Source organism: Azospirillum sp. UENF 312511, assembly GCF_058780635.1.
In genome coordinates, this window is sequence record NZ_JBSNCG010000003.1 from 2,304,202 (window position 1) to 2,360,602 (window position 56,401).

Here is a 56,401-nt window from a genome sequence, read left to right on the forward strand (position 1 = left end):
CGGCCTGGACGCCGCGGCGAAGAAGAACCCGAAGGCCTTCTACACCCGCGACTTCCTCCCCGATCCCGCCGCGGCGGGCCAGTGAGGCCGAACGGACAGGAGAGCAGGGACATGGCTCAGCCCCAGTTGAAAGTCGTCGGATCGGCCGAAACGGCCCGCCTGTCGCAAAAGACCCTGATCCAGATCGACGGCGTGACCAAGACCTACCGCACCCGCGACGGGGAGGTGCCGTCCCTGCGCCCGATCACCTTCGACGTTCGGGACGGCGAATTCCTGGTGGTGGTCGGCCCGTCCGGCTGCGGCAAGTCCACGCTGCTGAAGCTGGTCGCCGGCCTGCTGCCGGTCAGCGAGGGCGCCATCACCATCGAAGGCACCACGGTGACCGAGCCGCACGACGACGTGGGCATCGTGTTCCAGAGCCCGGTGCTGCTCGCCTGGCGGACGGTGCTGCGCAACATCATGATGCCGGTGGAGGTCCGCGGCCTGCCGCGCGACAAGTATCTGGAGCGCGCCCGCGCCCTGATCCGCATGACCGGGCTGGAGGGGTTCGAGAACAAGTACCCCTGGCAGCTCTCCGGCGGCATGCAGCAGCGCGCCTCGCTGTGCCGGGCGCTGGTCCACGACCCGAAAATCCTGCTGATGGACGAGCCGTTCGGCGCGCTCGACGCCATGACGCGGGAGAAGATGAACGTCGAGCTGCAACGCATCCAGCACGAGACGGGCAAGACGGTGCTGCTGATCACCCACTCGATCCCCGAGGCGGTGTTCCTGGCCGACCGGGTGATGGTGATGTCGGAGCGTCCCGGCGCCATCGCTGCGACCTACGAGGTGCCGCTGCCCCGCCCGCGTTCGCTGGATGTCATGGGGCACCCGGTCTTCATCGAGCTGACCCAGCGCATCCGGGCGCATTTCAACGCCCAAGGGCATCTGGACTGAGGGGGCGTGTGGTGATGGATGAGTCTTGCCCCCTCCCTGACCCTCCCCCGCCTATGGCGAGGGAGGGGATTGACACCCTCTCCCGCGAAGCGGGGGAGGGAAGGGGCCCGCGAAGCTCTCGCGCAAGCGAAGCTTGCGCTGACGCGGCAGGCGGACCCTCTGGGTCCGCCGAGAGCGGGAAGGGTGGGGGCACCGCATCCGCCCCCCTCCTCATCATCCGCGCCATCGACCTCTATGAACGCCCCGTCCGCTTCGTGAAGCCCTTCCGCTTCGGCAGCGTGACGGTGGAGGCGGCTCCCCAAGCCTTCGTCCGCGCTTTGGTCCATGTGGACGGCGTCGGCGAGGCGTGGGGCGGCACCGCCGAGATGATGATGCCGAAGTGGTTCGACAAACGCCCGGACCGCAGCCCGGACGAGACGGTGGACGGCCTGCGCCGCTCCCTGCGCCTCGCCCGCGACGCCTACGGGACGGACCGCGCCGACACCGCCTTCGGGCACCACGCGGCGGCTTATGAAATCCAGCGGGCGGCCTGCCGCGCCGCCGGGCTGCCCGACCTGACCGCCGCCTACGGGCCGGCGCTGATCGACAAGGCGGTGCTGGACGGGCTGCTGCGGGCTCTGGACACCGACTTCTTCACCGGCATGCGGACGAACCGCGCCGGGATCGACGCGCGGCTGACGCCGGATCTGGCGGGCTTCGACCTGGACGGCTTCCTCGCCGGGCTGGAGGTGCGGCCGTCCGTGGCGCTCCGCCACACGGTCGGGCTGCTCGACGAGCCGCAGGCCCTGCGCGACCTGCTGGCGCGGGAGCGGCTGGGCCGCTTCAAGATCAAGCTGGGCGGCGATCCGTCCGCCGATCTCGTGCGCTTGGCCGAGATCGCCAGCGTGCTCGACGCGGCGGCGGGCGACTACCGCGCCACGCTGGACGGCAACGAGCAATACGCAGACGCCGCGGCCCTCGCCGCCTTCGTGGCAGGGCTGGAGCGCGAGCCGGCGCTGGCCGGGTTCCGCGGGCGCCTGCTCTACATCGAGCAGCCGGTGGCGCGGGAGCGCGCGCTGGAGGCGCCGCTGGGCGCCGTGGCGGAACGCATCCCCTTCATCATCGACGAGTCCGACGACGGCTACGACGCCTTCCCGCGCGCCCGCGCCGCCGGCTACCGCGGTGTGTCGTCCAAATCCTGCAAGGGTCTCTACAAGGCCGTCCTGAACCGGGCGCGCTGCGAGGCCTGGGGCGCGCCGCACTTCATCGCCGCGGAGGACCTGACCTGTCAGGCCGGGCTGGCGGTGCAGCAGGACACGGCCCTGGTCGCGCTGCTCGGCATCGCCGACGCGGAGCGCAACGGCCACCAGTACGGAAACGGCTTCGACGGAGCGCCGGAAGCCGACGCCTTCCTCGGCGCGCATCCCGGCTTCTATACCCGGCGGGACGGCATCGTCCGCCTCGCCACGGCGGGCGGCAGCCTGCCGACCGAAACCCTGGCCGTCCCCGGCTTCGCCAGCGCGGCGCAGCCCCGGTGGGACCGCCTGTCCCCTCTACAGAACGAATAATCCCCTAGGGAGTCCCCGACATGAGCACGAAGCGCCTTGGTATCATCATGCATGGCGTGACCGGCCGCATGGGCATGAACCAGCACCTGATCCGGTCGATCCTCGCCATCCGGGCGCAAGGCGGCGTCACGCTGTCCGACGGGTCCCGCGCCATGCCGGACCCCATCCTGGTCGGGCGCAACGCCGAGAAGATCCGCGAGCTGGCCCAGCGCCACGGCGTGGAGCGCTGGACCGACAATCTGGACACGGCCCTGGCGAACCCCGACGACACGATCTTCTTCGACGCCGGCACCACCCAGATGCGGCCGACGCTGCTGGAGGCGGCGATCCGCGCCGGCAAGCACGTCTATTGCGAGAAGCCCATCGCCACCAACCTGGAGGAGGCGTTGCGCGTCGTCCGGCTGGCCGAGGAGGCCGGGGTGAAGAACGGCACCGTGCAGGACAAGCTGTTCCTGCCCGGCCTGCAGAAGCTGAAGATGCTGCGCGACAGCGGCTTCTTCGGGAAGATCCTCTCGGTGCGCGGCGAGTTCGGCTACTGGGTGTTCGAGGGCGACTGGCAGCCGGCGCAGCGTCCCTCCTGGAACTACCGCGAGGAGGACGGCGGCGGCATCATCCTCGACATGGTCTGCCACTGGCGCTACGTGCTCGACAACCTGTTCGGTCAGGTGAAGAGCGTTTCCTGCCTGGGCGCCATCCACATCCCGGAGCGCTGGGACGAGCAGGGCAAGCGCTATCAGGCCACCGCCGACGACGCGGCCTACGCCACCTTCGAGCTGGAGGGCGGCGTCATCGCCCACATCAACTCCTCCTGGGCGACGCGGGTGTACCGCGACGATCTGGTGACCTTCCAGGTGGACGGCACCCACGGCTCGGCGGTCGCGGGCTTGAGCGACTGCGTGATCCAGCCGCGCCAGGGCACGCCGCGCCCGGTGTGGAACCCCGACCAGAAGCAGACCATGGACTTCTACGCGACGTGGCAGCCGGTGCCCGACAACCAGCCGACCGACAACGGCTTCAAGACGCAGTGGGAATCCTTCATCCGCCACGTCGTCGAGGACGCCCCCTTCGACCATGGCCTGATCGAGGGCGCCAAGGGCGTGCAGCTCGTGGAGGCCGCGCTGAAGAGCTGGAAGGAGCGCCGCTGGGTCGACGTTCCCTCGCTGACCGCCTGACCGGAGACTCCGTCCATGGCACTGACCATCAAGCTGCCGCGCGCCGACCGCTCGCTGGAAAGCTACGAGGTCGCCCCGGCGCGGGGCTTCCCCGCCCGCACCGACCGGCCCTTGAACCGCGTGGCCTACGCCGCCGCCCACATGGTGGCCGATCCGCTGGCCGACAACGACCCCTGGCTGACCCCGGCCATCGACTGGGACCGCACCATCGCCTTCCGCGAGCATTTGTGGGACCTCGGCTTCGGCGTGGCCGAGGCGATGGACACCGCGCAGCGCGGCATGGGGCTGGACTGGAACGCCTCGCTGGAGCTGATCCGGCGCTCCCTGACCGCGGCGAAGGCGCGCGGCAACGCGCTGATCGCCTGCGGGGCGGGCACCGACCATCTGGCGCCGGAGGACGCCCGCTCGCTCGACGACGTGATCCGCGCCTATGAGACTCAGGTCGCCGCGGTCGAGGACCTTGGCGGACGGGTGATCCTGATGGCGTCGCGCGCGCTCGCGCGCGTGGCCAAGGGGCCGGAGGATTACGTCCGCGTCTACAGCCGCATCCTCTCCCAGGTGCGCAGCCCGGTGATCATCCACTGGCTGGGCGACATGTTCGACCCGGCGCTGGCCGGCTATTGGGGGACCAACGAGTTCCCGGTGGCGCTCGACACGGCGGTCGGCATCATCAACGACTTCGCGGCCAAGGTCGACGGGGTGAAGATCTCCCTGCTCGACAAGGACAAGGAGATTGTCATGCGCCGCCGGCTGGCTCCCGGCGTGCGCATGTACACCGGCGACGACTTCAACTACGCGGAGCTGATCGCCGGCGACGCGGAGGGCCATTCCGACGCCCTGCTGGGCATCTTCGACGCCATCGCCCCGGCGGCGGCGGCGGCCTTGGCCGAGCTGGCGGCGGGCGAGGAGGGGCGTTTCCACGAGATTCTGGAGCCGACCGTCCCGCTGTCCCGCCACATCTTCAAGGCGCCGACCCGCTTCTACAAGACCGGGGTGGTCTTTATGGCCTACCTGAACGGCCACCAGGACCATTTCACGATGATCGGCGGGCAGGAGGGCACGCGCTCCACCCTGCATCTGGCCGAGATTTTCCGGCTGGCCGACAAGGCCGGGCTGCTGCGCGACCCGGAAGAGGCGGTGTGGCGCATGGCCGACGTCCTGGCCGTCCGCGGCATCGAAGCGGTGTGAGGGGATAAGCCCCTCTCCCCTCTGGGGAGAGGGTGGCGCCGAAGGCGCCGGGTGAGGGGGTTCTCGGGGGACCGTACGCTCAGGCATCGCGGGACCCCCTCACCCCAGCCCTCTCCCCAGAGGGGAGAGAGGGCGAGAACGAAAAGGACCACGATCATGCGCGACTTCTCCGGCGATCATCGCTGGCTGTCCATCAACACGGCCACGGTGCGCAAGCAGAGCGACCTGCTGCAGATCTTCGACGCCTGCGCCCGCCAGGGCATCCGCGCCGTCTCACCCTGGCGGGATCAGGTGGCCGCGGTGGGGCTGGACCGCGCCGTGCGGGCCGTGAAGGAGCTGGGGCTGGAGCTGTCCGGCTATTGCCGCGGCGGCATGTTCCCTGCCGATCCCGACCGCCGGGCCGAGGTGCGCGACGACAACCGCCGCGCGGTGGACGAGGCGGTGGCGCTGGGCGCGCCCTGCCTCGTGCTGGTCGTCGGCGGGCTGCCGCAATTCTCGCGCCCCGGCTCCCCGCCGTCCAAGGATATCGCCCTGGCCCGCGCCCAGGTCGAGGATGGCATCGCCGAGCTGCTGGAGCACGCCCGCGGCGCCGGGATGCCGCTCGCCATCGAGCCGCTGCACCCGATGTATGCTGCTGACCGCGCCTGCGTGAACACGATGGGCCACGCGCTCGACCTTTGCGACCGGCTGGACCCGCAGGGAACCGGCGCGCTGGGTGTGGCGTTGGACGTCTACCATGTCTGGTGGGACCCGGAGCTGGAGGCTCAGATCCGCCGCGCGGGCCGGAATCGCCTGTGTGCCTTCCATGTGTGCGATTGGCTGGTGCCGACCGCCGACCTGCTGGAGGACCGGGGCATGATGGGCGACGGAATGATTGATATACCAATGATCCGTGGCTGGGCGGAAGCCGTTGGATTCCAAGGCTATTCCGAGGTCGAAATATTCTCGCGCCGCTGGTGGGCACGACCTTTGGATGAGGTGCTGACGGTCTGTGTCGAACGGCATCGGTCTTCGGTGTGAATGGCTGCCTAAAAATCAGCCATTCTGGCGGAAGTGAGTAAAATTCGATCATAAAAAGGGAGGCATGCATAATTCGTAAGCGAATACTGGGCTGCAAATCGCTGCGGATTCCTTGAACGGCCCTCCTGTCGACGTGTCGTGGCATCACATTTGCGAAGGATACCCCCGGGCGCCTGAGGCGGGCGCCAGACCAAAGAACGGGGGGTATTCACAATGTTGAAGACGGGGTTCCAGTCGGGCTTCAAGACCGGTCGCACCCTTGCGGCGGCCGCGGGTCTTGCCGTCACGTTCGCCGCGGGCTTCGCCGCCCCGGCGTCGGCCCAGGACACCATCAAGGTCGGCATCCTCCATTCCCTGTCGGGCACCATGGCGATCAGCGAGACCACGCTGAAGGACGTCATGCTGATGCTTATCGAAGAGCAGAACAAGAAGGGCGGCGTTCTCGGCAAGAAGCTGGAGCCGGTCGTCGTCGATCCCGCCTCCAACTGGCCCCTGTTCGCCGAGAAGGCGCGCGAGCTGATCAGCAAGGACAAGGTGGCCGCGGTGTTCGGCTGCTGGACCTCGGTCAGCCGCAAGTCCGTCCTGCCGGTGTTCGAGGAGCTGAACAGCGTCCTGTTCTACCCGGTGCAGTATGAGGGCGAGGAGTCCTCGCGCAACGTCTTCTACACCGGCGCCGCCCCGAACCAGCAGGCGATCCCCGCCGTCGACTATCTGGCGGAGAAGGAAGGCGTGCAGCGCTGGGTGCTGGCCGGCACCGACTACGTCTACCCGCGCACGACCAACAAGATCCTGGAGACCTACCTGAAGTCCAAGGGCGTGAAGTCCGAGGACATCATGATCAACTACACGCCGTTCGGCCATGCCGACTGGCAGAACATCGTCGCCGACATCAAGAAGTTCGGCTCCGCCGGCAAGAAGACCGCCGTCGTCTCGACCATCAACGGCGACGCCAACGTCCCCTTCTACAAGGAGCTGGGCAACCAGGGCGTCAAGGCGCAGGACATCCCGGTGGTCGCCTTCTCCGTGGGTGAGGAGGAGCTGGCCGGCATCGACACCAAGCCGCTGGTCGGGCATCTCGCCGCCTGGAACTACTTCATGTCGGTGGACACGCCGGAGAACGGCGACTTCATCAAGAAGTGGCAGGCCTTCACCAAGAACGACAAGCGCGTCACCAACGACCCGATGGAGGCCCACTACATCGGCTTCAACATGTGGGTGAAGGCGGTCGAGAAGGCCGGCACCACCGACAGCAACGCGGTGATCGACAGCCTCGTCGGCGTCGCCGTGCCGAACCTGACCGGCGGCTATTCGGCCATGCTGCCGAACCACCACATCACCAAGCCGGTGCTGATCGGCGAGGTGCAGGAGAACGGCCAGTTCGAGACCGTTTCCAAGACGCCGGGCCTCGTGGCCGGCGACGAGTGGTCGGACTTCCTGCCGGACAGCAAGGACCTGATCTCCGATTGGCGCGCCCCGATGTCCTGCGGCAACTTCAACGTGAAGACCGGCAAGTGCGGCGGCAAGGGGTCGTGAGGACCGTCTGAACACCTCTTGGTGACTGGCTGCGTGATGCCCCCTCCCTAACCCTCCCCCGCTGACGCAGGGGAGGGGATTGTTCCCTCTCCTGCGAAGCGGGGGAGGGAAGGGGCTCGCGAAGCGGGAAGGGTGGGGGCAACGCCCTTCTCTAAAAATGACTTCCGACACATCACAGGAACCGCGATGCACCGCGCATTCTGCTGGCTGCTGGCCGCGTTTCTGGCGCTGGCCGCACCGTCCGCCTTCTCCGCCGATCTGGGCGCCGCCGATCTGGCACCGCTGGTCCGCGGCCTGGGCGCCGGCAGCTACGCCGAGACCGAAAAGGCCATCGCCGGGCTGGCCGAGACGGGCGATCCCGCCGTCGTGCCGGTGATCGAGGCCCTGCAAGCCGGCGATCTGCATGTCCGCAAGGCTGACGGCGCCGTGGTCGTCGCCAAGCGCGCCGGCAACGGCTACGCCCTGACCGACCCGTTGACCGGCGCCGCGCTGGGCGAGGCGGACCGCAACGCGGTCGAGAAAATTCGCATCAACAATGCTTTGCGCCGCACGATCAGCGCGACGCTCGGCGCGCTCACCCTGATGAGCCCCGACGCCAACACGCGCCGGCAGGCCGCCGAGGCGGTGTTCAAGAGCCGCGACGCCAACGCGCTGGATGCGCTGAACACGGCGCTGGGCAAGGAAACCGATGAGCGCGTCCGCCGCGCGATGACCCAGGCGCGGGCCTCCGTCCTGCTGGCCGGGGACGCGCCCGACGCCGACAAGATCGCCGCCGTCGCGGTGCTTCAGGAGCGTGGAGACCAGGACGCGCGGGCCCTGCTGAACGGCGCTGCCAACACGGGAAGCGACGCGGTGAAGGACGCTGCGACGAAGGCCATCGCCTCCGTCGAGCAGCGGCTCGCCCTGTGGGGGGCGGCGCAGAACCTGTGGTACGGCTTGTCGCTCGGCTCGGTGCTGCTGCTGGCGGCGATCGGGCTGGCCGTCACCTTCGGCGTCATGGGCGTCATCAACATGGCGCATGGCGAGATGGTGATGATCGGCGCCTACGCCACCTTCCTGGTGCAGGAGGCCTTCCGCCAGTGGGCGCCGGGCCTGTTCGATTTCTCCATTCTGGTGGCTCTACCCGTCGCCTTCCTGGTCTCCGGCGCGGTCGGCGTCGCCATCGAGCGCAGCGTGATCCGCTGGCTCTACGGGCGCCCGCTGGAAACGCTGCTGGCGACCTGGGGCCTGTCGCTGGCGCTCCAGCAGGCGGTGCGCTCCATCTTCGGGCCGACGAACCGCGAGGTCGGCGCCCCCTCCTGGATGTCCGGCGCCTTCGAGCTGGGCGGCCTGACCATCACCTACGGGCGGCTGTGGATCGTCGTCTTCGCCTTCCTCGTGTTCGGCGCGCTGCTGGTGGCGCTGCGCAAGACGTGGTTCGGGCTGAGCATCCGCGCCGTCACCCAGAACCGCAGCATGGCCAACGCCATGGGCATCCGCACCGCGCGGGTGGACGCGCTGACCTTCGGGCTCGGCTCCGGCATCGCCGGTCTGGCCGGGGTGGCGCTGAGCCAGATCGACAACGTCAGCCCCAACCTGGGCCAGGGCTACATCATCGACAGCTTCATGGTCGTGGTGTTCGGCGGGGTGGGCAACCTGTGGGGAACGCTGGTCGGCGCGCTGGCGCTCGGCGGCGTCAACAAGTTCCTGGAGCCCTACGCCGGCGCGGTGCTGGGCAAGATCCTGGTGCTGATCTTCATCATCCTGTTCATCCAACGGCGTCCGCGCGGCCTGTTCGCGCTGAAGGGCCGGGCGGTGGAGGCCTGATCCGATGCTGACCCGTTTCTTCCTGATGGGCCTCGACAAGAAGGCCGGCGTGCTGCTGACCGTCCTGGCGGTGCTGGCCGTGGCGGTGCCGGTCATGGCGCTGGGCACGACCCCGGACTCGCCGTGGCACCTCTCCACCCACACGGTGGCGCTGCTCGGCAAGTATCTGTGCTTCGCCCTGCTGGCGCTGTCGCTCGACCTCGTCTGGGGCTTCGTCGGCATCCTGTCGCTGGGCCACGCTGCCTTCTTCACGCTCGGCGGCTACGCCATGGGCATGTATCTGATGCGGCAGATCGGCTCGCGCGGCATGTACGGCAACGCCGACCTGCCGGACTTCATGGTCTTCCTGAACTGGACGGAGCTGCCCTGGTACTGGCACGGCTTCGACCAGTTCTGGTTCGCCGCGATCATGGTGATGCTGGTGCCGGGCCTGCTCGCCTTCGCCTTCGGCTGGTTCGCCTTCCGCTCGCGCGTTACCGGCGTCTATCTGTCGATCATCACCCAAGCGTTGACCTTTGCGCTGATGCTGGCCTTCTTCCGCAACGACATGGGCTTCGGCGGCAACAACGGCCTGACCGACTTCAAGGAGATCCTGGGCTTCGACATCCAGGCCGCCTCGACCCGCGTCGGGTTGTTCGTGGCGACGGTGGTGGCGCTGGCCGCCGGCTACATCCTGGCCTCGGCCGTGGTGGCGTCCAAGCTGGGCAAGGTGCTGATCGCCGTGCGCGACGCCGAGAGCCGGGTGCGCTTCCTGGGCTACGAGACCGACCGCTACAAGCTGTTCGCCTGGACGCTGTCGGCCTGCATGGCCGGCGTGGCGGGCGCGCTCTACGTGCCGCAGGTGGGCATCATCAACCCGTCGGAGTTCTCCCCCGCCAGCAGCATCGAGGCGGTGATCTGGGTCGCCGTCGGCGGGCGCGGCACGCTGGCCGGGCCGGTGCTGGGCGCGGTCCTGGTGAATTTCGGCAAGAGCTACTTCACGGCGGCACTGCCGGAGTTCTGGCTGTTTGCGCTGGGCGGCCTGTTCGTCCTGGTCACCCTGTTCCTGCCCAAGGGCATCCTCGGTCTGGCGGCGCAACTCCGCGACCGGCTGCCGGCGCGCGCCACGGTCACCGCCAAGCCGGTGGACCAGAAGGGAGTTCTGAGAGAGATGAGCACGGAAGACACCCTGCTGTATCTGGACGGCGTGTCGGTCAGCTTCGACGGGTTCCGGGCGCTGAACAGCCTGTCGCTGGTCATCGAGCCGGGCGAGATGCGGGCGATCATCGGGCCGAACGGCGCCGGCAAGACGACCATGATGGACGTCATCACCGGCAAGACCCGCCCCGACACCGGCACCATCCTGTTCGAGGGCCGGACCGACCTGACCAGCCTGCGCGAGCCGGCCATCGCCAACCTGGGGATCGGCCGCAAGTTCCAGCGCCCCACCGTGTTCGAGATGCACACGGTCTGGGACAATCTGGAACTGTCGCTGAAGGCGCCGCGCCGTCCCCTGAAGACGCTGACCTATTCGGCCACGCGGGAGGACCGGGCGCGGATCGAGGAGATCCTCGACATCACCCGCCTGTCGCCGCGGCGCGACCGCCCGGCGGGCAGCCTGTCGCACGGCGAGAAGCAGTGGCTGGAGATCGGCATGCTGCTGGCCCAGGACCCGAAGCTGCTGCTGGTCGACGAACCGGTGGCCGGCATGACCGATGCGGAGACGGAACAGACCGCCCATCTGCTGAAGGACATCGCCGGCAAGCATTCGGTGATCGTCGTGGAGCACGACATGGTCTTCGTCCGCGAGCTGGGCGTGAAGGTCACGGTGCTGCACGAGGGCTCGGTGCTGGCCGAAGGCTCGCTCGACACGGTGAGCGCCAACAAGCAGGTCATCGACGTCTATCTGGGCCGGTAACCGCCAACAATCATCCCTCTCCCGTCCTGGGAGAGGGTGCCCGCGCAGCGGGCGGGTGAGGGTCGTGCGAGGATCAAGGCACTGTTTCTTGCCGGCACCCTCACCCTCCCATGCTGCGCATGGGGCCGTCCCTCTCCCGGGATGGGAGAGGGGTTTTGGATCAGAGGAAGTGTCATGCTCGACGTACGGTCTGTCGATCTCCATTACGGCGCGGCGCAGGCGCTGCGCGGCGTGTCGCTGACGGCGGAGGTGGGGAAGGTCACCTGCCTGCTGGGGCGCAACGGCGTCGGCAAATCCTCGCTGCTGCGCGCCATCGTCGGGCTGAAGCCGGTGACCGGCGGCACCATCGCCTGGGACGGCGGCGACATCACCAAACTCGCCCCGTCGGAGCGGGCGCGGCGCGGCATCGCCTATGTCCCGCAGGGACGCGAGATCTTCCCGCTGCTGACGGTGCGGGAGAACCTGCTGACCGGCTACGCGCCGCTGAAGCGCGCCGACCGCTCGATCCCCGACGAGGTGTTCGAGCTGTTCCCGGTGCTGAAATCCATGCTGGACCGCCGCGGCGGCGACCTGTCGGGCGGGCAGCAGCAGCAGCTCGCCATCGGGCGGGCGCTGGTGACGCGGCCCCGGCTGCTGGTGCTGGACGAGCCGACCGAGGGCATCCAGCCCAGCATCATCAAGGACATCGGGCGGGCCATCGCTTACCTGCGCGACAAGGGCACCATGGCGATCCTGCTGGTGGAGCAGTATTTCGAGTTCGCCCGCGATCTTGCCGACGACTGGGCGGTGATGGAGCGCGGCGAGGTCATGCTGGCGGGCAGCCGCGACGGGCTGGAGGAGAGCGAGGTCCGGCGGTATCTCACCGTCTGACGCGCCTGCGTCCGGGGCATCCTCGCGAGGGCGGAGCCGTGCTCCCGCCATCCTGTGCTTCCCGTGGCGGGAACCGGGAACGCCGCCGTCGCGAGGATGGCACCCCTGCGCTTTGTGGAGCTTGGCGCGGAACCGCGATGCGCTACCATCGGTGCCAGTCATTCACACCGAAGGCAGTTCCGAATGTCGAGCGTCCTGTCAGCCGACCCCGTTCTCCAGCAGGTTGACCGCAGTTTCGAAGACTCCCTTGGCCGCCTCTGCGACCTGCTGCGCATCCCCAGCGTCAGCACCGACCCGGCCTACAAGGGCGACGTGCGCCGCGCCGCCGACTGGCTGGTCCGCGAGCTGAGCGGGCTGGGCTTCGACGCCTCCGTGCGCGAGACGGCCGGCCATCCCGCGGTCGTCGCCCATCATCCGGGGCCGGGCGGTGAGGATGTGCCGCACATCCTCTATTACGGCCATTACGACGTGCAGCCGGCGGAGCCGCTGGAGCTGTGGAACAGCCCGCCCTTCGAGCCGGCCATCGTCGAGGCCGAGCATGGCCGCCGCATCGTCGCCCGCGGCGCCGTGGACGACAAGGGCCAGGTGATGACCTTCATCGAGGCGTTCCGCGCCTGGCACGCCGTGCACGGCACCCTGCCGATCCGCGTGACCGTCCTGCTGGAGGGCGAGGAGGAGACCGGCAGCCCCAACCTGCTGCCCTTCCTGAAGGCCAACGCGGAGGAGCTGAAGGCCGACGTCTGCGTCATCACCGACACCAACGCCTGGAACATCGACACCCCGGCCATCACCACGCGGCTGCGCGGCCTGCTCTACGTCGAGGCGACGCTGCATGGGCCGAGCCACGACCTGCATTCCGGCATGTTCGGCGGCGCAGTGCTGAACCCGATCAACGCACTGACCCGCATCCTCGGCCAGATCCACGACGAGGACGGGCGCGTCCGCTTCCCCGGCTTCTACGACGACGTGGCCGAGCCGACGGATGAGGAGAAGGCGATGTGGCGCGACCTCGGCTTCGACGAGAGCGCCTTCCTGGCCGGCGTCGGGCTGAAGACCCCGGCGGGGGAGGCCGGGCGCAGCGCGCTAGAGCGGCTGTGGTCGCGCCCGACCTGCGACATCAACGGCATCTGGGGGGGCTACACCGGGGAGGGATCCAAGACGGTCATCGCCTCCAAGGCCTCGGCCAAGCTGTCCTGCTGCCTCGTGCCCGCCCAGGACCCGGAGAAGATCCTGGCCGGCATCCGGAGCTTCCTGGAGGAGCGCACACCGGTCGACGGGCGCTGGGAGATCAAGGTGTTCGGCCGCTCGCCGGGTGTCCAGGTGCCGACCGACAGCCCCTATCTGCGCGCCGCCATGGCGGGACTGGGCGACGTCTTCGCCAACAAGCCGGCGCTGGTCGGCAGCGGCGGTTCGATCCCGGTCGGCGGCTACATCCGGCAGGCGCTGGGCTTCGATTCGATCTTCGTCGGCTTCGGGCTGGAGGATGACCGCATCCATTCGCCCAACGAGAAGTTCGAGGTGAAGTGCCTGCACAACGGCATCCGCTCGCACGCGGCCATGCTGGCTCGCTTCGCCGCTCTCTGATCCGTCCCAGTCCGCAATTTTTCGTGGTTCAGCCCGCGGTTGCGCATCACGCGCCCGCGGGCTTTTTTGCGCCTTTGGCACCCCCTGGCGATCCGTGACGTCTCCGGCGAAACAAATGCTTCTCAAGTGAGAAACTTTATAAAAACACCGAGATAATAAATAAAAACAAAAAAGATCGCAGCTTTCATAGCGCTTTAATGACTGATTTACTTATTCCGTGATATAACAAACGTACTGGACGCAATCCAGATTAGCATTGGCATGCACCGGCAAGTGCCTGAAGGCCATCTGATCCAGATGAAGCATCATCAACCGCCTGTTGTTCAAATCAAGCGTTTGGCCTGTGTGCTCGCGCGTTGGGAAGTTCTTGCGTGACGTGCATGTCTGTTGTGGTCGCGCGCGTCATCGCTGATGGGACTCATCGCGCCTAAGGGGAAACAATCAAAACAAACTTTCTGCACAAAGTATCACGCTGATCGTCCTGTGAATTCGCGGAGGGAGTGTCGCATGTCTGTTCTTTCGAACATAACAATAAAAACGAAGATTGCCTCTTCGTTTTTCATACTTGTCATGTTCATCATCGGTTTGGGTATTTTCAGCATCGACCGCATTTCGACGGTGAATGACGCGGGAAAAGACATCCGCGACAACTGGCTGCCGAGTGTTGGCGAGATTTCCCGGCTCACCGACTATTTCGAATTCTACCGCATTCTGGAGTCTGCCCATATTTTGGTTTCCGATCCTGCTCAGAAGGCCGAGGAGGAGAAGAGCTTGCGGTCGGCCCTGGAAAATTTTCAGGAAGCCGCCCGCAAGTATAAAGGCATGCTGACTCCCGGTTACGAGATGGAGACGTTCCAGAAGCTCATGGGGCACTGGGAGCGTTATCAAAATCTGAGCAATCAGAAGCTTCTCCCTTTGTCACGCGCCAATCGCGACAGTGAAGCGACCGAGCTTTACCGGGGGGATTCGCGCGCCGAGTTCCGCAAGGCCCAGGAGCTCATGCGTGAACTGTCCGAATTCAACATCCGTAACGGCCGCATCGCCGCCGACCATGGCGAGGCGATCTACGCGTCGAGCAGGATGCTGCTCATCATCGTCATTGCCATCGTGACCCTTCTCGGCGCCGCGATGGGATTGGTGATCATCGCCGGTGTCTCCAAGCCGATCCAGCAGCTTACCGGGGTGATGAACCGGCTGGCGGGACGCGAGTTGACGGTCGCCGTGGACGGTGCGCAGCGCAAGGACGAGCTGGGCGCCATGGCCCGCGCGGTGCAGGTCTTCAAGGACGGCCTGATCGAGGCGGACCGGCTGGCCGCCGCCCAGGCGGCGGAACAGGCGTCCAAGCAGCGCCGGGCGGAAGCCGTGGAACGGCTGGTGAGCCACTTCGGCGACTCCTCCGCGGCCTCCCTGCGCACGGTGGCGGCCGCCGCGTCCGAACTGGACGCCACCGCCCACAGCATGACCTCCATGGCCGAACGGACCAACATCCAGGCAACCGCCGTCCAGGCGGCGGCAGAGCAGACCAGCGCCAACGTCCAGACCGTCGCCTCGGCCACGGAGGAGATGGCCAGTTCGATCCGCGAGATCGCGACGCAGGTGTCGCGCTCCTCGCAGATTGCCGGGCAGGCGGTGGAGCAGGCGACCCGCACCAACGAGACGGTGCGCGGTCTGGTCGAGGCCGCGCAGAAGATCGGCGAGGTGGTCAGCCTCATCACCAACATCGCCAGCCAGACCAACCTGCTGGCCCTGAACGCGACCATCGAGGCCGCCCGGGCGGGCGAGGCCGGCAAGGGCTTCGCCGTCGTCGCCGGCGAGGTGAAGCATCTCGCCTCCCAGACCGCCAAGGCGACCGACGAGATCGCCGCCCAGATCGCCGCCATCCAGGGCGCGACCGACGGCGCGGTGCGCGACATCTCGGCCATCGGCGGCATCATCGGCCAGATCAACGAGATCTCCACAACCATCGCCGCCGCCATCGAGGAGCAGGGCGCCGCGACCAACGAGATCTCCCGCAACGTCCAGGAGGCCGCGACGGGCACCCATCAGGTCTCCGGCAGCATCACCGAGGTCACGCTGGCCGCAGGCGAGACGGGTGCGGCGGCCGGTCAGGTGATGAGCGCGTCGGGCGAACTGGCCCGCCAGTCGGAAACGCTGCGCAAGGAGATTGAGAGCTTCCTGGCGGAGATCAGAGCCGCCTGAACGGCAACGGCTCGGAAATGGGTTCAGCAGGATCGACATGCGAAAACGGCGGGCGTCCCTGGGGGCGCCCGCCGTTTTTTGCTTGGCTTGTTGGTCAGTGCGGCTTCAGCGCCTCGACCACCTGCATGTGGCCCTGCAGCGCGCCGAGGGTGAGGGCGGAGTTCCCGGCGGTGTCCATGCGGAACGGGTTGGCGCCGCGCTCCACCAGCATCCGGGCCACGCGGTCGTGGCCGTTGTTGGCGGCGTACATCAGGGCCGACCAGCCGTGGGTGGCCACCCGGTCCACCGACACGCCGCGGTCGACCAGGATCTTCACCACCCCTTCATGGCCGCGGGCCGCGGCGGCCATCAGCGCGGTCTTCCCGTCGTCGTTGGTGGCGTCGAGTTCGGCCCCGGCGGCGGCCAGCGCGTGGATCACCGCCTCGTGCCCGCCCCAGGCGGCGTACATCACCGCGGTGGCGCCGTCGGCGGTGCGCAGCTCCGTCTTGGCCCGGCGGTCGATGAGCAGCCGCACCGCGTCGGTCAGCCCCTGTTCGGAGGCCAGCATCAGCAGGGTCTTGCCGTTGTCCACCCGCTTGTTCGGATCGGCACCGCCATCCAGCGCGCGCTTCAGCTCGTCGGTGCGGCGCATCAGGGCGATGGCGCCGTCACGGCTGTCCAGGCCGGGCTTGGCCTCGGCGGTGGCCGGCGTCGCCGGCGGGGTGCCGGGCGCCGCCGAGGCCGTGGGTGTCGCAGGCAGGACGCGCCCTTCGCCGGCGGCCTTGATGCGGTCGCGCAGGTCGCCGGTGTTGGGGGCGACGATCAGGGCGCGCTCGTAGAAGCGCCGCGCCTCGTCCCAATTGCCGTCGCGCTCCGCCAGCGAAGCCCAGCGGCGGTAGGTCTCCTCCATGGTCGTCAGGAGTTCCTGGATCTCCGGCGTCGCCGGGGCGATCTCGCGCAGGCGCGACACCGTCTCGTAGGCGTTGTTGTTCGGCGGCGTGGTCAGCAGCTTGGCGGCGATCTGCCGGCGGGCCTGATCGACCAGGGTGCGGACGCGCGGGTTCAGGCCGTTGTCGCTGGCCGAGAAGGGCGTGGACGCCGTGGGGGGCGCGGGCTGGGGCATCGCCGGGGCGGCCATCTGGGGCGCCGGCTCATCGACCAGCGGCGGCAGGGTGGCGGAACCGGTCGGGCCTTCGCTTTGCTCCGTGCGGTACTCGGTCGCCCGCGGCTTGGGCGGTTGGGTGTGCTCCGCGGCCAACGGATCGGCCACCGGCACCGGCGGTTTCGGCAATTGCGCCGCCGGAGCGACGGGCGGCTGTTCCGGCTTCGCCGCCATCGTCGGGGTGGGGGCCGGTGTCGGCGCCGCTGTCGGCGCTTGGGTCGTCGCCGGGTTCGGGGCCGGCGTGGCGTTCATGGTGCGCGCGGCGGGCGGCGGGGCGTCGGTCCTGGTCGGCGCGGGGCCGGCGACCGGAACACCCGCCTCGGCGGGGAGGGAGGCGAGGTAGGGGTTCTGCGGCCGGGCGATCGCCAGCGTGTCGGGGCCGCGGCTGCCCAGGCTGGGCTCGTCGGTGAACGGGTTGTGCACCCGCTCCGTCACGAAGCTGCGGAGGTCCTGCCAGCCCTGCCGGGCGTAATCGAGCGCCCGTTCGGGCGTTGCACCGGGAACGGTCAGGGCCACGCCGGCGCCGGCGGCGCCCAGCAGGATCAGCGTGGTGATCGCCGCTCCGGCCAGCGCGGCGCGGCGGCGCGGGCGCTTGGCGGGCAGATCGGCGACCGGGGCGCCGGTTTCCGGGATCGTCCAGCCGTCCGGCGCGTCCCAATCGTTGGCCGGCCAGTCGTTGGCGTCGCGCTCCGCGGTGCGGCGCGGCGGCGGGGGAGCGGCGCGCGGCGGGGCGGCCACCGGCCCGGCAACGGGGGAGACGGAGGGGCCGGCGGAGGGGCCGGCGGAGGGAATGACGGCGGTGGGGGCGACGGACGGGCCGGCACCGGGCGTCATGCGGTAGATCACGCCGAGTTCGCGCACCGCCTCGGCCAGTCCGGGGCGGGCCAGGGTCCGTTCCATCTCCGGCGTGCCGCAGAGCAGGACCTGGAGGAAACGCCCGCTCGGCGTCTCGGAGCGGGTGAGGTCGATCAGGTCGGCCAACGTCGGGGCGGCCAGGACGCCGGCGTTCTCCACCGCCAACAGGCCGGTACCGGCGAGGTCGAGCCGCTCCTCCAGCTCCTCGATCAGCGTGTCGAAATCGCGGTCGTCGCTGTCGGAGGGCAGGGCGGCGTCACCGGCGGCGGACACCAGATCCTCCACCTGCGCTCCGGCGCTGGCGGCGACCGGAAGCACCAGCGCCCCGTCGGAGCCGACCTGCTCGACGAGCTGGTGGAAGACCGCGGCCCGTCCGGACCCGGCCTCGCCGACCAGCACCAGCAGCCGTTTGCGCGCCAGCAGGGCCAGCAGAAGGCCGTCGAAGACCTCCGTCTGGTCGGGGCGCAGGCCGGCGGCCTGGGGTTGGGGCTTCGCCTTCGCCGCAGAGCGATTCGAGGATGGCGTGGCTTTCGGAGCGGAACGGTCCATGGGGGCGCGCGCAATCCAATTGATGGAAGTGACACTCCTGACTCTAGTGGTCCGCCGTCGTCCTGCGACGGTGCAAAGGGACGGGACCGCCACCTCTTATGGAGGAGGCGCGCGTCGGGATGGCTGATTTCGGGCGGAGCGCTGCGCTATAGGGGGGACTGCTTTTTCCACCCCCTTCACTGTCCACCCGCGCTGGGAGTCCGTCATGGGCATGGGTCCGATGCGAATCGGCGTCGATCTGGGCGGCACCAAGATCGCCGCCACCCTTCTGGCACCCGACGGTACGGAGCGGGCGCGGCACCGCGCCGACACGCCGCGCGGCTATGCGGAGACGCTGGAAGCGTTGGCGACCACCGTGGCGACGCTGGAGGCGGGGGCGGGCTGCCGGGACGCCGCGGTCGGCCTGTGCCTGCCCGGCATCGTCGACGCCGCCGCGGGCACCGTGCGCGCGGTCAACCTGCCCTGGCTGGACGGGCGGCCCTTTGCCGCCGATCTGGCGCGGGCGCTGGACCGTCCGGTGCGCATCGCCAACGACGCCAACGCCTTCGTCCTGTCGGAGGCGATGGACGGCGCCGCCGCCGGGGCGCCGCTGGTCTTCGGGATCATCCTGGGCACCGGCGTCGGCGGCGGGATCGTCGCGGACCGGCGCATCCTGCCCGGCGCCAACGCGCTCGCCGGAGAGTGGGGGCACAACCCGCTGCCCTGGCGGGTGGCGGAGGACGGCCCGCCCGTGCCCTGCGGCTGCGGGCGGGAGGGCTGCATCGAGACGCTGCTGTGCGGCGCCGGGCTGGCCCGCCTGCACCAATGGCGAACGGGGGAAAAGCTGACGCCGCCGGAGATCGCCGCCCGCGCCGCGGCCGGCCACGCGCCGGCGCGGGCGACGCTGGACCGCCATGCCGATGCGTTGGCCCGCGCGCTGGCCGCCGTCATCAATCTGCTGGACCCCGACGCGGTGGTGGTCGGCGGCGGCCTGTCGGAGCTGCCGGGGCTCTACGAGGCCGTGCCGGCCCGGTGGGGACGCTGGGCGCTGAGCCCGGCCCCCCGCACCCGCTTCCTCCGGGCGCGCCATGGCGCCGAAAGCGGTATGCGCGGCGCGGCGTGGCTTTGGCCCAAGGCGTGATCCCTTCGGCCGATGTTTCGAAATTGGCGCGGCTTTTGCTCTATACCCTCCGACACGGAAGGGAGAGGGCCCATGTTCGGCTTCATCACGGGATTTCAGAAGGGACGGCGCGGGGCTTCGCTGCAAACTGCAAATCAAAATGCCTATCGCAATATGCAGAAGGCGCCTTTGTCGCATGCTGCAAACGGCGTAACGGCCAAACGCCAGTTGGAGGAGGCCTGCGTCCTCCTGCAGGACGCCGCCGACGATCTGGAATCGGTCCTGTCGGGAATGCCCGTGCCGGCCGGCCGGGCCGACCTGAACGAGGCGATCGGAACGATCATGGAGACGTTGAGGCTGGTCGCCTCCGCCCATGCGCGGCTGGAACACCCGCAGATCCATGGCGGGGCGCTGGCCGACTGAGGGCTCCATCCGGCGGCCGAACTGATGGGTCAGAAACGGAAAGGGCGGCTCCGCCGGGGAGCCGCCCTTTCGCTTGTCCGGATGTCCGGACCCCGATCACTCGGAAACGGTCTGCCAGAAGAAGAACACGACGGCCAGAACCATCAGGGCGATGTCCATGGGTAACTCTCCTCGATGCTGCGTATGAGGGTCAAAATTCTGCGGCCTCTATACGACAGATTTTCGCGCGCGTGCAGGGGGTGTTTCACGGAACGGCCATTTTGCCGCTGATCCAGGTCGCCCGCACCCGCAGCCGCTCGTCGAGATGCACGAGGTCGGCGGCCAGGCCGGGCCGGATGCGGCCGCGCCGTCCCGCCATCCCCATGAAATCGGCCGGATAGGCGGAGGCCATGCGCAGCGCCTCGTCCAGCGGGATGCCGACCCGTTCCACGGCGTTGCGCACCGCCGTCGCCATGTCCAGGGCGGAACCGGCCAGCGTGCCGTCGGCGGTGACGCAGCGCCCGTCCTCCACCCGGATCTCCTCGCCGTAGAGCTGGAAACTGCCGGCCGGGTGATCTTCGGGAGCGCCGACCGGCGGCATCGCGTCGGTCACCAGGAACAGCCGGCCGGGGGCCTTCGCCTTCCAGGCCAGACGGACGGAGGCGTCATGGACATGGTGCCCGTCGACGATGATGCCGCACCAGACCGCATCGTCCTCCAGCGCGGCCCCGACCATGCCGGGCTCGCGGGAGCCGAGCGGGCTCATGGCGTTGAACAGGTGGGTCACCCCGGTGATTCCCGCGGCGAAGCCGGCCTTGGCCTGCGCCCAGGTGGCGGCGCTGTGGCCGGCGGCGACGCGCAGGCCGGCGGCGGCGAGCCGGCGGATCGGCTCCGGCGGAACCGCCTCCGGCGCCAGCGTGACCAGGGCCGGCAGACCGGAGAGGCCGCCGAGCAGGGCGAGATCGTCCGCGTCGGGCGGCGCGATGAAGCGCGCGTCGTGGACGCCGCGGCGTTCCGGCGCGATGTGCGGGCCTTCCAGATGGATGCCGAGCACGCCGGGCATTCCCTGTGCCAGCGCGGCGCGCACCGCGGCGACGGCGGCGGCGCGCTTTTCGGCCGAGTCGGTGATGAGGGTGGGCAGCAGGCCGGTGGTGCCGAAGCGGCGATGCGCCTCGGCGATGCGGCGCAGCGTCGGCAGGTCGGGCGTGTCGTTGAACAGCGCGCCGCCACCGCCATTCACCTGGAGATCGATGAAGCCGGGGGCGAGGATGCCGCCGCCGAGATCGATCACCGCGGCCTCCAGCGGAATCGCTTCGGGTGCGACGATGGCGGCGATGGCCGGGCCGTCGATCAGCAGGGCGGCACCCGCCAGCACCGAGTCTCCGGTGTGGAGCGTGGCGTTGACGAGCGCCGTCAGCGGCCGGTCGGCAGCGGGGCTGTGTGCATGGCTCAATTCGGCACCCGATGGGCTGCGGCGGGGAGTCGGTGGTGGGCCGACAGGAAAACCCGGCGGGGCCTGTGGCGCAAGAGCGCGTCGTGAGGGGTAAAACCCTTCAATTTGTGCGGATTATGCCGCTGGATTTGTTGGGGTATGGTGTTTGTTAGGGATTGCCAGAAGGGACAGGTTTCTGGCAGAAAAAAGGCCGCTGACGAACAGCGGCCTGAGTTTAGGGAGGAAACGCCCAAGAAGGGCGAAGCAGCAATCTCTTGCTGCGCTGCAAAATTAACAAAGATCTCAGGTGGGTGAAAACCCCGAAGCAATGGCCCCATGCGGGGCCGTTGCTTTTTCCGGGGTCGCTGTGACCGGAGAGTCACAATCGTATCGGATGCGATAACATCGTTGATTGACGCATCCGGCTCCGCACCCAGGCTCCCTCCGGACCCTGGGGCGCGCTTTCCCGTTGTTCCGATCGTGCGCCGACGCGACAGCACCCACATAGGATGCACCAGGACAATGAAGGAGAGCCGCCCGTGACCGACCAGCAGCCCCCCGCTTCCCCCGAAGGCAAGCCGTCGGTGCTCGTCCGGTTCGACACCTTCGCGGCGATGCTGGGCGACCGGCGCCCCGCCGTCTTCCTCGATTATGACGGCACCCTGACGCCCATCGTGGAGCGGCCCGATCTGGCGGTCCTCGACGAGTCCGTGCGCGCGGTGATCCGGCGGCTGGCCGGGCTGTGCCCGGTGGCGGTGGTCAGCGGGCGCGATCTGGAGGATGTGGCCCGCCATGTCGGGATCGACGACCTGATCTACGCTGGCAGCCATGGCTTCGACATCCGCGGCCCCGGCCTGCGCACCCAGATCGGCGAGGAGTATCTGGGCGACCTCGACGCGGCCGAAGCGGACCTGCTGCGGCGCCTGCACGGCGTCGAGGGCGCGCTGGTCGAGCGCAAGCGCTTCGCCATCGCCATCCACACCCGCAGGGTGGTCCCGGACCGCAAGGCGTTGGTCGGCGACACGGTGCGGGATGTCGCGGCGGCCTTCCCGACGCTGCGCGTTACCGGCGGCAAGGAGATTCACGAGTTGCGGCCCAACGTCCCCTGGGACAAGGGCAAGGCGGTCCTGTCGCTGCTCGACACCCTGGGGCTGGCGGGCCCGGAGACGCTGCCGCTCTACCTCGGCGACGACGAGACGGACGAGGACGCCTTCCGCGCCCTGGCGGCGCGTGGAGAGGGGCGGGGATTCGGCATCCGCGTCATGGACCCGCCGGCCCCCAGCGCCGCCGGATGGAGCCTGAAGGACCCCGCGGAAGCCGGCGCCTTTCTCGACCGTCTGGCCGTCTGGCTGGCGAAGGGCTGAACCAGCCCGCCGGTCCCCACAGGCGGGTCCCCATCGCTTTTCCTCCGAAAAAGGGGTAGGATGGTCGCCGATCAATCGAGGGGTCCCGCCATGGACATCGGCGCGCTCGGCGCACCGCGGATGCCGTCCCTGCAAGACGTCCAAGCCTCTGCCCTGGCGGGGCTTCAGGGCGCCCAGTCCCGCGCCGACGAGGCGGGGGCGCAGCTCGCCGCCGGCAACCTTGATCCGGCGGTGGTGGTCAGCCTCTCTTCGGCCCAGACCGACTTCGCCGCCAACGTCAAGGTCATGCAGGCCGCGCAGGACAACACCAAGCGCGTCCTCGACATGCTGGTGTGATCCGCCTTCACACTGCCAGATAGGCCCGGCGTACCGTTTCATCCTCCAGCAGCGTCCGCATCGGACCTTCGAAGCGGATCTGCCCCTTCTCGATGACGCTCGCGCGGTCGGCGACCGCGGCGGCGAAGGCGAGGTTCTGCTCCGACACGAGGATTGACAGCCCCTCGGCCTTCAGGGCGCGCAGGGCGTCGGCCATCTGCTGCACGATGCGCGGGGCCAGCCCCTCCGACGGTTCGTCGAGCAGCAGGAGCGACGGGTTGCCCATCAGCGTGCGGGCGAGCGTCAGCATCTGCTGCTCCCCGCCGCTCATCCGCCCGCCGCGGCGGCCCCGCATCTCGGCGAGGTTGGGAAAGAGGGCGTAGAGTCGCTCCGGCGTCCAGTGGGGGGCACCGTCGCGGGGCGGCTGACGGCCGACCTCCAGATTCTCCTCCACCGTCAGGTCGGTGAAGACGCGGCGGTCCTCCGGCACATAGCCGAGACCGAGCCGCGCGATGCGGTGCGGCGGCAGGCCGGAGACCTCGCGCCCGTCGAAGGCCACCGCGCCGGAGCGCCGGTCGAGCAGGCCCATGATCGCCTTCATTGTCGTCGTCTTGCCAGCGCCGTTGCGGCCCATCAGGGCGACCACCTCGCCCCGGCCCACCGCCAGATCGACTCCGGTCAGGATGTGGGCGCGTCCGTACCAGGCCTGAAGCCCGCGAACGCTCAGAAGGGGCTGGCCGGTCATGCCGCACCTCCCAGATAGACGGCCTGCACCCGCGGGTCGGCGCGCACGGCGTCGGGCGTGCCCTCGGCGATCAGCTGGCCGCGGTCGAGCACGATGATGCGGGTGGCGTGGCCGAACACAACGTCCATGTCATGCTCCGTGAACAGAACGGCGAGGCCGCGCTCGCGGACGAGGGAGGAGGTCAGCGCCATCAGCTCCTGCCGCTCGCCGGGGGCCATGCCGGCGGTGGGTTCATCCATCAGCAGGATTTTCGGGTCGCCGGCCAGCGCCATGGCGAGTTCGACGCGCTTCAGGTCGCCATAGGCCAGCACGCCGCAGGGCCGCTCCGCCTGGGCGCCCATGCCGACACGCTCCAGCAGGGCCATCGCCTCGTCGCGGAACCCGGAGGCGGCCGGGGTCCACAGCCCGAACAGGCGCCTGTGGACGGAGAGCAGGACCATCTGCACGTTCTCGCGCACCGTCATCGAGGCGAAGGTGGCGGTGATCTGGAAGGTGCGGCCGACGCCCAACCGCCAGATGCGGCGCGGCGGCAGGCCGACGATGTCCATCCCGTCGAGCCGCACCGTCCCCGCGTCGGGCCGCAGCTGGCCGTTCAGCAGGTTGAAGCAGGTCGTCTTGCCGGCGCCGTTCGGCCCGATCAGCGCCAGGACCTCCCCGGCGTCCAGCGCGAAGGACACGCCGCGCACGGCCTGCACGCCGCCGAACGCGCGCTGGAGATTCTGCACGGCGAGGCGGCGGCTCATGAGTCCCTCCCGCGGGTCCACAGGTCGCGGACGAAGCCGGCGACGCCCTTGGGGAAGGCCAGAACCAGCACCAGGATGACGGCGCCCAGGACCAGCCGCCACCAGTCGGTCCGGCTCATCGCCTCGGTCTCCAGCAGGTGGAACAGAGCCGCGCCCACCACCGGGCCGCTCAGCGTCTGGATGCCGCCCATCAGCACCATGACCAGCGCGTCCACCGACACCGGAACGGCCATCAGGGTGGGGAAGACGCTGCCCTTGGAAAAGGCGTAGAGGCCGCCGGCCAAACCGGCGGCGGAGCCGGCCAGGGCGAAGCTCAGCCACTGGTGCCGCCGGACGTCGATGCCCACCGATTCGGCGCGCAGCGCGGAATCGCGCCCGGCGCGCAGCGTGTAGCCGAAAGGCGCGAAGGCGGCGCGGCGCAGCAGCAGCAGCGCGCCGCCGGCCAGCGCCAGGGTCAGCCAGTAATAGGCCGCCTTGCTGGCCGCCCAGTCCGGCGGCCAGACGCCAAGGATGCCGTTGTCGCCGCCGGTGACGCCATACCACTGGAAGGTCACCGACCAGACGATCTGCGCGAAGGCCAGGGTCAGCATGGCGAAGTAGAGGCCCGACCGCCGCACGCAGAACCAGCCGGCAACCAGCGCCCCCAGCCCGGCGAGCAGCGGTGCGGCGGCCAGCGCCAGCGGCATCGGCGCGGCGAGATACTTGACCAGCAGCGCCGCGCCATAAGCGCCCAGCCCGAAATAGGCGGCGTGCCCGAAGGAGACGAGGCCGCCCAGCCCGATCAGCAGATGCAGGCTGGCCGCCAGCAGCGCCAGGATCACCACCTCGGTCAGCACGATCAGCGCGTAGTCGCCGGCGACCAGCGGCACCGCCGCCAGCAGGGCGAGCAGCAGGGCGGGCGCCCAGCGCGCCGCGCCGGACGCGGCGATCAGCGTCGGGCCGGGGCTGGCGGCGGTGGGCGGCGCGTCCTCGGCACGGCCGAGCAGCCCGTAGGGGCGGATGACCAGCACCACCGCCATGAACAGGAAGACCAGGACCAGCGTGATCTGCGGGAAGACCAGGATGCCGAAGGCCTGCAACTGTCCGATCAGCAGCGAGGCGACGAAGGCGCCTGTCAGGCTGCCCATGCCGCCGACCACGACGACGACGAAGGCTTCGACCACGATGGCCATGTCCATGTGCAGGTTCACCGCCTCGCGCGGGACCTGGAGCGCCCCGCCGAGCCCGGCCAGCGCCGATCCCAGGAACAGCACCCCGGTGAACAGCCGCGCCGGATCGATGCCGAGCGCCGAGGCCATGTCGCGGTCCTGCGTCGCCGCGCGGACCAGCGTTCCCCAGCGCGTGCGGTTGAACAGCAACCAGAGCAGACCCAGCACCAGCGGCCCCAGCCCGATCAGCACGAGGTCGTAGAGCGGGAAGGGCTGGTCGAGGATGTCCACGGAGCCGCGCAGCCCCGGCGCCCGCCGGCCGAGCAGATCCTCCGATCCCCAGATCCACGAGGCGGCGTCCTGCACCACCAGCACCACGCCGAAGGTGGCGAGCAGCTGGAACAGCTCCGGCGAGCGGTAGAGGCGGCGCAGCAGCCCGACCTCCATCAGCGCGCCGAGCAGCCCGACCGCCAGCGAGGCGGCGGCCACCGCGCCCCAGAAGCCCAGCGGCGTGCTTCCCCAGCGCTCCACCAGCGTCCAGCCGAGATAGGCGCCCAGCATGTAGAAGGAGCCGTGCGCGAAATTCACGATCCGCGTCACGCCGAACACGATGGTCAGCCCGGACGACACCAGGAACAGCGTCGCCGCCGTGGCGAGGCCGCTGAGGAATTGCACGAGGTAGAAGGACATCGGCTCTTTCGGCAGTCTGCGGGGGGCGACCGGTTGCCCCCTCCCTAACCCTCCCCCGCTACGCGGTGGAGGGGATCAAACTCCCTCTCCTGCAAAGCGGGGGAGGGAAGGGGCCCGCGGCGCAGCCGTGGGAAGGGTGGGGGCAAGCGCGGCCCCTCCGCCCCTTACTCCGGACGCATCTTGCGGACGGCCTCGTCGGACGGCAGATAGTCCGCGCCGTCGGCGTAGCGCCAGCCGCTCATCACGCCCTGGCCGTTCTTCACCGTGGTCTTGCCGACATAGGCGCCCATGGTCGCCTGATGGTCGAGCGCGCGGAAGGTGATCGGGCCGAAGGGGCTGGACAGGGCCAGGCCGGACAGCGCGTCCACGACCTTCTCCGCATCGGTGGAGCCGGCCTTTTCCACGGCGGCGGCGATGGCCTTGAAGGTGGCGTAGCCGACGACGGAACCCTGGCGCGGCGGCTCGTTGAAGCGCTTCACATAGGCTTCGCGGAAGGCCTTGTGCTCCGGCGTGTCGATCTGCTCCTGCGGGTAGCCGGTGACGATCCACCCCTCCGGCGCCTCGTCCTTCATTGGGTCGAGATATTCCGGCTCGCCAGTCAGCAGGCTGACGACGGTGCGGTTGCGGAACAGGCCGCGGCCCTCGCCCTCGCGCACGAACTTGGCGAGATCGGCGCCGAAGGTGACGTTGAAGATGGCGTCGGGCTTCGCCGCGGCCAGCGCCTGCACGGTGGGGCCGGCCTCCAGCTTGCCCTGGGCCGGCCACTGCTCGGCCACGAACTCCACGTCCGGGCGCTTCTCCGACAGAAGCTGGCGGAACCACTGCACCGCCGACTGGCCGTACTCGTAGTTGGGGGCGACGGTGGCCCAGCGCTTGGCCGGCAGCTTCGCCGCCTCCTCGACCAGCATCGCGGCCTGCATGTAGGTGCTGGGGCGCAGGCGGAAGGTGTAGCGGTTGCCCTTGGTCCAGGTGATGGCGTCGGTCAGCGGCTCCGCCGCCACGAAGGGCACCTTGTTGCGCGCGGCGAAGTCCGCCACGGCCAGCCCGACATGGGAGAAGTAGGTGCCGGCCAGCAGCTCGACCTTCTCGTTCGACAGCAGCTCCTGCGCGACGCGCACGGCGTCGTCCGGCTTGCCGGCGTCGTCGCGGGAGACGACCTCCAGCTTGCGCCCACCGAGCAGGCCGCCCGCCGCGTTCACCTCCTCCACCGCGAGCTGCCAGCCCTGGCGGTAGGGGATCGTGAAGGCCGGCAGGCCGGTGTAGCTGTTGATCTCGCCGACGCGAATCGGCTGGCCGCCCGGTTGGGCCGGGGCGGATTGCGCCTGGGCGGCGGGCATCGGCGCGGCGATCCAGACGGCGGCGGCGAGGGCGGCAGCGCCCGGCGCAAGCAGGAGATGGCGGCGGTTCATGGTCGGCGGTATCCCGGCGCGGTGGACGGCTGCGTGGACGCATGGAGCGGCAGCCTGAACGCAATGTCTGCGTTCATAGCAAACCCACCGCAAAAGTCACCGTTCCGTTGCGCCGCACCACGCCGGTTTTCCGCGGGCCGGTGCCGGAACCACCGGTCTCACATCAGGCGGGAGAGAAGCAGGAGGAAGGTCGCCTGTTCCTCCGGGGTCAGCGGGTCCAGGGTGCGGTGATGCGCCTGGGTGGCGTTCTCCAGCAGGGTGTTGACCAGCGATTGGCCGGCGCGGGTCAGACTGACGCTGGTGCGGCGCCGGTCCTGCGGGTCCGGCTGGCGCTCCACCAGCTTGCGCTCCACAAGGCGCAGGATCACGCCCTGGGTGGTCGCCGGGTCCATGAAGGTCAGCCGTCCGAGCTGGTTCTGCGACAGCGACCCCTCGGTCCGCAGCGTGACCAGGGCGCCCCACTGGGTGGGGGTGAGCTGGGAGTCGCCGATCATGTCGATGAAGATGGACGACGCGCGCTGGTGAGCCCGGCGGAGGCGATAGTGCACCTGCCCGGTCAGCAGGTAATCGTCGGTCGGAGGGTGGGCAATCTGATCCATGGGCGCACACGAGCGTTGCGGAGCCGGACCGTTTCCGGTTGCGGCGGGTGTCGGCGGAACACCGTGCGACAGGTTCGGCGCCGGTCCCGGGGAATGTTCCCGGGGTTGCGCCAAATGCAGCAGGCTTCGCTTTGAAGCCTAGGGGTGGAAGTCGCAATAGGCAACGCTCGTCGCTGCGGCATAGAGCCACAGTGTAGGCCCTTTGACTATTTAAAGTGCAAAGCACTCGCGAACGAAGATGAGTCGTGCGTTTCAATAATCTTTCGGGGGGACTGGCCAGCAATCTGCATATGCGGGTGTGTTTTGGTCATACCAGCCGGTTGTCCGTATTTCGATTATGGGTTTTGTTTCGGTGGATACGTGTTCGGCGGCGGAGTCCTTTCGCGGTCGGACTTCGGAAGGTCGCCGTCCGGCGGTGGGACACTCCCCGGTGTGTAAGGGGGCATCACGACATCATCGCCAGGATGGCGGGGTGATTTGGGCGGCGGGGGCGTGGTCAGGGGTCTGGTCATGCTTCGGCGCTCTCTCATCGTTCCAGGGTGCGGCTCCGGACCGCCTTTGCGTGAACGGATGCCGCCGACGGGTGGTTCCCGGGAACACGCGCGCCTCGGATCGCGGTCGTATGACCTTAGCTCTAACGATGCGGACGTATGGCAATAGAGCGCGCGTCTGACGCAAGTCTTGTTGCGCCAACAACACAGGCGCGGGCAAAAACCACGGCTGAACGGCTTCACTGTTGCACGGACATCACGCTATGAGTTGTCTTTGCAGCGACTGTCCGCTTCTGCCGGAGCGGCGATTGCACATTCCAAGGCCATTCGGCCGCCTGATACGAGCCACTGATTTCAGCCTTGCGCGGTGACCCATGAAGCCCAGCTCCCTGTCCCTTCTCGCCCTCGCGCTCGCGTCCACCGTGCTGACGGCGCTGCCCGCGGCCACGCCGGTGAGCGCCCAGGAACTGCAGCCCGGTGAAACCGTGCTGGAGCGCCGCCGTCCGGAGGTCGAACAGCTCGGCATCCGCGCCGGATCGTTCCGAATCCTGCCGCGCATCGAGACCGGCCTGACCTATGAAAGCAACGTCTTCGCGACCGAGAGCAACACCCGCGACGACTTCATATGGGTCACCCAGCCGCGCGTCGACGTGCGTTCGGATTTCAACAACCATGCCCTGAACTTCTCGGCCTCCGGCAACATCGGGCGCTTCTTCGACTACTCGTCGGAGAACTACGCCGATTACCGGGCGCAGGTGGACGGCCGCTACGACATCACCCGCGACAGCTCGGTCAGCGGCCTGCTGTTCAGCCGCCGCGACCATGAGGGGCGGTCCGACCCGAACTTCGACGTGTCGCTGGGCACCGGCACCGTGGTGCCGCGCTTCGCGGAACCGGTGAACTACTTCACCCACGGCGGCGAGGCGTCCTTCAACCAGCGCTTCAACCGCCTGCGCGTCCGCCTGACCGGTGGCGCCCAGTACACCTCTTACCAGGACGCTGAGCTGATCACCGGGCGGACGGAGTCGCAGGAGGACCGCGACCGCTGGAGCTACACGGGCACCGCCCGCGCTGGCTACGAGTTCATCCAGGGCTACGAGGCCTTCGTCCAGGGCTCTTACAATTGGACCCGGTACCGGCTGACCCCGGATTTCGGCGGCGTCAACCGCGACTCGGACGGCTACGAGATCGTCGGCGGCCTGTCCACCGACCTGACCGGCCTCATCAATGGCGAGATCTATGCCGGTTATCTGAGCCGGACCTACGACGATCCGACGCTGAAGGATTTCGGTGGTCTGGCCTTGGGCGGCCGTCTGAACTGGTCGGTGACCCAGCTTACCTCGGTCACCGGCTCGCTCAGCCGTCAGGTCCGCGAATCGACCTACGCTCGCGGCAGCCAGATCGCGTCGAGCTACAACCGCACCGTCGCCGCGGTCGGCGTGGATCACGAGCTTCTGCGCACCCTGCTGTTGAACGCCCGCGTCCAGTGGCGCCAGGACGACTTCAACGGCGTGGACCGCACCGACGACGTCTACACGCTGGGGGCCGGTGCCAGCTACCAGCTCAGCCGCTATGTTTTCGTGAATGGCGGTTATACTTACGAAAAGCGTAACTCGAACCTCAGTGGTTTCGATTACTCCGACAATCTGGTCTATCTGCGCGTCGGCGCTCAGATGTAATCAGTTCGTCTGGGCCATGCACAGAGGGGCGCTCATCTTCCGATGGGCGCCCCTTTTGCATTTCCGCCTATACGGTGACGCGAATCCTTTTCCTCCGTTGGCGTTACTTCCTCTCCACTTTTTCCCAAGCGCGTGCGAGTTGCTAGTCTCCCTCCGTGACCGCTCAGGGTTCGGCCGCTCCGTCCGCGGGCGCCTGGACCCGATGTCCTCACGAGCTATGGAGAAGGGTTAGGGATGAATCGACGTAACGTGTTCCGCGCGCTCGGAATGACCGTGGTCGCCGCCGCGATGGTCGGCTGCGCCGGTGGCCAGGATGCCCCTCTCGAACCGCCCGGCGTCGCCCAGATGACGGACTACCGCCTGGGGGCCGGCGACGCGCTGCGCGTCATCGTCTTCGGCGAGGAGCAGCTCTCCGGCGAGTTCCGCGTCGACGGGTCGGGCAAGGTCGCCATGCCGCTGATCGGCGAGGTGTCGGCCCGCGGCCACACCCCGCGCGAGCTGGAGGCCGACATTTCCAAGCGCCTGTCGCAGGGCTATGTCCGCGACGCCAAGGTCAGCGTCGAGGTGCTGAACCACCGGCCCTTCTTCATCCTGGGCGAGGTCCGCAATCCCGGCCAGTACCAGTATGTGAACGGCATGACCGCCCTGTCCGCGGTGGCGATGGCCGGCGGCTACACTTACCGCGCCAAGGAGGACTATGTCCTCATCACCCGCGGGGCCGATCCGAAGAAGGAACTGCGCCGCGCCCCGATCACCACGCCGGTGATGCCCGACGACGTGCTGCGCGTGCCGGAGCGCTATTTCTGATCGGCAGCCGGTTCCGAACACTCGCCAGACGGTCCTTCAGACGGCCCATTTGTTTCGGAAAACTGGGGCAGGCGCCCCGCCACCATTCAACGCCATGACGATGTCCCTCTTCCCGCCGGGAGGAGGGACATTTTTTTGCGCGGCAGCCCTTCCCGCCGCGGCGGTCATCCGTCGTCGCGGGTGCCCTCGCCGTAGGGGAGATCGCCTTTGCGGAAGGCGTCGGCGCCCTTTGAGTGGCCCGAGGGCGCGCGGGCCTCGGGAGGGGCGGGCTCGTGCGCGCTGGCGGCGGGAGGCGGTCGGGTGCCCGCGGCCTCGTCGTCGGTCCCCAGCGGGGCCGCAGCGGGGTCGGCGGCGGGGACCTTGTCGCCGGTCAGTCCCTTGTCGATGGCATCACGCAAGCGCTGCGCCCCGGCGTTGGGCCTGGCGTCGGGTGTGTCGGACGTTGTCATGAAGAAGCCTGGATCGGTTGCGGGAAGGGATCGTTCCTTCTCCAACCGGCGCCTGCAGGCACGGTTCCCCGGACGGCGCGGCACGGCCGTCTCAGGAGCGCAGGGCGTCCCGGTCGGCCTCGCCCAGACTGTCCAGCCATTCGTCCATTGAAATCATCGGCGGCTCGTCGCCGGCCCGCCGGGCGGCCTCCACCAGCTCGGTGTCGGCGGTGTTGGAGTGCACGATGAACCACAGCATCAGCCGATTCGCATCGTCGCCGGTCAGCGGATCGCCGCGCTCCGCGGTTACGATCAACGCATCGATGCTGGCGAGGTAGCTTCGGTGGGCCTGCTCGTGCCGCTCCCGCCGTTCCGCGGTCAGGACGGCCATCTCCACCGTCTCAGTGGCGAAATGCTCCGCCACTTCGAGCCGAAGCGCGGTCAGCTCCGCCGGCCCGACCGGCCCGCCCGCGGTCATTGCCGACAGGAGGTCGAGAATGGAACTGTGCTCCGCGTCGATGACGCCGGAACCAGTGGGGATCAGAGGGCCGCCATCGGAAGCGTGCGTCATGGGCGGGATCGGGCGTCGGTCTGGCGGAAGGGAAAAAGTGGTGCCGGTTGCAGGGCTCGAACCCGCGACCTTCGGTTTACAAAACCGCTGCTCTACCAACTGAGCTAAACCGGCGTGCCGCCCGGCCAGACCGCGGCGGGCGCTTACACTAGCGTCCCGCGCGGTCCGCAGCAAGCCTCACCTGTGCGGCGCGTTCGGAGACGCGTCAGCGCAGCCGGGCGACCTCGTAGAGGGCGACCGCGGCGGCGTTGGAGACGTTCAGGCTGCCCACCGGTCCCTGGGTCGGCAGGCGGGCGACGATGTCGCAGCGCTCCATGGTCAGGCGGCGCAGCCCGGCTCCCTCCGCCCCCAGCACCAGCGCGGTGCGGCCCGTCAGGTTGCACTGGGCCAGCGTGCTCTTCCCCGATTCGGCGAGACCGACGGTCCAGAAGCCGGCCTGCTGAAGATCGGCGAGCGCGCGGGCGAGGTTGGTGACGCGCACCAGCGGAACCGACTCCAGCGCTCCCGAGGCGCTCTTGGCGAGGACGCCGGTGGTCTCCGGCGCGTTGCGCTCCGTCACCACCACCGCCTTGGCCCCGAAGGCCGAGGCGGAGCGCAGGATCGCGCCGACGTTGTGCGGGTCGGTCACCTGGTCGAGGATGACGACGAGCGCCGACGGGTCCGAATCGGCCTCCACGCAGAGGTCCTCGATCCCGATCTCGTCCAGGGGGGCGACGTCCACCGCCACGCCCTGGTGCACCGCGCCCGGCGGCAGCATGCGGTCCAGGTCGTTGCGGTCGGCCGGCATCACGCCGGGGCGCTGGAGCCCGCGCGCCTTGGCCTGGGCCAGAACCGGCTCCAATGCCGCGCGGCCCGCTTCCGTCGCGATCAGGCGGTGGATGCGCCGTTCCGGGTTCAGCCACGCCGCCGACACCGGGTGCAGGCCGTAGAGCAGGACGCCCTGCGCGCCGCGCCCGGGGGAGGAGCGGTCGCCGCGCGACTCGCGGTTGGATGGGGAGTGGCTCTTGGCCGGGGCAGGGGGCTGGCCGTGGGGCGCGGATGGCTTCTTCGAACGGGTCATGGTGTCCGGCTGGAGGGGGCAGGCCTAAGCCCGCCGCGGTTATTCACAGTTTTCTGGTTTGGACTGCTTCAGACGTGTTGACAAGGCCTGAAAAATTCTCATAGTGCCGAACTCCGCGGCGGGCATGTCCCGCAACGGGCCTGAGGAAGGGTGGCCGAGTGGTTAAAGGCAGCAGACTGTAAATCTGCCCGCGTAAGCGTACGCTGGTTCAAATCCAGCCCCTTCCACCACTACATTCCACGGCTTGTCCGTGATCGCGTTTCCCGGTCGATAGCGCCGGGCGGGGCATGGCGGGTGTAGCTCAATGGTAGAGCAGAAGCCTTCCAAGCTTACGACGGGGGTTCGATTCCCCTCACCCGCTCCAATCCCCCCGCGCTAAGGGAAATGTCGGTCTCGGCCGGGCCATTGTGTGCGTCCGGAACGTCGGGAACGAAAGACCAAAGCGATGGCGAAGGCAAAGTTTGAGCGGAACAAGCCGCACTGCAACATTGGCACGATCGGCCACGTCGACCACGGCAAGACGTCGCTGACGGCGGCGATCACGAAGGTGCTGGCCGAGAGCGGCGGCGCGACCTTCACCGCCTACGACCAGATCGACAAGGCGCCGGAAGAGAAGGCGCGCGGCATCACGATCTCGACGGCGCACGTCGAGTACGAGACGACCAACCGCCACTACGCCCACGTCGATTGCCCGGGCCACGCCGACTACGTGAAGAACATGATCACGGGCGCCGCGCAGATGGACGGCGCGATCCTGGTCGTGTCGGCCGCCGACGGCCCGATGCCGCAGACCCGCGAGCACATCCTGCTGGCCCGCCAGGTCGGCGTGCCGGCGCTGGTGGTGTTCATGAACAAGGTCGACATGGTCGACGATCCGGAGCTGCTCGAGCTGGTCGAGATGGAGGTGCGCGAGCTGCTGTCCTCCTACCAGTTCCCGGGCGACGACATTCCGATCGTCAAGGGCTCGGCGCTGTGCGCGCTGGAGGACCGTTCGCCGGAGATCGGCCGTGACGCGATCCTCAAGCTGATGGCCGAGGTCGACCAGTACATCCCGCAGCCGGAGCGTCCGAAGGACCGTCCGTTCCTGATGCCGATCGAGGACGTGTTCTCGATCTCGGGCCGCGGCACCGTGGTGACCGGCCGCGTCGAGCGCGGCATCGTCAAGGTCGGCGAGGAAGTCGAGATCGTCGGTCTGAAGACCACGGTCAAGACCACGGTGACCGGTGTGGAAATGTTCCGCAAGCTGCTCGACTCGGGTGAGGCCGGCGACAACATCGGCGCGCTGCTGCGCGGCACGAAGCGTGAGGACGTCGAGCGCGGCCAGGTTCTGGCCAAGCCGGGCAGCATCACGCCGCACACCACCTTCAAGGCCGAGGCCTACATCCTGACGAAGGAAGAGGGTGGCCGTCACACGCCGTTCTTCACCAACTACCGTCCGCAGTTCTACTTCCGCACGACCGACGTGACGGGCATGGTGAAGCTGCCGGAAGGCACCGAGATGGTGATGCCGGGCGACAACATCTCCATGGAAGTCGAGCTGATCGCTCCGATCGCCATGGACGAGGGCCTGCGCTTCGCCATCCGCGAGGGTGGCCGCACCGTCGGCGCCGGCGTCGTCGCCTCGATCATCAAGTAAGTTAAAGGTGTCGATCCCGCCGTCGTTCCCCATGGTTCGGCGGCGGGATTGATCCCTGTCGTTTTCGGCATGCCGGCCGATAAAAAGGCTAGCAAGCCACGCGGCTATGCGCTATAAGCTCCGCTCCCCGCCGGGGGTAGAGCCTGCGGCGATAGGAGTGTAGCTCAATTGGTAGAGCACCGGTCTCCAAAACCGGGGGCTGGGGGTTCGAGCCCCTCCACTCCTGCCACGCCGTACCGAACCAGAACGGGCCGCTGACCGCGCCCTACACGTCGCACCGGAGCCCGCACGGTCTACGATGGCTAAAGTGAACCCCGCAGAATTCGCGCGCGACGTCCGCCGCGAGGTGGCCAAGGTCACCTGGCCGACCCGCAAGGAAACCGGCGTGACGACCGCCATGGTGTTCGTCATGGTGGTGCTGGCTTCGCTGTTCTTCCTCGTCGTGGATCAGGTGCTGGCCTTCGCCGTCCGTATGATCCTTGGGCTGGGAGCCTGATCGCCATGGCCGCGCGCTGGTACGTCGTTCACGTCTATTCGGGCTTCGAAAAGAAGGTCTCCCAGGCCATCCGCGAGAAGGCGGCCCAGAAGGGTCTGGAAGACAAGTTCGAAGAAATCCTGGTGCCGACCGAGGAAGTGGTCGAAGTGCGCCGGGGTTCCAAGATCAACACCGAGCGGAAGTTCTTCCCCGGCTACGTCCTCATCAAGATGGATTTGACGGACGAGTCCTGGCATCTCGTGAAGAACACGCCGAAGGTCACCGGGTTCCTGGGTGGCGGCGGCAAGCCGCAGCCGATCAGCCAGCGCGAAGCCGAGCGGATCATCCATCAGGTGCAGGAAGGCTTTGAGCGCCCCAAGCCCTCGATCACCTTCGAGGTGGGCGAGCAGGTTCGTGTGAGCGACGGCCCCTTCACCTCCTTCAACGGCATCGTCGAGGAAGTCGACGAGGAGAAGGCCCGCCTCAAGGTGGCGGTGTCGATCTTCGGCCGCTCCACGCCGGTCGAGCTGGAATACACCCAGGTCGAGAAGGTCTGAGACCAACAGTTTTCCCGGGGCACGTGATGAACAGTCACGTGCTCCTTTCTGCTGCGGAAGGCCCGCCATAGCCGCACCGCAAAGCCCCGCGACGCCGGACAGCGTATCGAGGCGTCGTATCTGGAGGTTGTGACATGGCAAAGAAAATCGTCGGCTTCATCAAGCTGCAGGTTCCGGCCGGCAAGGCGAATCCGTCGCCGCCCATCGGCCCGGCGCTCGGTCAGCGCGGCCTGAACATCATGGAGTTCTGCAAGGCGTTCAACGCCAAGACGCAGGACCTGGAAGTCGGTATGCCGATCCCGGTGGTCATCACCGCCTACGGCGACCGTACCTTCACCTTCGTCACGAAGACCCCGCCGGTCAGCTACTTCCTGAAGAAGGCCGCTGGCATCGACAAGGGCTCGCAGACCACCGGCAAGGGCGCTTTCGCCGGCAAGATCACGAAGACCCAGATTCGTGACATCGCCGAGAAGAAGATGAAGGACCTGAACGCCCACGACGTCGAGGCGGCCGCGAGCATGATCGCTGGTTCCGCCCGCTCGATGGGCCTCGAAGTGGTGGAGGGCTGATCCCATGGCGAAGCTCGGCAAGCGACTGACCGATTCCTACAAGAAGGTCGACCGCGAGGCGCTCTACTCCCTGGAAGGCGCCGTCTCCCTGATCAAGGGCCTGCCCAAGGCGAAGTTCGATGAGACCATCGAAATCGCCATGAACCTGGGCATCGATCCGCGTCACGCCGACCAGATGGTCCGCGGCGTGGTGAACCTGCCGAACGGCACGGGCAAGACCGTGCGCGTCGCCGTGTTCGCCAAGGGCACCAAGGCGGACGACGCCCTGGCCGCCGGTGCGGACATCGTCGGCGCCGACGATCTGGCCGAGAAGATCCTGGCCGGCAACATCGACTTCGACCGCTGCATCGCGTCCCCGGACATGATGGGCGTCGTCGGCAAGCTCGGTAAGGTCCTCGGCCCGCGCGGCCTGATGCCGAACCCGAAGCTCGGCACCGTGACCCCCGACGTGGCCGGCGCCGTCAAGGCCGCCAAGGCCGGCGCCGTGGAGTTCCGCGCCGAGAAGACCGGCATCGTGCACGCCGGCGTCGGCAAGGCCAGCTTCTCGGAAGAGGCTTTGGTGCAGAACATCCGCGCCTTCGTGGATGCCATCACCCGTGCCAAGCCGACCGGTGCCAAGGGCCAGTACCTGCTGAAGGTCTCGCTGTCCTCGACGATGGGCCCGGGCCTGAAGCTGGATCTGTCCACTCTGGCCGCCACGGCCTGAGTGACCTGAGTTTCGCCGCCGGCTCCTTCGGGAACCGGCGGCGATCGGGTGTCCCTGCGGGGATGCCCACCCTGTCCAAGACCGCTGGTGCCCGCGTCTCTCCGGAGGCAAGGGCTTAAACCCGCCAGAGCAGACAGGAGTTGAACCGTTAACCACGCGGGTTCGCCCGCGGTTCAGGAACGGCTCGAACTTCTGGGACAGGTTCGCCGGGGCTCCTCACCGAAAGGGAAGGGGTCCCTCGTAAACCTCTGTGCAAGGAGGCGATCCGTGGATCGTACACAAAAAGAAGCGACGATCGCGGACCTGCAGTCGAAGCTCCAGGAAACGGGCCTGGTGGTGGTCACCCACCATCTCGGCCTGACGGTGGCGGAAGTCACCGACCTGCGTGGCAAGATTCGGGCCGCGGGCGCGAGCTTCAAGGTGACGAAGAACCGGCTCGCCCGCCGCGCCCTTCAGGGCACGCAGTTCGAAGGTCTGGACGGTCTCTTCAAGGGACCGACCGCGATCGCTTACTCGAAGGATCCCGTCGCGGCCGCCAAGGTGGTGGCCGACTACGCGAAGACCAACGAGAAGCTGAAGATCGTCGGTGCCGCTCTCGGCGACCAGATCCTCGACGCGGAGGGAGTGAAGGCTCTCGCCACGCTCCCGTCGCTGGACGAACTGCGCGCCAAGCTCGTGGGCATGATCCAGACTCCGGCGACCCGTATCGCCGGCGTTCTCCAGGCTCCGGGCGGCCAGGTCGCCCGCGTGCTGGCGGCCTACGCGAAGAAGGACGAGGCGGCCTGAGCCGCACCCGTCTAGCTGTCTACCCATCCCAGAACATCGAGTTGTTGGAGCATTAAAATGGCTGATCTGCAGAAGCTGGTCGACGATCTCTCGGCCCTGACCGTCATCGAGGCCGCCGAGCTGTCGAAGCTGCTGGAAGAGAAGTGGGGCGTCTCCGCCGCCGCTCCGGTGGCCGTTGCCGCCGCCGGTCCGGCCGCTGCCGCCGCCCCGGTCGAAGAGCAGACCGAGTTCAACGTGATCCTCGCCGACGCCGGCGACAAGAAGATCAACGTGATCAAGGAAGTCCGCGCCATCACCGGCCTGGGCCTGAAGGAAGCCAAGGACCTGGTCGAAGGCGCTCCGAAGCCGGTCAAGGAAGGCGTGTCGAAGGACGAGGCCGCCAAGATCAAGAAGCAGCTTGAAGAGGCCGGCGCCAAGGTCGATATTAAGTAAGACCGTCTTGCTGCGACGGATAAGACATATCCACGCCGGACGGCGGCTGGTCCCCGAGGGGGCCTGCCGCCGCACGGCGTTTTCTGCCTTCCACCGGACCGGGTTTCTCGGTCCGGCTCTTTCCGTCCCTGCATAAGGGGCGGGCCGCGCGATCATCGCCGCGTCGCGGCGAGCACCCTGGTTCGCGTGCTTCTGGTCGAGCGTACTCACGATTCTGACGTTTGGGGACATCCATGGCCAAATCCTTTACGGGTCGAAAGCGTGTTCGGAAGAGCTTCGGGCGCATCCCGGAAGTCACCCAGATGCCCAACCTCATCGAGGTGCAGCGCAGCTCCTACGACCACTTCCTGCAAATGGACGTCCCGCCGGAGAAGCGGGCCAACCTGGGTCTGCAGGAGGTGTTCCGGTCGGTGTTCCCGATCAAGGATTTCTCCGACCGCGCCGTCCTCGACTTCGTGAAGTACGAGCTTGAGCAGCCGAAGTATGACGTCGAGGAGTGCCAGCAGCGCGGCATGACCTTCGCTGCCCCGCTGAAGGTGACCCTGCGCCTCTCCGTCTTCGACGTGGAAGAGGACACGGGCCTGCGCTCGATCCGCGACATCAAGGAGCAGGACGTCTACATGGGCGACATGCCCCTGATGACGGCCAACGGCACCTTCATCATCAACGGCACCGAGCGCGTCATCGTCTCGCAGATGCACCGCAGCCCGGGCGTCTTCTTCGACCATGACAAGGGCAAGACCCATTCGTCGGGCAAGTATCTCTTCGCCGCCCGCGTGATCCCGTACCGCGGCTCCTGGCTGGACTTCGAGTTCGACGCCAAGGACCTCGTCTACGTGCGCATCGACCGCCGCCGCAAGCTGCCGGCCACCACGCTGCTGTTCGCCCTGGACGGCGCGGACACCGAGGCGCTGCGCGCCGAGCGGAAGGCCCAGAAGAAGGACCTGCTGCCCTACGAGGCGCAGGGCATGTCGAAGGAAGAGATCCTCAATTTCTTCTACGAGACGATCACCTACACCCGCGCGTCGGGCGGTTGGAAGACCCCCTTCAACGCCGACCGCATGAAGGGCGTGAAGGTCGCTTCCGACCTCGTGGACGCGACCTCCGGCCAAGTCGTCGCCGAGGCCGGCACCAAGATGACGCCGCGCCTGATCAAGAAGCTGGTCGAGGGCGGCCTCACCGAGCAGCTCGTCTCCACCGAGGAGCTGACCGGCCGCTATCTCGCCGTCGACATCATCAACGAGCGGACCGGCGAAGTCCTGTTCGAAGCCGGTGACGAACTGTCGGCGAGCGACCTCGACAAGCTGGAGAAGGCCGGCGTCGACGAGTTGCCGGTGCTGGCGATCGACCATCTCAACGTCGGCGCCTACATCCGCAACACGATGGCCGCCGACCGCAACGCGTCCCGTGAGGACGCGCTGATCGACATCTACCGCGTCATGCGTCCGGGCGAGCCGCCGACCCTGGAGTCGGCCGAGGCGCTGTTCGCCGGCCTGTTCTTCGACAGCGAGCGCTACGACCTGTCGGCGGTGGGCCGCGTCAAGATGAACGCGCGCCTGAACTTCCAGACCGAGGACAGCGTCCGCGTCCTGCGCAAGCAGGACATCATGTCGATCCTCAAGGTCCTGGTGAACCTGAAGGACGGCCGAGGCGAGATCGACGACATCGACCATCTCGGCAACCGCCGCGTCCGCTCGGTCGGCGAGCTGATGGAGAACCAGTACCGCGTCGGTCTGCTGCGCATGGAGCGTGCGATCCGCGAGCGCATGAGCTCGGTCGAGATCGACACGGTCATGCCGCACGACCTGATCAACGCCAAGCCGGCGGCGGCGGCGGTGCGCGAGTTCTTCGGCTCGTCGCAGCTCTCGCAGTTCATGGACCAGACCAACCCGCTGTCCGAGATCACGCACAAGCGTCGTCTCTCGGCCCTCGGCCCGGGCGGTCTGACCCGCGAGCGCGCCGGCTTCGAGGTGCGCGACGTGCACCCGACGCACTACGGCCGCATCTGCCCGATTGAGACGCCCGAAGGTCCGAACATCGGCCTGATCAACTCGCTGGCGACCTACGCCCGCGTGAACCAGTACGGCTTCATCGAAAGCCCGTACCGCAAGGTGCGCGACAGCATCGTCACAGACGAGGTGGTCTACCTCTCCGCCATGGAGGAGGGCCGCTACGTCGTCGCCCAGGCCAACGCCGAGCTGGACGCGAACAACCGCTTCGCCGCCGACCTCGTGTCGTGCCGGCAGGGCGGCGAATACCTGATGTTCCGCCCGGAGGCCATCGATCTGATCGACGTGTCGCCGAAGCAGCTCGTCTCCGTCGCCGCGGCGCTGATCCCGTTCCTCGAGAACGACGACGCGAACCGCGCGCTGATGGGCTCGAACATGCAGCGTCAGGCGGTGCCGCTGGTCAAGGCCGACGCGCCGCTGGTCGGCACGGGCATGGAGGCCACGGTCGCCCGTGACAGCGGCGTGACCATCGTCGCGAAGCGCAAGGGCATCGTCGACCAGATCGACGCGACCCGCATCGTGGTCCGGGCGACCAACTCGTCCGACGCCACGGCGCCGGGCGTGGACATCTACAACCTGCTGAAGTTCCAGCGTTCCAACCAGAACACCTGCATCACCCAGCGCCCGCTGGTGAAGGTGGGCGACCGCGTGGCGGCCGGCGACATCATCGCCGACGGCCCCTCGACGGAACTGGGCGAGCTGGCGCTGGGCCGCAACGTGCTCGTCGCCTTCATGCCGTGGAACGGCTACAACTTCGAGGACTCGATCCTCATCAACGAGCGCATCGTCAAGGACGACGTCTTCACCTCGATCCACATCGAGGAGTTCGAGGTCATGGCCCGCGACACGAAGCTGGGCCAGGAGGAAATCACCCGCGACATTCCGAACGTCGGTGAGGAAGCCCTCAAGAACCTCGACGAGGCCGGCATCGTCTACATCGGCGCCGAGGTCCGTCCGGGCGACATCCTGGTCGGCAAGGTGACGCCGAAGGGCGAAAGCCCGATGACGCCGGAAGAGAAGCTGCTGCGCGCCATCTTCGGCGAGAAGGCGTCCGACGTCCGCGACACCTCGCTGCGCCTGCCGCCGGGCGTCGCCGGGACGATCGTCGAGGTCCGCGTGTTCAGCCGCCGCGGCGTCGACAAGGACGAGCGCGCCCTGGCCATCGAGCGGGCCGAGATCGAGAAGCTGGCCAAGGACCGCGACGACGAGCGCGCGATCCTGGAGCGCAGCTTCTACACCCGCCTGAAGGAGGTCATCCTCGGCCAGACCGCGCAGTCCGGCCCGAAGGGCATGCGGGCCGGCACGGTGCTGACCGACGCCGAGCTGGCGAACCTGACCAAGGGCCAGTGGCGCCAGATCTCCATCGCCGACGAGCAGGTGATGGAGACGGTGGAGAGCCTGGGCAAGGTCTTCGACAACTCGATCCAGGCGCTGCAGAACCGCTTCGAGAACAAGGTCGAGAAGCTGCAGCGCGGCGACGAGCTGCCGCCGGGCGTGATGAAGATGGTCAAGGTCTTCGTCGCGGTGAAGCGCAAGCTGCAGCCGGGCGACAAGATGGCCGGCCGCCACGGCAACAAGGGTGTGGTCTCCCGCATCCTGCCGCAGGAGGACATGCCGTACCTGGAGGACGGCCAGCCGGTCGATCTGGTGCTGAACCCGCTGGGCGTGCCGTCGCGCATGAACATCGGTCAGATTCTGGAGACACACCTGGGCTGGGCGTCGGCCGGCCTCGGCAAGCAGATCGGCCGCGCCATCGACCAGTACCGCCTCGCCATGAAGGGCCGCGGCGACGCCGCCCAGACCATGGACGGGCTGCGCATCACGCTGAAGGAGGCCTACGGCGAGAAGGTCTACGACGACCAGATCGCCGACATGACCGAAGGCGAGCTGCTGGAGCTGGGCGGCAACCTGCGCAAGGGCGTTCCCTTCGCCACGCCGGTCTTCGACGGCGCGCGCGAGGAGGACATCTGCCAGCAGCTGGAGAAGGCGGGTCTGGACCGTTCCGGTCAGGTCACCCTGATCGACGGGCGCACTGGCGAGGCCTTCGACCGCAAGGTGACCGTCGGCTACATCTACATGCTGAAGCTGCACCACCTCGTGGACGACAAGATCCACGCGCGCTCGATCGGTCCCTACTCGCTGGTCACCCAGCAGCCGCTCGGTGGTAAGGCCCAGTTCGGCGGACAGCGCTTCGGTGAGATGGAAGTGTGGGCGCTCGAAGCCTACGGCGCCGCCTACACGCTGCAGGAAATGCTCACGGTCAAGTCGGACGACGTGTCCGGCCGCACCAAGGTCTACGAGGCGATCGTCCGCGGCGACGACAACTTCGAGGCGGGCATCCCTGAGTCCTTCAACGTTCTGGTCAAGGAGCTGCGCTCCCTGGGCCTGAACGTCGAGCTGAACCAGCGGTCGTACTGAGCCCAAGAGACTTGAACCCGCCGGAGGAGGGGCCATGTTGGCCCCTTCCGGCGGGAACTGCCCTTAACCGACAACGCGGCGCTGCCAGCGGGAGACGGTCATGAACGAGTTGATGAACATTTTCGGCCAAGTCCAGGGTCCCCAGAGCTTCGATCAGATCCGCATCCAGATCGCGAGCCCCGAGCGCATCCGGTCCTGGTCGTTCGGCGAGATCAAGAAGCCGGAAACCATCAACTATCGCACTTTCAAGCCTGAGCGCGACGGCCTGTTCTGCGCCCGCATCTTCGGCCCGATCAAGGACTACGAGTGCTTGTGCGGCAAGTACAAGCGCATGAAGTACCGTGGCATCATCTGCGAGAAGTGCGGCGTCGAGGTGACGCTGTCGAAGGTCCGGCGCGAGCGCATGGGCCACATCGAGCTGGCCTCGCCGGTCGCCCACATCTGGTTCCTGAAGTCCCTGCCGAGCCGCATCGGTCTGCTGCTCGACATGACGCTGAAGGATCTGGAGCGCATCCTCTATTTCGAAAACTACGTCGTCATCGAGCCGGGCCTGACCCCGCTGAAGCTGCACCAGCTCCTCAGCGAGGAGGAGTTCGTCTCCGCCCAGGACGAGTACGGTGAGGACGCCTTCACCGCCTCGATCGGTGCCGAAGCGCTGCGCATCATGCTGTCGGCGCTCGACATGGAGGAGGAGAAGAAGACCTGCCGCGAGGAGCTGCGGGACACCTCGTCCGAGGCCAAGCGCAAGAAGCTCGTGAAGCGGCTGAAGCTGATCGACGCCTTCCTGTCGTCGCAGTCGCGTCCGGAATGGATGATCCTGGAAGTCATTCCGGTGATCCCGCCGGAGCTGCGTCCGCTCGTCCCGCTGGACGGCGGCCGCTTCGCGACGTCCGACCTGAACGACCTGTACCGCCGCGTCATCAACCGCAACAACCGTCTGAAGCGGCTGATCGAGCTGAAGGCGCCGGACATCATCGTCCGCAACGAGAAGCGCATGCTGCAGGAGGCCGTCGACGCGCTGTTCGACAACGGCCGCCGTGGCCGCGTCATCACCGGCGCCAACAAGCGTCCGCTGAAGTCGCTGTCCGACATGCTGAAGGGCAAGCAGGGCCGCTTCCGTCAGAACCTCCTCGGCAAGCGCGTCGACTACTCGGGCCGTTCGGTCATCGTGGTCGGTCCGGAGCTGAAGCTGCACCAGTGCGGCCTGCCGAAGAAGATGGCGCTGGAGCTGTTCAAGCCCTTCATCTACGCGAAGCTGGAGCTGTACGGCCTCGCCTCGACCATCAAGGCCGCCAAGAGGATGGTCGAGAAGGAGCGTCCCGAGGTGTGGGACATCCTCGAGGAGGTCATCCGCGAGCATCCGGTGATGCTGAACCGCGCGCCGACGCTTCACCGCCTGGGCATCCAGGCCTTCGAGCCGACGCTGATCGAAGGCAAGGCGATCCAGCTCCACCCGCTGGTCTGCACCGCCTTCAACGCGGACTTCGACGGCGACCAGATGGCCGTGCACGTCCCGCTGAGCCTCGAGGCCCAGCTGGAAGCGCGCGTCCTGATGATGTCGACCAACAACATCCTGTCGCCCGCCAACGGCAAGCCGATCATCGTGCCGTCGCAGGACATCGTGCTGGGTCTCTACTACATCACGATGGACCGGCCGGGCGAGAAGGGCGAGGGCATGACCTTCGCCAACGTCGGCGAGATCGAGCAGGCGCTGGACGCCAAGGTCGTGACGCTGCACGCCAAGGTGAAGGCGCGCTACAAGGGCGTGGACGAGAACGGCGACGAGAAGATCTCCATCGTGGAGACGACTCCGGGCCGCATGCTGCTGTCCGAGATCCTGCCGCGCAACCCGGCGGTGCCCTTCTCGCTGATCAACCGCCTGCTGACCAAGAAGGACGTCGGCAATGTCATCGACGCCGTCTACCGCCATTGCGGTCAGAAGGAGACGGTGATCTTCGCCGACCGCCTGATGAAGCTCGGCTTTGGCCACGCCTGCCGCGCCGGCATCTCCTTCGGCAAGGATGACATGGTCATCCCCGAGGCGAAGAAGAAGCTGGTCAACGACAGCAAGGAGCGGGTGAAGGAGTTCGAGCAGCAGTATCTCGACGGTCTGATCACCCAGGGCGAGAAGTACAACAAGGTCGTCGACGTCTGGTCGGAATGCACCGAGAAGGTGGCGACGGAGATGATGAAGGTCATCTCCGACACCAAGCCGGGCAAGCCGGTCAACTCGGTCTACATGATGGCCCACTCCGGCGCGCGTGGCTCGGCCGCCCAGATCCGCCAGCTGGCGGGCATGCGCGGCCTGATGGCCAAGCCGTCGGGCGAGATCATCGAGACGCCGATCATCTCGAACTTCAAGGAAGGCCTGACCGTGCTGGAGTACTTCAACTCCACCCACGGCGCCCGCAAGGGTCTGGCCGACACCGCCTTGAAGACGGCGAACTCCGGTTACCTGACCCGTCGTCTCGTCGACGTGGCCCAGGACGCCATCATCGTCGAGACGGATTGCGGCACCGACAAGGGCATCACCGTCAAGGCGGTGATCGACGGCGGCGAGGTCATCTCCCCGCTGGGCGACCGCATCCTCGGCCGGACGGTGGTCGGCGACCTGATCGACCCGCTGAACGGCGAGCTGATTGTGCCGAACGCCGGCCTGATCGACGAGCCCACGGTGGACCGCATCGAGCGCTCGGGCATCGACAGCGTCATGATCCGTTCGGTCCTGACCTGCGAGACCAAGGACGGCGTCTGCGCCAAGTGCTACGGCCGCGATCTGGCCCGCGGCACGCTGGTCAACGTCGGCGAGGCCGTCGGCGTCATCGCCGCCCAGTCGATCGGCGAGCCGGGCACGCAGCTCACCATGCGCACGTTCCACATCGGTGGCGCAGCGCAGCGCGGTGCGGAGCAGAGCCAGGTGGAGGCGGCGTTCGATGCCACGGTGCGGATCCACAACCGCAACGTCGTCATCAATTCCTCCAACATCCCGGTCGTCATGGGCCGCAGCACCGAAGTGATCCTGCTCGACGAGCAGGGCCGCGAACGGGCGCGTCACCGCGTTCCGTACGGTGCGAAGCTGCTGGCCGACGAGGGCGTGAAGGTCGAGCGCGGCCAGAAGCTGGCCGAGTGGGACCCCTACACCCTGCCGATCATCACCGAGCGCGAGGGTACCGCCCACTACGTCGACCTCGTGGAAGGCATCTCCATGCGCGAGGTGATGGACGAGGCGACCGGCATCTCGTCGAAGGTCGTGGTGGACTGGCGTCAGCAGCCGCGCGGTGCGGATCTGAAGCCGCGGATCACGCTGCGCGACGAGCGGGGCGAGATCATCACGCTGGCCAACGGTCTGGAGGCCCGCTACTTCATGTCGGTGGACGCCATTCTCTCGGTCGAGAACGGCGCCCACGTCAGGGCCGGCGACGTGCTGGCGCGTATCCCGCGCGAGTCGTCCAAGACCCGCGACATCACGGGCGGTCTGCCGCGCGTGGCTGAGCTGTTCGAGGCGCGCCGTCCGAAGGACTTCGCGATCATCTCGGACCTCGACGGCCGCGTGGAGTTCGGCAAAGACTACAAGACCAAGCGCCGCATCGTCGTCCGCAACGACGAGACGGGGGACGAGCGCGAGTACCTGATCCCGAAGGGCAAGCACATCTCCGTGCAGGAGGGTGACTATGTCCAGCGCGGCGACCTGCTGATGGACGGCAACCCGGTGCCGCACGACATCCTGTCGGTGATGGGCGTGGAGGCTCTGGCCAACTACCTCATCAACGAGATCCAGGACGTCTATCGACTGCAGGGCGTGAAGATCAACGACAAGCACATCGAGGTGATCGTTCGCCAGATGCTGCAGAAGGTCGAGATCACCGACGCCGGCGAGACCACCTTCCTGGTGGGCGAACAGGTCGACCGTCAGGAGTTCGACGAGGAGAACGAGAAGACCGTCGCCGAGGGGCTGAAGCCGGCCGCCGGCCATCCGGTCCTGCAGGGCATCACCAAGGCGTCGCTGCAGACCCGGTCCTTCATCTCCGCCGCGTCGTTCCAGGAAACCACCCGCGTCCTCACCGAGGCGGCGGTGTCGGGCAAGACCGACAACCTGGAAGGCCTGAAGGAGAACGTGATCGTCGGCCGCCTGATCCCGGCGGGCACCGGGTCCGTCGTCAACCGCCTGAAGCAGATCGCCGCCGAGCGGGATCGCGCCCTGGCGGAGGGCGAGGGCGAGGACGGCGAGGCTCCGGCCCTGCCGCATCCGGGCGAGAGCACCGCGGCCTGAGGTTACGGAACCTGAGGCTTCGGCGCATAGGGTAGGGCAGGGGGCGCGTTCCGCAGGGGACGCGCCCCTTTCTCATTCCGGCACGTGGGGTTAGCATCATCGCTCCCACGCATCGGAGCCTTCGCCATGACCGAGAACGCGCCAAGCTTCGGCCTGCTGCTGTTTCCCAACGTCACGCAGCTCGACCTCACCGGCCCCTACGAGGTGCTGGCCCGCGTGCCCGGCGCCAAGGTCCATCTGCTGTGGAAGACGCTCGATCCGGTGCGCTCCGACACCGGTCTGACGATCCTTCCGACGGCCACCCTGACCGAAGCTCCGCCGCTCGACCTTCTTCTCGTGCCCGGCGGGAGCGGAATCAACGCGCTGCTGACCGACGAGGAGGTGCTGACCTTCCTGGCGGAACGGGCGGCGGGCACCCGCTATCTGTCCGGGATCTGCACCGGCTCCCTGGTGCTCGGCGCCGCCGGGCTGCTGGAGGGGAGGCGGGCCGGCACGCATTGGGCCTCCCGCGACTTCCTTTCATCCTTCGGTGCCACGCCGGTGGCCGAGCGCGTGGTGGCGGACGACACGCTGTTCACCGGCGGCGGCGTAACCGCGGGAATCGACGTGGCGCTGCGGATCGTCGGCGAGCTGTTTGGCGCGGACGCCGCGAAGCGCATCCAACTCTCCATCGAATACGACCCGCAGCCGCCCTTCGACGCCGGCTCGCCGGACGGGGCGGGGGAGGTGGTGACGGCCGATCTCCTCGCGCGGATGCGTCCAATGCTTGAGGCGCGGGCCGCCGCGGTGGCGGCGGGTGCGGACGCGTTGCGCCGCCGCCGGTCCGCTCGCGCCGGCTGACGCGGAAACGTCGTCGAAGCGCACGAAGAACGGTCATCTGCGCGCTTGACGGGTCTCTGGCAGACCCATATAGTCCGCGAACTTCAAAAGGAGCCTCGGGAAGGTCTTTCGTCCATCCTGACCAGCATCCGGCTGAACCCAAGCGACATAGCTGAACGACCGGGTCCTTGTGGACCGTTCCGACGGCGATCGACCATTGGGCCCGCTCGAAGCCCCTCAGGCTTCGCAGGCGGGCTTTTGCATCGTCCGGCTATCGCCGGGCGATTTTCCAATCGGTCCGGCTCCGCCGGCCGAGTGACCTGAAGGGATGAAGGGCAGATATGCCGACGATCAACCAGTTGATCCGTAAGCCGCGCGAGCCCTTGGCCGCGCGCAATAAGGTTCCCGCGATGGAGGCGTGCCCGCAGAAGCGTGGCGTCTGCACCCGCGTCTACACGACCACGCCGAAGAAGCCGAACTCGGCTCTGCGTAAGGTCGCCCGCGTTCGCCTGACGAACGGCTTCGAAGTGACCTCCTACATCCCCGGTGAAGGCCATAACCTCCAGGAACACTCGGTGGTTATGATCCGCGGCGGCCGTGTGAAGGATCTTCCCGGCGTTCGCTACCACATCATCCGCGGCACGCTCGATACCCAGGGCGTGAAGGATCGTAAGCAGCGTCGTTCGAAGTACGGCGCGAAGCGTCCGAAGTAAGGAGTATTCACGATGTCCCGTCGTCGTCGCGCCGAGAAGCGTGAGGTCCTGCCGGACGCCAAGTATGGCGACCGCGTCCTGACCAAGTTCATGAACTGCCTGATGCTGGACGGCAAGAAGTCCGCCGCCGAGCGCATCGTCTACGGCGCCCTCAGCCGCATCGAGGCCAAGACCAAGAACGAGCCGGTTCAGGTCTTCCACGACGCCCTGCTGAACGTGAAGCCGCACCTCGAAGTGCGCTCGCGTCGCGTCGGTGGCGCCACCTACCAGGTTCCGGTCGAGGTCCGCACGGACCGCGCCCAGGCCCTGGCCATCCGTTGGCTCATCGGCGCCGCCCGCGCCCGCTCGGAAAACACCATGACCGAGCGTCTGTCGGGTGAGCTGCTGGATGCCGCCAACCAGCGTGGCACCGCCGTGAAGAAGCGCGAAGACACCCATCGTATGGCGGAAGCCAACAAGGCCTTCTCGCACTACCGCTGGTAAGGCACCCACCGGCCCAGGTGCTTGTCATGCCCCGTTCCCATCCCCTGAACCGTTACCGCAACATCGGCATCATGGCTCACATCGATGCCGGTAAGACCACGACCACCGAGCGGATTTTGTACTACACTGGAAAGTCGTACAAAATCGGCGAGGTGCACGAGGGCACCGCGGTGATGGATTGGATGGAGCAGGAACAGGAACGGGGCATCACCATCACCTCCGCGGCCACGACCTGCTTCTGGCGCGACCACCGCATCAACATCATCGACACGCCGGGTCACGTCGACTTCACCATTGAAGTCGAACGCAGCCTGCGCGTGCTCGACGGTGCCGTTGCGGTGTTCGATTCCGTTGCGGGGGTGGAGCCTCAGTCCGAGACCGTGTGGCGGCAGGCCGACAAGTACGGCGTGCCCCGCATGTGTTTCGTCAACAAGCTGGATCGCACCGGCGCGGACTTCTTCCGCTGCGTCGCCATGATGAAGGAACGGCTGGGCGCTTTCCCGCTCGTTCTCCAGCTTCCGATCGGGTCCGAGGCCAGCTTTGTCGGCGTCGTCGATCTGGTCGCCATGCGCGCCATCGTCTGGAAAGAAGAGACGCTGGGCGCCGAATTCTATTACACCGACATTCCGGACGCCCTGAGGGACGAAGCGGCGCGCCACCGCCAGGCGCTGCTCGACGCCGTCCTGGAACTCGACGACGCGGCCATGGAGGCCTATCTCGAGTCCGGTCAGGAGCCGTCCGAGGACACGCTCAGGGCCTGCATCCGCAAGGGCACCGTGGGTCTGCGCTTCGTGCCGGTCCTCTGCGGCTCCGCGTTCAAGAACAAGGGCATCCAGCCGATGCTGGACGCCGTGGTGGACTACCTGCCGGCTCCCGTGGACATCGGGGCAGTCCGGGGACACCGCGTCGGCAGCCCCGAGACGGACGAGCGCGCACCGGACGACGCCGCTCCCTTCTCGGCGCTCGCCTTCAAGATCATGAACGACCCCTTCGTCGGGTCGCTGACCTTCGTGCGCGTCTATTCCGGCACCGTCGCCTCCGGCACCGCCGTATTGAACCCCGGCAAGGACGAGAAGGAGCGCATCGGCCGCATGCTGCTGATGCACGCCAACAGCCGGGAGGAGATCGACGAGGCTTACGCCGGCGACATCGTCGCCTTCACCGCGCTGAAGAGCACGACGACCGGCGATACGCTGTGCGATCCCGCCAAGCCCATCGTCCTGGAACGGATGGAGTTTCCGGAACCGGTCATCGAGGTGGCCGTCGAGCCGAAGTCCAAGGCCGACCAGGAAAAGATGAGCATGGCGCTGTCCCGCCTCGCCCAGGAGGACCCGTCCTTCCGCGTGGCCGTCGACCATGAAAGCGGTCAGACGATCATCAAGGGTATGGGCGAACTGCATCTGGAAATCATCGTCGACCGCATGAAGCGCGAGTTCAAGGTGGATGCGAACGTCGGCGCGCCCCAGGTGGCGTACCGCGAGACCATCACCAGGACCGCCGAGATCGACTACACCCACAAGAAGCAGACCGGCGGCACCGGCCAGTTCGCCCGCGTGACGCTGGTCTTCGAGCCGCAGCCCGCCGGCAGCGGCTTCGTCTTCCAGAACAAGGTCGTCGGCGGCGCCGTGCCCAAGGAGTTCATTCCCGGCGTGCAGAAGGGGCTGGACGCCTCGCTGCACAGCGGGGTGGTCGCCGGCTTCCCGGTGATCGACCTCAAGGTGGCGCTGGTCGACGGCGCCTTCCACGACGTCGACTCCTCGGTGCTGGCCTTCGAGATCGCGACCCGCGCGGCCTTCCGCGAAGGCATGCAGAAGGCCGGTCCGATGCTTCTGGAGCCGATCATGAGGGTTGAGGTGGTGACGCCCGAAGACTACATGGGCGACATCATCGGGGACCTGAACAGCCGCCGTGGACAGATCACCGCCATGGACCAGCGGGGCAACGCCCGTTCGATCCTGGCGATGGTTCCGCTGGCGTCGATGTTTGGTTATGTGAACACCCTACGCTCGATGAGTCAGGGGCGCGCGCAGTACACGATGCAGTTCGACCACCACGAGCCGGTGCCGCAGACGATTGCGGAGACCATCCGCGCCAGGATGGCCTGAAACCGCTGGAACGACAAAGAGACGGAGAGCACACACCATGGCGAAGGCAAAGTTCGAGCGGAACAAGCCGCACTGCAACATCGGCACGATCGGCCACGTCGACCACGGCAAGACGTCGCTGACGGCGGCGATCACGAAGGTGCTGGCCGAGAGCGGCGGCGCGACCTTCACCGCCTACGACCAGATCGACAAGGCGCCGGAAGAGAAGGCGCGCGGCATCACGATCTCGACCGCCCACGTCGAGTACGAGACGACCAACCGCCACTACGCCCACGTCGATTGCCCGGGCCACGCTGACTATGTGAAGAACATGATCACGGGCGCCGCGCAGATGGACGGCGCGATCCTGGTCGTGTCGGCCGCCGACGGCCCGATGCCGCAGACCCGCGAGCACATCCTGCTGGCCCGCCAGGTCGGCGTGCCGGCGCTGGTGGTGTTCATGAACAAGGTCGACATGGTCGACGATCCGGAGCTGCTCGAGCTGGTCGAGATGGAGGTGCGCGAGCTGCTGTCCTCCTACCAGTTCCCGGGCGACGACATTCCGATCGTCAAGGGCTCGGCGCTGTGCGCGCTGGAGGACCGTTCGCCGGAGATCGGCCGTGACGCGATCCTCAAGCTGATGGCCGAGGTCGACCAGTACATCCCGCAGCCGGAGCGTCCGAAGGACCGTCCGTTCCTGATGCCGATCGAGGACGTGTTCTCGATCTCGGGCCGCGGCACCGTGGTGACCGGCCGCGTCGAGCGCGGCATCGTCAAGGTCGGCGAGGAAGTCGAGATCGTCGGTCTGAAGACCACGGTCAAGACCACCGTGACCGGCGTCGAGATGTTCCGCAAGCTGCTCGAACTCGGGTGAGGCCGGCGACAACATCGGCGCGCTGCTGCGCGGCACGAAGCGTGAGGACGTCGAGCGCGGCCAGGTTCTGGCCAAGCCGGGCAGCATCACGCCGCACACCACCTTCAAGGCCGAGGCCTACATCCTGACGAAGGAAGAGGGTGGCCGTCACACGCCGTTCTTCACCAACTACCGTCCGCAGTTCTACTTCCGCACGACCGACGTGACGGGCATGGTGAAGCTGCCGGAAGGCACCGAGATGGTGATGCCGGGCGACAACATCTCCATGGAAGTCGAGCTGATCGCTCCGATCGCCATGGACGAGGGCCTGCGCTTCGCCATCCGCGAGGGTGGCCGCACCGTCGGCGCCGGCGTCGTCGCCTCGATCATCAAGTAAGGTCGTCTTTTGCGAAGGGGGGCCGACCTGCGGGTCGGCCCCCTTTTGCATAGCCGATCCGCGAAAATGCGGCGTGACGCGCCGAACCGGTCCGATCCCGTCATCCTCCTGTCACAAGGGGGAAAATGTGGGTTGACACCGGGGCGCCTAGGGCATACACGTTACGCCCTCTGGAATTTGGGTTGGTAGTAGGCACGTCCGGCCTAGACGCAGCCCGATCACGAACGGCACCGCAAGCTCCACTTGCACCGGTTGCTGCCAGGAACATCCATCCGCATTGCGATGCGGGGGATGTTCTTTTTCGTATCGGCCGTCAGATCGGACAGACGAACCGCCGCCCACCGCTTCGGTGAGCCGGCGCAGGTTCGCCTGCCGCCGCGGGTCCCCGGGGGACAGATTTTGGGGTGCCGGTGGCGCGTTCGCGTCACCGAAACGAGGTGCAAGGGACGTTTGGACATGGACAGCCAGAACATCCGCATCCGCTTGAAGGCGTTCGATCATCGCGTGCTCGACCAGTCGACCAGCGAGATCGTCAACACCGCCAAGCGGACCGGTGCTCGGGTGCGGGGCCCGATCCCGCTGCCGACGCAGATCGAGAAGTTTACGGTGAACCGCTCGCCGCACGTCGACAAGAAGTCGCGCGAGCAGTTCGAAATCCGCACCCACAAGCGTCTGCTCGACATCGTCGATCCGACGCCGCAGACGGTGGACGCGCTGATGAAGCTCGACCTCGCTGCCGGTGTGGACGTCGAGATCAAGCTCTAATTCGTTGCTGTTGAGGGACCTCTCCCTCTGAGGATGTCCCTGGTCAGGAGATAAAGAACAATGCGATCCGGTTTGATCGCGCAGAAAGTCGGCATGACCCGCGTCTTCACGGACGACGGGCAGCACGTGCCGGTGACTGTGCTGAAAGTCGACAGCTGCCAGGTCGTCGCCGTCCGCACCGAGGACAAGGATGGCTACACCGCCGTCCAGCTCGGCGCAGGCGCCATCAAGGTGAAGAACGTCACGAAGCCGCAGCGCGGGCATTTCGCCAAGGCGCGCGTCGAGCCCAAGCGCAAGCTGGTCGAGTTCCGCGTCGATGCCGACGCGCTGATCGAGGTCGGCGCCGAGCTCTCGGCTGCGCATTTCCTCCCGGGCCAGTTCGTCGACGTCACCGGCACTTCCATCGGTAAGGGCTTCGCCGGTCCGATGAAGCGCTGGAACTTCGGTGGTCTGCGCGCGACGCACGGCGTGTCGGTGTCGCACCGCTCGCACGGTTCGACGGGTAACCGCCAGGACCCCGGCAAGGTCTTCAAGAACAAGAAGATGGCCGGTCATCTCGGCGACGAGAAGGTCACGGTTCTGAACCTGAAGGTCGTGTCGGTCGATGAGGACCGCGGTCTGATCTTCCTCAAGGGTGCCGTTCCGGGCGCCGAGGGAGCTTGGCTCCGCATCCGCGACGCGGTGAAGAAGAAGGCTCCGGAAGGTCTGCCGTTCCCCGCCGGGATCAAGGCTGCGCCGGCCGCTGAAGCCGCCGCCGAGCCGCAGGAGTGATGGCCATGAAGGCGACCATTAAGAACCTGAACAACGAGACCGTCGGCGAGATCGAGCTGGCTGACGAGGTCTTCGGCCTTCCGTCCCGCACGGACATCCTCGCCCGTATGGTCAACTGGCAGCTGGCCAAGCGCCGCGCCGGTACGCACAAGACCAAGACGATCAGCGAGATCTCCGGCACCGGCAAGAAGCCGTACCGCCAGAAGGGCACCGGCCGCGCCCGTCAGGGCTCCATGCGCTCCGCCCAGTTCCGTGGCGGTGCGACCATCTTCGGCCCGGTCGTCCGCTCGCACGAGCACGACCTGACCAAGAAGGTCCGCAAGCTGGCCCTGAAGACCGCGCTGTCCACCAAAGCCGCGGAAGGCAAGCTCCTGGTCCTCGACGCCGCTTCGGCCGAGAGCCACAAGACCAAGGAACTGGCTGTCCGTCTCGCCTCGCTCGGCCTGACCTCGGCTCTGATCATCGATGGCGCCAACCTGAACGAGAACTTCGCTCGGGCCTCGCGCAACATCCCGCTGATCGACGTGCTGCCGGAGCAGGGCGCCAACGTCTACGACATTCTTCGCCGCGATACGCTGGTCCTGACCCGCAACGCGGTCGAGCAGCTGGAGGCTCGCCTGAAATGAGCAAGCAGTCGAAACCTGCGGTGAGCCAGGAGCGGATGTACGACCTCATCCTGGCTCCGGTGATCACCGAGAAGTCGACGATGGCGTCGGAGCACAATCAGGTGACGTTCCGCGTGCCGCTGTCGGCGACCAAGCCGGAGATCAAGTCGGCGGTCGAGGGGCTGTTCAACGTGAAGGTGACGGCGGTCAACACCCTGGTTACCAAGGGCAAGACCAAGCGCTTCCGCGGCACCATCGGCCGTCGCTCGGACTTCAAGAAGGCCGTCGTGACCCTCGCCGAGGGGAACAAGATCGACGTGACCACGGGCATCTGAGCGGGAGTGTGATCCGATGGCTCTGAAGCAATATCGCCCAATTACGCCGTCGCTCCGCCAGCTGGTCATCGTCGACCGCTCGGAGCTGTGGAAGGGCAAGCCGGTCAAGACCCTCACCGAGGGCCTGACCAAGTCCGGCGGCCGCAACAACACCGGCCGCATCACCGCGCGCCGGATGGGTGGCGGTCACAAGCGCGTCTACCGTCTGGTGGACTTCAAGCGCCGCAAGTTCAACGTCCCGGCGACCGTCGAGCGCCTGGAGTACGATCCGAACCGCACGGCCTTCATCGCCCTCATCAAGTATGAGGACGGCACCATGTCCTACATTCTGGCGCCGCAGCGCCTGAAGGTGGGCGACACGGTGATCGCCGGCGAGAAGGTGGATGTGAAGCCCGGCAACGCCATGCCGCTGAAGAACATCCCGGTCGGTTCGGTGCTGCACAACGTCGAGCTGAAGCCCGGCAAGGGGGGTCAGCTGGCCCGTTCGGCTGGCACCTACCTGCAGCTGGTCGGTCGCGACGGTGGCTACGCCCAGCTGAAGCTGCCCTCGGGCGAGCTTCGCGTGGTCCGTGGCGACTGCATGGCCACCCTGGGCGCCGTGTCGAACCCGGACAACATGAACACCAACAAGGGCAAGGCCGGTCGCAGCCGTTGGCTGGGCATCCGTCCGTCCGTCCGTGGTGTCGCCATGAACCCGATCGACCACCCGCACGGTGGTGGTGAAGGCCGCACCTCGGGTGGCCGTCATCCGGTCACGCCGTGGGGCAAGCCGACCAAGGGCAAGAAGACTCGTCACAACAAGAAGACGGATGGCCTGATCCTGCGCCGCCGTCATTCGAAGTAAGGAGGGCGGACGATGGCACGCTCCGTTTGGAAGGGCCCGTTCGTCGACGGCTACCTGCTCAAGAAGGCGGACAAGTCGCGGGCCTCGGGCCGCAACGAGATCATCAAGATCTGGTCGCGTCGCTCGACGATCCTGCCGCAGTTCGTGGGTCTCACGTTCGGCGTGTACAATGGCCACAAGTTCCTGCCGGTTCTGGTGACCGAGAACATGATCGGCCACAAGTTCGGTGAGTTCGCTCCGACGCGCACCTTCTATGGGCACGCGGCGGACAAGAAGGCGAAGAGGAAGTAAGCCATGGGCAAGCCCTCCAACCCCAGCCGTATCGCGGAGAACGAGGCCATCGCCTCCAATCCGATGATCCGCACCAGCCCGCGCAAGCTGAACCTCGTCGCCCAGCTCATCCGGAACAAGGATGCCAGCAGCGCCGTGGCCGAGCTGACCTTCTCCAAGCGCCGCATCGCCGGCGAGGTGAAGAAGGTCCTCCAGGCCGCGATCGCCAACGCCGAGAACAACCATCAGCTCGATGTGGACCGCCTGTACGTCTCCTCGGCGACGGTCGGCCGCGCCCTGGTGATGAAGCGTTTCCACGCCCGTG

General features: G+C 67.6%; 48 protein-coding genes, 4 tRNA genes and 2 pseudogenes (2 of these 54 running past the window's edge). 43 read left to right on the forward strand and 11 right to left on the reverse strand.

The window, feature by feature from the left end; genetic code table 11:
- From ACWPN7_RS22245 to ACWPN7_RS22305, 13 genes and pseudogenes are all read left to right on the forward strand, one after another.
- Positions 1 to 85 carry the 3' portion of an ABC transporter substrate-binding protein gene (locus tag ACWPN7_RS22245; protein WP_014241101.1) on the forward strand. It extends 914 nt beyond the left edge of the window, so only the last 85 of its 999 coding nucleotides appear in the window; its start codon lies beyond the left edge, outside the window; its stop codon occupies positions 83 to 85.
- A 26-nt stretch (positions 86 to 111) separates the two neighbouring features.
- Positions 112 to 936: an ABC transporter ATP-binding protein gene (locus ACWPN7_RS22250; RefSeq protein WP_014241100.1), complete on the forward strand. Its 825-nt coding sequence runs from the start codon at positions 112 to 114 to the stop codon at positions 934 to 936.
- Positions 937 to 1,190: 254 nt separating this feature from the next.
- Positions 1,191 to 2,483, forward strand: a complete 1,293-nt coding sequence (locus tag ACWPN7_RS22255) for a hypothetical protein (RefSeq protein WP_459195905.1) — start codon at positions 1,191 to 1,193, stop codon at positions 2,481 to 2,483.
- Positions 2,484 to 2,503: 20 nt separating this feature from the next.
- Positions 2,504 to 3,655 carry a Gfo/Idh/MocA family protein gene (locus ACWPN7_RS22260; RefSeq protein ID WP_459195904.1) on the forward strand — a complete coding sequence of 384 codons (1,152 nt, stop codon included), beginning with the start codon at positions 2,504 to 2,506 and terminating at the stop codon, positions 3,653 to 3,655.
- A 15-nt stretch (positions 3,656 to 3,670) separates the two neighbouring features.
- Positions 3,671 to 4,843, forward strand: coding sequence for a dihydrodipicolinate synthase family protein (locus ACWPN7_RS22265; RefSeq protein ID WP_038526731.1), 1,173 nt, complete (start codon positions 3,671 to 3,673; stop codon positions 4,841 to 4,843).
- A 156-nt stretch (positions 4,844 to 4,999) separates the two neighbouring features.
- Entirely contained in the window at positions 5,000 to 5,863 is an 864-nt protein-coding gene (locus tag ACWPN7_RS22270; RefSeq protein WP_459195903.1) for a sugar phosphate isomerase/epimerase family protein, read from the forward strand.
- A gap of 213 nt (positions 5,864 to 6,076) precedes the next feature.
- A complete protein-coding gene (gene urtA / locus ACWPN7_RS22275; protein ID WP_459195902.1) occupies positions 6,077 to 7,396 on the forward strand; it encodes an urea ABC transporter substrate-binding protein in 1,320 nt (439 codons plus the stop codon).
- A gap of 186 nt (positions 7,397 to 7,582) precedes the next feature.
- Positions 7,583 to 9,202, forward strand: a complete 1,620-nt coding sequence (gene urtB, locus ACWPN7_RS22280; RefSeq protein ID WP_456524285.1) for an urea ABC transporter permease subunit UrtB — start codon at positions 7,583 to 7,585, stop codon at positions 9,200 to 9,202.
- 94 nt (positions 9,203 to 9,296) lie between these two features.
- Positions 9,297 to 10,211: pseudogene (gene urtC / locus ACWPN7_RS22285) on the forward strand (urea ABC transporter permease subunit UrtC); the annotation flags it as partial.
- Positions 10,212 to 10,352: 141 nt separating this feature from the next.
- Positions 10,353 to 11,099 (forward strand): urea ABC transporter ATP-binding protein UrtD, encoded by a 747-nt coding sequence (urtD, locus tag ACWPN7_RS22290; protein WP_035675131.1) that lies wholly within the window; start codon positions 10,353 to 10,355, stop codon positions 11,097 to 11,099.
- A gap of 174 nt (positions 11,100 to 11,273) precedes the next feature.
- A complete protein-coding gene (gene urtE, locus ACWPN7_RS22295) occupies positions 11,274 to 11,969 on the forward strand; it encodes an urea ABC transporter ATP-binding subunit UrtE (protein ID WP_014241091.1) in 696 nt (231 codons plus the stop codon).
- Between the two features lie 183 nt (positions 11,970 to 12,152).
- The gene (locus ACWPN7_RS22300; protein WP_492273445.1) at positions 12,153 to 13,553 is read left to right on the forward strand and encodes a M20/M25/M40 family metallo-hydrolase; all 1,401 of its coding nucleotides are present in this window, start codon (positions 12,153 to 12,155) and stop codon (positions 13,551 to 13,553) included.
- A 507-nt stretch (positions 13,554 to 14,060) separates the two neighbouring features.
- Positions 14,061 to 15,752: a methyl-accepting chemotaxis protein gene (locus ACWPN7_RS22305; RefSeq protein WP_459195900.1), complete on the forward strand. Its 1,692-nt coding sequence runs from the start codon at positions 14,061 to 14,063 to the stop codon at positions 15,750 to 15,752.
- Positions 15,753 to 15,846: 94 nt separating this feature from the next.
- Here ACWPN7_RS22305 and ACWPN7_RS22310 read toward each other — a convergent pair whose 3' ends face one another.
- Positions 15,847 to 18,297: an ankyrin repeat domain-containing protein gene (locus ACWPN7_RS22310; RefSeq protein ID WP_459195899.1), complete on the reverse strand. Its 2,451-nt coding sequence runs from the start codon at positions 18,295 to 18,297 to the stop codon at positions 15,847 to 15,849.
- A 205-nt stretch (positions 18,298 to 18,502) separates the two neighbouring features.
- Between ACWPN7_RS22310 and ACWPN7_RS22315 the strand changes: the two genes are divergently transcribed.
- Positions 18,503 to 19,417 (forward strand): ROK family protein, encoded by a 915-nt coding sequence (locus tag ACWPN7_RS22315; protein WP_459195898.1) that lies wholly within the window; start codon positions 18,503 to 18,505, stop codon positions 19,415 to 19,417.
- Between the two features lie 72 nt (positions 19,418 to 19,489).
- The gene (locus tag ACWPN7_RS22320) at positions 19,490 to 19,819 is read left to right on the forward strand and encodes a hypothetical protein (RefSeq protein WP_137103306.1); all 330 of its coding nucleotides are present in this window, start codon (positions 19,490 to 19,492) and stop codon (positions 19,817 to 19,819) included.
- A gap of 244 nt (positions 19,820 to 20,063) precedes the next feature.
- On the opposite strand, the gene nagA is transcribed toward ACWPN7_RS22320, so the two are convergent.
- Positions 20,064 to 21,251, reverse strand: coding sequence for an N-acetylglucosamine-6-phosphate deacetylase (nagA, locus tag ACWPN7_RS22325; protein WP_459195897.1), 1,188 nt, complete (start codon positions 21,249 to 21,251; stop codon positions 20,064 to 20,066).
- Between the two features lie 518 nt (positions 21,252 to 21,769).
- Here nagA and otsB point away from each other — a divergent pair.
- Positions 21,770 to 22,594 (forward strand): trehalose-phosphatase, encoded by an 825-nt coding sequence (gene otsB / locus ACWPN7_RS22330; protein ID WP_459195896.1) that lies wholly within the window; start codon positions 21,770 to 21,772, stop codon positions 22,592 to 22,594.
- A 90-nt stretch (positions 22,595 to 22,684) separates the two neighbouring features.
- A complete protein-coding gene (locus tag ACWPN7_RS22335; RefSeq protein ID WP_014241082.1) occupies positions 22,685 to 22,930 on the forward strand; it encodes a hypothetical protein in 246 nt (81 codons plus the stop codon).
- A 7-nt stretch (positions 22,931 to 22,937) separates the two neighbouring features.
- Here the strand turns inward: ACWPN7_RS22335 and ACWPN7_RS22340 are convergent, their stop codons facing one another.
- The 5 genes from ACWPN7_RS22340 to ACWPN7_RS22360 form a co-directional block, all read right to left on the reverse strand.
- Positions 22,938 to 23,654, reverse strand: a complete 717-nt coding sequence (locus tag ACWPN7_RS22340) for an ABC transporter ATP-binding protein (RefSeq protein ID WP_038526759.1) — start codon at positions 23,652 to 23,654, stop codon at positions 22,938 to 22,940.
- On the reverse strand, positions 23,651 to 24,397 hold the full coding sequence (locus ACWPN7_RS22345; RefSeq protein WP_038526762.1) for an ABC transporter ATP-binding protein: 747 nt from the start codon (positions 24,395 to 24,397) through the stop codon (positions 23,651 to 23,653). Before ACWPN7_RS22345 ends, ACWPN7_RS22340 begins: the two co-directional genes overlap by 4 nt.
- Entirely contained in the window at positions 24,394 to 26,235 is a 1,842-nt protein-coding gene (locus tag ACWPN7_RS22350) for an ABC transporter permease (RefSeq protein ID WP_459195895.1), read from the reverse strand. The genes ACWPN7_RS22345 and ACWPN7_RS22350 overlap by 4 nt, the downstream gene beginning before the upstream one ends.
- A 164-nt stretch (positions 26,236 to 26,399) precedes the next feature.
- On the reverse strand, positions 26,400 to 27,644 hold the full coding sequence (locus ACWPN7_RS22355) for an ABC transporter substrate-binding protein (protein ID WP_038526767.1): 1,245 nt from the start codon (positions 27,642 to 27,644) through the stop codon (positions 26,400 to 26,402).
- A 158-nt stretch (positions 27,645 to 27,802) separates the two neighbouring features.
- Positions 27,803 to 28,243 carry a MarR family winged helix-turn-helix transcriptional regulator gene (locus ACWPN7_RS22360; protein ID WP_137103299.1) on the reverse strand — a complete coding sequence of 147 codons (441 nt, stop codon included), beginning with the start codon at positions 28,241 to 28,243 and terminating at the stop codon, positions 27,803 to 27,805.
- A gap of 865 nt (positions 28,244 to 29,108) precedes the next feature.
- Between ACWPN7_RS22360 and ACWPN7_RS22365 the strand changes: the two genes are divergently transcribed.
- Together ACWPN7_RS22365 and ACWPN7_RS22370 are read left to right on the forward strand one after the other, a co-directional pair.
- On the forward strand, positions 29,109 to 30,413 hold the full coding sequence (locus ACWPN7_RS22365; RefSeq protein ID WP_201044456.1) for an outer membrane beta-barrel protein: 1,305 nt from the start codon (positions 29,109 to 29,111) through the stop codon (positions 30,411 to 30,413).
- A 234-nt stretch (positions 30,414 to 30,647) separates the two neighbouring features.
- Entirely contained in the window at positions 30,648 to 31,220 is a 573-nt protein-coding gene (locus ACWPN7_RS22370) for a polysaccharide biosynthesis/export family protein (protein ID WP_038526773.1), read from the forward strand.
- Between the two features lie 164 nt (positions 31,221 to 31,384).
- Here ACWPN7_RS22370 and ACWPN7_RS22375 read toward each other — a convergent pair whose 3' ends face one another.
- The 4 genes from ACWPN7_RS22375 to rlmB all read right to left on the reverse strand — a co-directional run bounded on the left by ACWPN7_RS22375 (position 31,385) and on the right by rlmB (position 33,279).
- Positions 31,385 to 31,669 (reverse strand): hypothetical protein, encoded by a 285-nt coding sequence (locus ACWPN7_RS22375; protein WP_038526776.1) that lies wholly within the window; start codon positions 31,667 to 31,669, stop codon positions 31,385 to 31,387.
- 91 nt (positions 31,670 to 31,760) lie between these two features.
- A complete protein-coding gene (locus ACWPN7_RS22380; protein WP_407823244.1) occupies positions 31,761 to 32,219 on the reverse strand; it encodes a hemerythrin domain-containing protein in 459 nt (152 codons plus the stop codon).
- A 38-nt stretch (positions 32,220 to 32,257) separates the two neighbouring features.
- Positions 32,258 to 32,333, reverse strand: a tRNA-Thr gene (locus ACWPN7_RS22385).
- 91 nt (positions 32,334 to 32,424) lie between these two features.
- On the reverse strand, positions 32,425 to 33,279 hold the full coding sequence (rlmB, locus tag ACWPN7_RS22390; RefSeq protein ID WP_407823245.1) for a 23S rRNA (guanosine(2251)-2'-O)-methyltransferase RlmB: 855 nt from the start codon (positions 33,277 to 33,279) through the stop codon (positions 32,425 to 32,427).
- 144 nt (positions 33,280 to 33,423) lie between these two features.
- Between rlmB and ACWPN7_RS22395 the strand changes: the two genes are divergently transcribed.
- The 24 genes and pseudogenes from ACWPN7_RS22395 to rplV all read left to right on the forward strand — a co-directional run.
- Positions 33,424 to 33,509, forward strand: a tRNA-Tyr gene (locus ACWPN7_RS22395).
- Between the two features lie 60 nt (positions 33,510 to 33,569).
- Positions 33,570 to 33,643 (forward strand) — tRNA-Gly (locus tag ACWPN7_RS22400).
- 81 nt (positions 33,644 to 33,724) lie between these two features.
- Positions 33,725 to 34,915 (forward strand): elongation factor Tu, encoded by a 1,191-nt coding sequence (tuf, locus tag ACWPN7_RS22405; RefSeq protein WP_014241041.1) that lies wholly within the window; start codon positions 33,725 to 33,727, stop codon positions 34,913 to 34,915.
- 153 nt (positions 34,916 to 35,068) lie between these two features.
- Positions 35,069 to 35,144, forward strand: a tRNA-Trp gene (locus ACWPN7_RS22410).
- Between the two features lie 69 nt (positions 35,145 to 35,213).
- The gene (gene secE / locus ACWPN7_RS22415) at positions 35,214 to 35,411 is read left to right on the forward strand and encodes a preprotein translocase subunit SecE (protein ID WP_035675069.1); all 198 of its coding nucleotides are present in this window, start codon (positions 35,214 to 35,216) and stop codon (positions 35,409 to 35,411) included.
- Between the two features lie 5 nt (positions 35,412 to 35,416).
- Positions 35,417 to 35,947: a transcription termination/antitermination protein NusG gene (gene nusG, locus ACWPN7_RS22420; RefSeq protein ID WP_038526785.1), complete on the forward strand. Its 531-nt coding sequence runs from the start codon at positions 35,417 to 35,419 to the stop codon at positions 35,945 to 35,947.
- A gap of 134 nt (positions 35,948 to 36,081) precedes the next feature.
- The gene (gene rplK / locus ACWPN7_RS22425; protein WP_014241051.1) at positions 36,082 to 36,516 is read left to right on the forward strand and encodes a 50S ribosomal protein L11; all 435 of its coding nucleotides are present in this window, start codon (positions 36,082 to 36,084) and stop codon (positions 36,514 to 36,516) included.
- A 4-nt stretch (positions 36,517 to 36,520) separates the two neighbouring features.
- Positions 36,521 to 37,222, forward strand: a complete 702-nt coding sequence (rplA, locus tag ACWPN7_RS22430) for a 50S ribosomal protein L1 (RefSeq protein ID WP_035675066.1) — start codon at positions 36,521 to 36,523, stop codon at positions 37,220 to 37,222.
- Between the two features lie 267 nt (positions 37,223 to 37,489).
- Positions 37,490 to 38,008 carry a 50S ribosomal protein L10 gene (gene rplJ, locus ACWPN7_RS22435; RefSeq protein ID WP_014241049.1) on the forward strand — a complete coding sequence of 173 codons (519 nt, stop codon included), beginning with the start codon at positions 37,490 to 37,492 and terminating at the stop codon, positions 38,006 to 38,008.
- A gap of 57 nt (positions 38,009 to 38,065) precedes the next feature.
- On the forward strand, positions 38,066 to 38,440 hold the full coding sequence (rplL, locus tag ACWPN7_RS22440) for a 50S ribosomal protein L7/L12 (RefSeq protein ID WP_014241048.1): 375 nt from the start codon (positions 38,066 to 38,068) through the stop codon (positions 38,438 to 38,440).
- A 233-nt stretch (positions 38,441 to 38,673) separates the two neighbouring features.
- Complete coding sequence (gene rpoB / locus ACWPN7_RS22445; protein ID WP_492273446.1) at positions 38,674 to 42,867, forward strand: DNA-directed RNA polymerase subunit beta; 4,194 nt, start codon at positions 38,674 to 38,676, stop codon at positions 42,865 to 42,867.
- Positions 42,868 to 42,967: 100 nt separating this feature from the next.
- On the forward strand, positions 42,968 to 47,137 hold the full coding sequence (rpoC, locus tag ACWPN7_RS22450; protein ID WP_149648476.1) for a DNA-directed RNA polymerase subunit beta': 4,170 nt from the start codon (positions 42,968 to 42,970) through the stop codon (positions 47,135 to 47,137).
- Between the two features lie 126 nt (positions 47,138 to 47,263).
- Positions 47,264 to 47,977, forward strand: coding sequence for a DJ-1/PfpI family protein (locus ACWPN7_RS22455; protein ID WP_459198244.1), 714 nt, complete (start codon positions 47,264 to 47,266; stop codon positions 47,975 to 47,977).
- A gap of 320 nt (positions 47,978 to 48,297) precedes the next feature.
- On the forward strand, positions 48,298 to 48,669 hold the full coding sequence (gene rpsL / locus ACWPN7_RS22460) for a 30S ribosomal protein S12 (RefSeq protein ID WP_012973201.1): 372 nt from the start codon (positions 48,298 to 48,300) through the stop codon (positions 48,667 to 48,669).
- Positions 48,670 to 48,681: 12 nt separating this feature from the next.
- Positions 48,682 to 49,152, forward strand: a complete 471-nt coding sequence (gene rpsG / locus ACWPN7_RS22465; protein ID WP_014241043.1) for a 30S ribosomal protein S7 — start codon at positions 48,682 to 48,684, stop codon at positions 49,150 to 49,152.
- A gap of 26 nt (positions 49,153 to 49,178) precedes the next feature.
- Positions 49,179 to 51,257 carry an elongation factor G gene (gene fusA / locus ACWPN7_RS22470; protein ID WP_149648478.1) on the forward strand — a complete coding sequence of 693 codons (2,079 nt, stop codon included), beginning with the start codon at positions 49,179 to 49,181 and terminating at the stop codon, positions 51,255 to 51,257.
- A 37-nt stretch (positions 51,258 to 51,294) separates the two neighbouring features.
- Positions 51,295 to 52,486, forward strand: a pseudogene (tuf, locus tag ACWPN7_RS22475) (elongation factor Tu).
- A 456-nt stretch (positions 52,487 to 52,942) separates the two neighbouring features.
- Positions 52,943 to 53,251 carry a 30S ribosomal protein S10 gene (gene rpsJ, locus ACWPN7_RS22480; protein ID WP_014241039.1) on the forward strand — a complete coding sequence of 103 codons (309 nt, stop codon included), beginning with the start codon at positions 52,943 to 52,945 and terminating at the stop codon, positions 53,249 to 53,251.
- Between the two features lie 60 nt (positions 53,252 to 53,311).
- Positions 53,312 to 54,022, forward strand: a complete 711-nt coding sequence (rplC, locus tag ACWPN7_RS22485; protein ID WP_035675049.1) for a 50S ribosomal protein L3 — start codon at positions 53,312 to 53,314, stop codon at positions 54,020 to 54,022.
- Between the two features lie 5 nt (positions 54,023 to 54,027).
- On the forward strand, positions 54,028 to 54,648 hold the full coding sequence (gene rplD, locus ACWPN7_RS22490) for a 50S ribosomal protein L4 (protein WP_038530645.1): 621 nt from the start codon (positions 54,028 to 54,030) through the stop codon (positions 54,646 to 54,648).
- Positions 54,645 to 54,962: a 50S ribosomal protein L23 gene (locus ACWPN7_RS22495; protein ID WP_035675048.1), complete on the forward strand. Its 318-nt coding sequence runs from the start codon at positions 54,645 to 54,647 to the stop codon at positions 54,960 to 54,962. The genes rplD and ACWPN7_RS22495 overlap by 4 nt, the downstream gene beginning before the upstream one ends.
- 16 nt (positions 54,963 to 54,978) lie before the next feature.
- Positions 54,979 to 55,806, forward strand: coding sequence for a 50S ribosomal protein L2 (gene rplB, locus ACWPN7_RS22500; protein ID WP_014241035.1), 828 nt, complete (start codon positions 54,979 to 54,981; stop codon positions 55,804 to 55,806).
- Between the two features lie 12 nt (positions 55,807 to 55,818).
- Positions 55,819 to 56,097 (forward strand): 30S ribosomal protein S19, encoded by a 279-nt coding sequence (gene rpsS / locus ACWPN7_RS22505; RefSeq protein WP_014241034.1) that lies wholly within the window; start codon positions 55,819 to 55,821, stop codon positions 56,095 to 56,097.
- Between the two features lie 3 nt (positions 56,098 to 56,100).
- Positions 56,101 to 56,401, forward strand: partial view of a 50S ribosomal protein L22 gene (rplV, locus tag ACWPN7_RS22510; RefSeq protein WP_035675046.1) — the 5' portion only. The gene runs 95 nt beyond the window's last position; the window shows 301 of its 396 coding nt (coding positions 1-301); the start codon lies at positions 56,101 to 56,103; the stop codon falls past the right edge of the window.

What these genes read in the sequence shown, in the direction of transcription:
- ACWPN7_RS22250 (WP_014241100.1), top strand. Translation starts at nt 112, where the DNA reads ATGGCTCAGCCCCAGTTGAAAGTCGTCGGATCGGCCGAAACGGCCCGC.
- ACWPN7_RS22260 (WP_459195904.1), top strand. Translation starts at nt 2,504, where the DNA reads ATGAGCACGAAGCGCCTTGGTATCATCATGCATGGCGTGACCGGCCGC.
- ACWPN7_RS22265 (WP_038526731.1), top strand. Translation starts at nt 3,671, where the DNA reads ATGGCACTGACCATCAAGCTGCCGCGCGCCGACCGCTCGCTGGAAAGC.
- ACWPN7_RS22270 (WP_459195903.1), top strand. Translation starts at nt 5,000, where the DNA reads ATGCGCGACTTCTCCGGCGATCATCGCTGGCTGTCCATCAACACGGCC.
- urtA (WP_459195902.1), top strand. Translation starts at nt 6,077, where the DNA reads ATGTTGAAGACGGGGTTCCAGTCGGGCTTCAAGACCGGTCGCACCCTT.
- urtB (WP_456524285.1), top strand. Translation starts at nt 7,583, where the DNA reads ATGCACCGCGCATTCTGCTGGCTGCTGGCCGCGTTTCTGGCGCTGGCC.
- urtD (WP_035675131.1), top strand. Translation starts at nt 10,353, where the DNA reads ATGAGCACGGAAGACACCCTGCTGTATCTGGACGGCGTGTCGGTCAGC.
- urtE (WP_014241091.1), top strand. Translation starts at nt 11,274, where the DNA reads ATGCTCGACGTACGGTCTGTCGATCTCCATTACGGCGCGGCGCAGGCG.
- ACWPN7_RS22300 (WP_492273445.1), top strand. Translation starts at nt 12,153, where the DNA reads ATGTCGAGCGTCCTGTCAGCCGACCCCGTTCTCCAGCAGGTTGACCGC.
- ACWPN7_RS22305 (WP_459195900.1), top strand. Translation starts at nt 14,061, where the DNA reads ATGTCTGTTCTTTCGAACATAACAATAAAAACGAAGATTGCCTCTTCG.
- ACWPN7_RS22310 (WP_459195899.1), bottom strand. Translation starts at nt 18,297, where the DNA reads ATGGACCGTTCCGCTCCGAAAGCCACGCCATCCTCGAATCGCTCTGCG.
- ACWPN7_RS22315 (WP_459195898.1), top strand. Translation starts at nt 18,503, where the DNA reads ATGGGCATGGGTCCGATGCGAATCGGCGTCGATCTGGGCGGCACCAAG.
- ACWPN7_RS22320 (WP_137103306.1), top strand. Translation starts at nt 19,490, where the DNA reads ATGTTCGGCTTCATCACGGGATTTCAGAAGGGACGGCGCGGGGCTTCG.
- ACWPN7_RS22335 (WP_014241082.1), top strand. Translation starts at nt 22,685, where the DNA reads ATGGACATCGGCGCGCTCGGCGCACCGCGGATGCCGTCCCTGCAAGAC.
- ACWPN7_RS22340 (WP_038526759.1), bottom strand. Translation starts at nt 23,654, where the DNA reads ATGACCGGCCAGCCCCTTCTGAGCGTTCGCGGGCTTCAGGCCTGGTAC.
- ACWPN7_RS22345 (WP_038526762.1), bottom strand. Translation starts at nt 24,397, where the DNA reads ATGAGCCGCCGCCTCGCCGTGCAGAATCTCCAGCGCGCGTTCGGCGGC.
- ACWPN7_RS22350 (WP_459195895.1), bottom strand. Translation starts at nt 26,235, where the DNA reads ATGTCCTTCTACCTCGTGCAATTCCTCAGCGGCCTCGCCACGGCGGCG.
- ACWPN7_RS22355 (WP_038526767.1), bottom strand. Translation starts at nt 27,644, where the DNA reads ATGAACCGCCGCCATCTCCTGCTTGCGCCGGGCGCTGCCGCCCTCGCC.
- ACWPN7_RS22360 (WP_137103299.1), bottom strand. Translation starts at nt 28,243, where the DNA reads ATGGATCAGATTGCCCACCCTCCGACCGACGATTACCTGCTGACCGGG.
- ACWPN7_RS22365 (WP_201044456.1), top strand. Translation starts at nt 29,109, where the DNA reads ATGAAGCCCAGCTCCCTGTCCCTTCTCGCCCTCGCGCTCGCGTCCACC.
- ACWPN7_RS22370 (WP_038526773.1), top strand. Translation starts at nt 30,648, where the DNA reads ATGAATCGACGTAACGTGTTCCGCGCGCTCGGAATGACCGTGGTCGCC.
- ACWPN7_RS22375 (WP_038526776.1), bottom strand. Translation starts at nt 31,669, where the DNA reads ATGACAACGTCCGACACACCCGACGCCAGGCCCAACGCCGGGGCGCAG.
- ACWPN7_RS22380 (WP_407823244.1), bottom strand. Translation starts at nt 32,219, where the DNA reads ATGACGCACGCTTCCGATGGCGGCCCTCTGATCCCCACTGGTTCCGGC.
- rlmB (WP_407823245.1), bottom strand. Translation starts at nt 33,279, where the DNA reads ATGACCCGTTCGAAGAAGCCATCCGCGCCCCACGGCCAGCCCCCTGCC.
- tuf (WP_014241041.1), top strand. Translation starts at nt 33,725, where the DNA reads ATGGCGAAGGCAAAGTTTGAGCGGAACAAGCCGCACTGCAACATTGGC.
- secE (WP_035675069.1), top strand. Translation starts at nt 35,214, where the DNA reads ATGGCTAAAGTGAACCCCGCAGAATTCGCGCGCGACGTCCGCCGCGAG.
- nusG (WP_038526785.1), top strand. Translation starts at nt 35,417, where the DNA reads ATGGCCGCGCGCTGGTACGTCGTTCACGTCTATTCGGGCTTCGAAAAG.
- rplK (WP_014241051.1), top strand. Translation starts at nt 36,082, where the DNA reads ATGGCAAAGAAAATCGTCGGCTTCATCAAGCTGCAGGTTCCGGCCGGC.
- rplA (WP_035675066.1), top strand. Translation starts at nt 36,521, where the DNA reads ATGGCGAAGCTCGGCAAGCGACTGACCGATTCCTACAAGAAGGTCGAC.
- rplL (WP_014241048.1), top strand. Translation starts at nt 38,066, where the DNA reads ATGGCTGATCTGCAGAAGCTGGTCGACGATCTCTCGGCCCTGACCGTC.
- rpoB (WP_492273446.1), top strand. Translation starts at nt 38,674, where the DNA reads ATGGCCAAATCCTTTACGGGTCGAAAGCGTGTTCGGAAGAGCTTCGGG.
- rpoC (WP_149648476.1), top strand. Translation starts at nt 42,968, where the DNA reads ATGAACGAGTTGATGAACATTTTCGGCCAAGTCCAGGGTCCCCAGAGC.
- ACWPN7_RS22455 (WP_459198244.1), top strand. Translation starts at nt 47,264, where the DNA reads ATGACCGAGAACGCGCCAAGCTTCGGCCTGCTGCTGTTTCCCAACGTC.
- rpsL (WP_012973201.1), top strand. Translation starts at nt 48,298, where the DNA reads ATGCCGACGATCAACCAGTTGATCCGTAAGCCGCGCGAGCCCTTGGCC.
- rpsG (WP_014241043.1), top strand. Translation starts at nt 48,682, where the DNA reads ATGTCCCGTCGTCGTCGCGCCGAGAAGCGTGAGGTCCTGCCGGACGCC.
- fusA (WP_149648478.1), top strand. Translation starts at nt 49,179, where the DNA reads ATGCCCCGTTCCCATCCCCTGAACCGTTACCGCAACATCGGCATCATG.
- rpsJ (WP_014241039.1), top strand. Translation starts at nt 52,943, where the DNA reads ATGGACAGCCAGAACATCCGCATCCGCTTGAAGGCGTTCGATCATCGC.
- rplC (WP_035675049.1), top strand. Translation starts at nt 53,312, where the DNA reads ATGCGATCCGGTTTGATCGCGCAGAAAGTCGGCATGACCCGCGTCTTC.
- rplD (WP_038530645.1), top strand. Translation starts at nt 54,028, where the DNA reads ATGAAGGCGACCATTAAGAACCTGAACAACGAGACCGTCGGCGAGATC.
- ACWPN7_RS22495 (WP_035675048.1), top strand. Translation starts at nt 54,645, where the DNA reads ATGAGCAAGCAGTCGAAACCTGCGGTGAGCCAGGAGCGGATGTACGAC.
- rplB (WP_014241035.1), top strand. Translation starts at nt 54,979, where the DNA reads ATGGCTCTGAAGCAATATCGCCCAATTACGCCGTCGCTCCGCCAGCTG.
- rpsS (WP_014241034.1), top strand. Translation starts at nt 55,819, where the DNA reads ATGGCACGCTCCGTTTGGAAGGGCCCGTTCGTCGACGGCTACCTGCTC.